The sequence below is a fragment of the Curvibacter sp. APW13 genome (genome assembly GCF_032337135.1).
Lineage (GTDB): Bacteria > Pseudomonadota > Gammaproteobacteria > Burkholderiales > Burkholderiaceae_C > Allorhodoferax.
Genome location: NZ_JAVXZZ010000003.1, coordinates 388941 through 446136, shown reverse-complemented (window position 1 = coordinate 446136; position 57196 = coordinate 388941). Strand labels below are relative to the sequence as shown.

50 protein-coding genes and 1 other RNA gene (1 of these 51 running past the window's edge) are annotated in these 57196 nt (G+C 63.0%); 23 read left to right on the top strand and 28 right to left on the bottom strand.

The genetic code is table 11. The features are described 5' to 3' along the window. Positions 1-1975, bottom strand: partial view of a cation-translocating P-type ATPase gene (locus RQP54_RS15400; RefSeq protein ID WP_315679269.1) — the 5' portion only. The gene continues 359 nt to the left of window position 1, outside the view; 1975 of the gene's 2334 nt are visible here — the first part of the coding sequence; the start codon lies at positions 1973-1975; the stop codon falls past the left edge of the window. Between the two features lie 127 nt (positions 1976-2102). Between RQP54_RS15400 and RQP54_RS15395 the strand changes: the two genes are divergently transcribed. After that, a complete protein-coding gene (locus RQP54_RS15395; protein WP_315679268.1) occupies positions 2103-2546 on the top strand; it encodes a universal stress protein in 444 nt (147 codons plus the stop codon). A 51-nt stretch (positions 2547-2597) separates the two neighbouring features. Here the strand turns inward: RQP54_RS15395 and RQP54_RS15390 are convergent, their stop codons facing one another. Both RQP54_RS15390 and RQP54_RS15385 read right to left on the bottom strand, forming a co-directional pair. Next, positions 2598-3608 carry a D-glycerate dehydrogenase gene (locus tag RQP54_RS15390; protein WP_315679267.1) on the bottom strand — a complete coding sequence of 337 codons (1011 nt, stop codon included), beginning with the start codon at positions 3606-3608 and terminating at the stop codon, positions 2598-2600. 55 nt (positions 3609-3663) lie between these two features. Further along, the gene (locus RQP54_RS15385; protein ID WP_315679266.1) at positions 3664-4068 is read right to left on the bottom strand and encodes a heme-binding protein; all 405 of its coding nucleotides are present in this window, start codon (positions 4066-4068) and stop codon (positions 3664-3666) included. Positions 4069-4275: 207 nt separating this feature from the next. On the opposite strand from RQP54_RS15385, the gene RQP54_RS15380 reads away from it, so the two are divergent. Then, positions 4276-4971 carry a Bax inhibitor-1/YccA family protein gene (locus RQP54_RS15380; protein ID WP_315679265.1) on the top strand — a complete coding sequence of 232 codons (696 nt, stop codon included), beginning with the start codon at positions 4276-4278 and terminating at the stop codon, positions 4969-4971. Positions 4972-5093: 122 nt separating this feature from the next. After that, the gene (locus RQP54_RS15375; RefSeq protein WP_315679264.1) at positions 5094-5456 is read left to right on the top strand and encodes a hypothetical protein; all 363 of its coding nucleotides are present in this window, start codon (positions 5094-5096) and stop codon (positions 5454-5456) included. 19 nt (positions 5457-5475) lie between these two features. Here the strand turns inward: RQP54_RS15375 and rlmD are convergent, their stop codons facing one another. Next, on the bottom strand, positions 5476-6903 hold the full coding sequence (gene rlmD / locus RQP54_RS15370) for a 23S rRNA (uracil(1939)-C(5))-methyltransferase RlmD (protein WP_315679263.1): 1428 nt from the start codon (positions 6901-6903) through the stop codon (positions 5476-5478). A 540-nt stretch (positions 6904-7443) separates the two neighbouring features. Between rlmD and RQP54_RS15365 the strand changes: the two genes are divergently transcribed. Together RQP54_RS15365 and RQP54_RS15360 are read left to right on the top strand one after the other, a co-directional pair. Further along, entirely contained in the window at positions 7444-8304 is an 861-nt protein-coding gene (locus RQP54_RS15365; RefSeq protein ID WP_315679262.1) for a PaaX family transcriptional regulator C-terminal domain-containing protein, read from the top strand. Beyond that, positions 8301-9986, top strand: coding sequence for an acyl-CoA dehydrogenase family protein (locus RQP54_RS15360; protein ID WP_315679261.1), 1686 nt, complete (start codon positions 8301-8303; stop codon positions 9984-9986). The genes RQP54_RS15365 and RQP54_RS15360 overlap by 4 nt, the downstream gene beginning before the upstream one ends. Positions 9987-10110: 124 nt before the next feature. Here the strand turns inward: RQP54_RS15360 and RQP54_RS15355 are convergent, their stop codons facing one another. From RQP54_RS15355 to RQP54_RS15340, 4 genes are all read right to left on the bottom strand, one after another. Then, the gene (locus RQP54_RS15355) at positions 10111-11349 is read right to left on the bottom strand and encodes an HD-GYP domain-containing protein (RefSeq protein ID WP_315679260.1); all 1239 of its coding nucleotides are present in this window, start codon (positions 11347-11349) and stop codon (positions 10111-10113) included. A 166-nt stretch (positions 11350-11515) separates the two neighbouring features. After that, on the bottom strand, positions 11516-12532 hold the full coding sequence (gene ilvC, locus RQP54_RS15350) for a ketol-acid reductoisomerase (RefSeq protein ID WP_315679259.1): 1017 nt from the start codon (positions 12530-12532) through the stop codon (positions 11516-11518). A 134-nt stretch (positions 12533-12666) separates the two neighbouring features. Continuing rightward, positions 12667-13158, bottom strand: coding sequence for an acetolactate synthase small subunit (gene ilvN, locus RQP54_RS15345; protein ID WP_315679258.1), 492 nt, complete (start codon positions 13156-13158; stop codon positions 12667-12669). A gap of 130 nt (positions 13159-13288) precedes the next feature. Further along, complete coding sequence (locus RQP54_RS15340; protein ID WP_315679256.1) at positions 13289-15070, bottom strand: acetolactate synthase 3 catalytic subunit; 1782 nt, start codon at positions 15068-15070, stop codon at positions 13289-13291. 259 nt (positions 15071-15329) lie between these two features. On the opposite strand from RQP54_RS15340, the gene RQP54_RS15335 reads away from it, so the two are divergent. The 5 genes from RQP54_RS15335 (at position 15330) to RQP54_RS15315 (ending at position 17948) form a co-directional block, all read left to right on the top strand. After that, the gene (locus tag RQP54_RS15335) at positions 15330-15899 is read left to right on the top strand and encodes an RNA polymerase sigma factor (RefSeq protein WP_315679254.1); all 570 of its coding nucleotides are present in this window, start codon (positions 15330-15332) and stop codon (positions 15897-15899) included. Next, entirely contained in the window at positions 15896-16318 is a 423-nt protein-coding gene (locus RQP54_RS15330; protein ID WP_315679253.1) for a DUF3619 family protein, read from the top strand. Before RQP54_RS15335 ends, RQP54_RS15330 begins: the two co-directional genes overlap by 4 nt. A 73-nt stretch (positions 16319-16391) precedes the next feature. Then, entirely contained in the window at positions 16392-17003 is a 612-nt protein-coding gene (locus RQP54_RS15325) for a DUF3106 domain-containing protein (RefSeq protein WP_315679252.1), read from the top strand. Positions 17004-17007: 4 nt separating this feature from the next. Next, positions 17008-17550 carry an RDD family protein gene (locus RQP54_RS15320; protein WP_315679251.1) on the top strand — a complete coding sequence of 181 codons (543 nt, stop codon included), beginning with the start codon at positions 17008-17010 and terminating at the stop codon, positions 17548-17550. A gap of 5 nt (positions 17551-17555) precedes the next feature. Next, positions 17556-17948, top strand: coding sequence for a diacylglycerol kinase (locus RQP54_RS15315; RefSeq protein WP_315679250.1), 393 nt, complete (start codon positions 17556-17558; stop codon positions 17946-17948). A gap of 61 nt (positions 17949-18009) precedes the next feature. On the opposite strand, the gene RQP54_RS15310 is transcribed toward RQP54_RS15315, so the two are convergent. The 3 genes from RQP54_RS15310 to ppa all read right to left on the bottom strand — a co-directional run bounded on the left by RQP54_RS15310 (position 18010) and on the right by ppa (position 20746). Then, positions 18010-18348, bottom strand: coding sequence for a P-II family nitrogen regulator (locus RQP54_RS15310; RefSeq protein ID WP_304745284.1), 339 nt, complete (start codon positions 18346-18348; stop codon positions 18010-18012). A 47-nt stretch (positions 18349-18395) separates the two neighbouring features. Then, positions 18396-20075 (bottom strand): NAD+ synthase, encoded by a 1680-nt coding sequence (locus tag RQP54_RS15305; RefSeq protein WP_315679248.1) that lies wholly within the window; start codon positions 20073-20075, stop codon positions 18396-18398. A 134-nt stretch (positions 20076-20209) separates the two neighbouring features. Beyond that, positions 20210-20746, bottom strand: a complete 537-nt coding sequence (gene ppa / locus RQP54_RS15300) for an inorganic diphosphatase (RefSeq protein WP_315679247.1) — start codon at positions 20744-20746, stop codon at positions 20210-20212. Positions 20747-20975: 229 nt separating this feature from the next. On the opposite strand from ppa, the gene RQP54_RS15295 reads away from it, so the two are divergent. Both RQP54_RS15295 and RQP54_RS15290 read left to right on the top strand, forming a co-directional pair. Then, on the top strand, positions 20976-23039 hold the full coding sequence (locus RQP54_RS15295) for a sodium-translocating pyrophosphatase (RefSeq protein WP_315679246.1): 2064 nt from the start codon (positions 20976-20978) through the stop codon (positions 23037-23039). Between the two features lie 137 nt (positions 23040-23176). Further along, a complete protein-coding gene (locus tag RQP54_RS15290) occupies positions 23177-23815 on the top strand; it encodes a response regulator transcription factor (protein WP_315679245.1) in 639 nt (212 codons plus the stop codon). Positions 23816-23855: 40 nt separating this feature from the next. On the opposite strand, the gene RQP54_RS15285 is transcribed toward RQP54_RS15290, so the two are convergent. The 3 genes from RQP54_RS15285 to RQP54_RS15275 are packed head-to-tail and all read right to left on the bottom strand — an operon-like array spanning position 23856 to position 28749. Next, entirely contained in the window at positions 23856-25844 is a 1989-nt protein-coding gene (locus tag RQP54_RS15285; RefSeq protein WP_315679244.1) for an ATP-binding protein, read from the bottom strand. After that, positions 25841-26761 carry an ABC transporter substrate-binding protein gene (locus tag RQP54_RS15280; RefSeq protein ID WP_315679243.1) on the bottom strand — a complete coding sequence of 307 codons (921 nt, stop codon included), beginning with the start codon at positions 26759-26761 and terminating at the stop codon, positions 25841-25843. Before RQP54_RS15280 ends, RQP54_RS15285 begins: the two co-directional genes overlap by 4 nt. An 8-nt stretch (positions 26762-26769) precedes the next feature. Next, the gene (locus RQP54_RS15275; RefSeq protein WP_315679242.1) at positions 26770-28749 is read right to left on the bottom strand and encodes a TonB-dependent receptor plug domain-containing protein; all 1980 of its coding nucleotides are present in this window, start codon (positions 28747-28749) and stop codon (positions 26770-26772) included. 99 nt (positions 28750-28848) lie between these two features. On the opposite strand from RQP54_RS15275, the gene moaA reads away from it, so the two are divergent. From moaA to glp, 3 genes are read left to right on the top strand one after another with little or no spacing between them, the layout of a single operon-like run. Then, on the top strand, positions 28849-30000 hold the full coding sequence (gene moaA, locus RQP54_RS15270) for a GTP 3',8-cyclase MoaA (RefSeq protein ID WP_315679241.1): 1152 nt from the start codon (positions 28849-28851) through the stop codon (positions 29998-30000). A 2-nt stretch (positions 30001-30002) separates the two neighbouring features. Then, positions 30003-30656, top strand: a complete 654-nt coding sequence (gene mobA / locus RQP54_RS15265) for a molybdenum cofactor guanylyltransferase MobA (protein ID WP_315679240.1) — start codon at positions 30003-30005, stop codon at positions 30654-30656. Beyond that, on the top strand, positions 30653-31993 hold the full coding sequence (glp, locus tag RQP54_RS15260) for a gephyrin-like molybdotransferase Glp (RefSeq protein ID WP_315679239.1): 1341 nt from the start codon (positions 30653-30655) through the stop codon (positions 31991-31993). The genes mobA and glp overlap by 4 nt, the downstream gene beginning before the upstream one ends. 7 nt (positions 31994-32000) lie before the next feature. Here glp and rnhA read toward each other — a convergent pair whose 3' ends face one another. Together rnhA and RQP54_RS15250 are read right to left on the bottom strand one after the other, a co-directional pair. Continuing rightward, complete coding sequence (gene rnhA, locus RQP54_RS15255; protein WP_315679358.1) at positions 32001-32456, bottom strand: ribonuclease HI; 456 nt, start codon at positions 32454-32456, stop codon at positions 32001-32003. Between the two features lie 17 nt (positions 32457-32473). Then, the gene (locus RQP54_RS15250; protein ID WP_315679238.1) at positions 32474-33268 is read right to left on the bottom strand and encodes a class I SAM-dependent methyltransferase; all 795 of its coding nucleotides are present in this window, start codon (positions 33266-33268) and stop codon (positions 32474-32476) included. Here RQP54_RS15250 and gloB point away from each other — a divergent pair. Next, a complete protein-coding gene (gene gloB, locus RQP54_RS15245) occupies positions 33267-34046 on the top strand; it encodes a hydroxyacylglutathione hydrolase (protein WP_315679237.1) in 780 nt (259 codons plus the stop codon). The genes RQP54_RS15250 and gloB overlap by 2 nt on opposite strands. Further along, a complete protein-coding gene (locus tag RQP54_RS15240) occupies positions 34043-35686 on the top strand; it encodes a transglycosylase SLT domain-containing protein (RefSeq protein WP_315679236.1) in 1644 nt (547 codons plus the stop codon). Before gloB ends, RQP54_RS15240 begins: the two co-directional genes overlap by 4 nt. A 70-nt stretch (positions 35687-35756) precedes the next feature. On the opposite strand, the gene RQP54_RS15235 is transcribed toward RQP54_RS15240, so the two are convergent. From RQP54_RS15235 to dnaX, 5 genes are all read right to left on the bottom strand, one after another. After that, positions 35757-36170 carry an MAPEG family protein gene (locus tag RQP54_RS15235; protein ID WP_315679235.1) on the bottom strand — a complete coding sequence of 138 codons (414 nt, stop codon included), beginning with the start codon at positions 36168-36170 and terminating at the stop codon, positions 35757-35759. Between the two features lie 35 nt (positions 36171-36205). Next, positions 36206-36880: a substrate-binding periplasmic protein gene (locus RQP54_RS15230; protein ID WP_315679234.1), complete on the bottom strand. Its 675-nt coding sequence runs from the start codon at positions 36878-36880 to the stop codon at positions 36206-36208. 99 nt (positions 36881-36979) lie between these two features. Then, the gene (recR, locus tag RQP54_RS15225; protein WP_315679233.1) at positions 36980-37570 is read right to left on the bottom strand and encodes a recombination mediator RecR; all 591 of its coding nucleotides are present in this window, start codon (positions 37568-37570) and stop codon (positions 36980-36982) included. Positions 37571-37725: 155 nt separating this feature from the next. Continuing rightward, entirely contained in the window at positions 37726-38058 is a 333-nt protein-coding gene (locus tag RQP54_RS15220; RefSeq protein ID WP_315679231.1) for a YbaB/EbfC family nucleoid-associated protein, read from the bottom strand. Between the two features lie 35 nt (positions 38059-38093). Then, positions 38094-39968, bottom strand: a complete 1875-nt coding sequence (dnaX, locus tag RQP54_RS15215) for a DNA polymerase III subunit gamma/tau (RefSeq protein ID WP_315679230.1) — start codon at positions 39966-39968, stop codon at positions 38094-38096. A 63-nt stretch (positions 39969-40031) separates the two neighbouring features. Between dnaX and ffs the strand changes: the two genes are divergently transcribed. Then, an RNA gene (gene ffs / locus RQP54_RS15210) (signal recognition particle sRNA small type) lies at positions 40032-40128 on the top strand. A gap of 142 nt (positions 40129-40270) precedes the next feature. Beyond that, positions 40271-42094 (top strand): diguanylate cyclase, encoded by a 1824-nt coding sequence (locus RQP54_RS15205; protein ID WP_315679229.1) that lies wholly within the window; start codon positions 40271-40273, stop codon positions 42092-42094. 9 nt (positions 42095-42103) lie between these two features. Here RQP54_RS15205 and RQP54_RS15200 read toward each other — a convergent pair whose 3' ends face one another. From RQP54_RS15200 to RQP54_RS15190, 3 genes are read right to left on the bottom strand one after another with little or no spacing between them, the layout of a single operon-like run. Then, a complete protein-coding gene (locus RQP54_RS15200) occupies positions 42104-43396 on the bottom strand; it encodes a TIGR03862 family flavoprotein (protein WP_315679228.1) in 1293 nt (430 codons plus the stop codon). Continuing rightward, positions 43383-46733, bottom strand: a complete 3351-nt coding sequence (locus RQP54_RS15195; RefSeq protein ID WP_315679227.1) for a UvrD-helicase domain-containing protein — start codon at positions 46731-46733, stop codon at positions 43383-43385. Before RQP54_RS15195 ends, RQP54_RS15200 begins: the two co-directional genes overlap by 14 nt. Continuing rightward, on the bottom strand, positions 46730-49381 hold the full coding sequence (locus RQP54_RS15190; RefSeq protein ID WP_315679226.1) for a PD-(D/E)XK nuclease family protein: 2652 nt from the start codon (positions 49379-49381) through the stop codon (positions 46730-46732). The genes RQP54_RS15195 and RQP54_RS15190 overlap by 4 nt, the downstream gene beginning before the upstream one ends. 84 nt (positions 49382-49465) lie before the next feature. Here RQP54_RS15190 and trxA point away from each other — a divergent pair, with 84 nt between their 5' ends. The 4 genes from trxA (at position 49466) to RQP54_RS15170 (ending at position 53568) form a co-directional block, all read left to right on the top strand. Then, positions 49466-49798 carry a thioredoxin TrxA gene (gene trxA, locus RQP54_RS15185; RefSeq protein ID WP_315679225.1) on the top strand — a complete coding sequence of 111 codons (333 nt, stop codon included), beginning with the start codon at positions 49466-49468 and terminating at the stop codon, positions 49796-49798. 208 nt (positions 49799-50006) lie between these two features. Further along, entirely contained in the window at positions 50007-51272 is a 1266-nt protein-coding gene (gene rho, locus RQP54_RS15180) for a transcription termination factor Rho (protein WP_315679224.1), read from the top strand. A 228-nt stretch (positions 51273-51500) separates the two neighbouring features. Continuing rightward, positions 51501-51758, top strand: a complete 258-nt coding sequence (locus tag RQP54_RS15175; RefSeq protein ID WP_315679223.1) for a type B 50S ribosomal protein L31 — start codon at positions 51501-51503, stop codon at positions 51756-51758. Between the two features lie 94 nt (positions 51759-51852). Then, the gene (locus RQP54_RS15170) at positions 51853-53568 is read left to right on the top strand and encodes a hypothetical protein (protein WP_315679222.1); all 1716 of its coding nucleotides are present in this window, start codon (positions 51853-51855) and stop codon (positions 53566-53568) included. Positions 53569-53592: 24 nt separating this feature from the next. Here the strand turns inward: RQP54_RS15170 and phoR are convergent, their stop codons facing one another. From phoR to pstB, 4 genes are read right to left on the bottom strand one after another with little or no spacing between them, the layout of a single operon-like run. Next, a complete protein-coding gene (gene phoR / locus RQP54_RS15165; RefSeq protein WP_315679221.1) occupies positions 53593-54924 on the bottom strand; it encodes a phosphate regulon sensor histidine kinase PhoR in 1332 nt (443 codons plus the stop codon). 22 nt (positions 54925-54946) lie between these two features. Continuing rightward, on the bottom strand, positions 54947-55675 hold the full coding sequence (gene phoB, locus RQP54_RS15160; RefSeq protein ID WP_315679220.1) for a phosphate regulon transcriptional regulator PhoB: 729 nt from the start codon (positions 55673-55675) through the stop codon (positions 54947-54949). Further along, positions 55672-56373 carry a phosphate signaling complex protein PhoU gene (gene phoU / locus RQP54_RS15155; RefSeq protein ID WP_315679219.1) on the bottom strand — a complete coding sequence of 234 codons (702 nt, stop codon included), beginning with the start codon at positions 56371-56373 and terminating at the stop codon, positions 55672-55674. Before phoU ends, phoB begins: the two co-directional genes overlap by 4 nt. A gap of 14 nt (positions 56374-56387) precedes the next feature. Further along, positions 56388-57167 carry a phosphate ABC transporter ATP-binding protein PstB gene (pstB, locus tag RQP54_RS15150; RefSeq protein ID WP_315679218.1) on the bottom strand — a complete coding sequence of 260 codons (780 nt, stop codon included), beginning with the start codon at positions 57165-57167 and terminating at the stop codon, positions 56388-56390. Between the last annotated feature and the right edge of the window lie 29 nt (positions 57168-57196).

Genomic DNA, 57196 nt, shown 5'->3' with positions numbered 1-57196 from the left:
CGGTGCCCTGCATGGTGCGCACCAGAGCCAGCTTGCCATCCGGTGTCAGTTCCCCGCGGGCATGCGCCACCTGGAGCTTGGAGGCCATCGCCTGAACCACCACATCGCTGTCCCCCGAGTACAGATGGACATCGACTCCCTGCGCTGCGAGTCCACGCACGGTCTGCAACGCGTCGTCACGCATCTGTTCGGCCAGCGCGAAGGACGCGATCCAGCCATCGTCATCGGACAGGTGCACACGCCCCTGCGCCGAGGCAAGATCCGTCAGTCGGCAAAATGCAGCCGAGCCCAGGCGCAGGTCGCCGCGCGGCAACCAGTGGGCAGCATCGCCATGCACCGAGGTGGCAAGCACGCCCTGCCCAGCCAATTCCTGGGCACCATCGCAGCGGTACCCCTGCGCGCCCCCCTGCCTGGCAGCAGCCACCAGCGCCCGCGATACCGGATGCAGGGAATGGATCGCCAAGGCGGCAGCCAAGGCCAATGCATCAGACTGCGCCAGTCCCGCCCGGCAGCGCACGGCCTCCAACCCCATGGCGGACTCGGTCAGCGTACCGGTCTTGTCGAATACCACGGTATCGACCTGTGCCAGGGTTTCCAGCGCCTGGAGCTGCCGCACCAGCACGCCGGCACGGGCCAAGGCACCGGCCGAGGCCAACATGGCCGCGGGCGTGGCCAAGGAAAGGGCGCAGGGGCAAGTGACGATGAGCACCGCGACCGCCACCATGATGGCGTGGCCAGGGTCACGCCCCCACCAGAACCCGGCGGCTGCCACCGCGGCCAGCAGAACAAATACCAGAAAGGGCTTGGCGAGCCGGTCGGCCAAACGGGCTCGCGCAGGACGGCTGGTAGCCGCCTGTTCCATCAGTTCGACGATCTGTGCATAACGGGTGTCCGCACCCGTTCGCTGCACCCGCACGGTAACCGAGGCACTGAGGTTGAAGCTGCCGGCGACCACGGCATCGCCCTCGCCCCGCTCCAGCGGGTGCGACTCTCCCGTAAGCAGGGCTTCGTCCACCTGGGTATGCCCCCAGGTGATTTGCCCATCGGCCGGAAAGGATTCGCCGGGCTGTACCCGCACCACGTCCCCCACCCTTACCCTGCGTACCGCAACCCGTTCAAACGCCCCGTCCGGGCCTTGGCGCTCGATACTGTCAGGTAGCCGGTTCAGCACGGCTTCCAGCGCTCCGGCGGTACGGTCTCGCAGGCGCAGTTCCAGCCAGCGTCCCGACAGCAGGAAGAACACGAACATGGTGAGCGAGTCGAAGAACACCTCCCGGCCGAAGATTCCCTGCATGTCGAAGGTGCCAGCCGTGCTCACCGCGAACGTGATGCCGATACCCAAGGCCACCGGCAGGTCCATGCTGATGCGCCGATGGCGCAGGTCGGCCCAGGCATTGCGGAAGAAACCACCGCTGGCAAACAGCATGACGGGCAAAGCGATCACCCAGGAGGCCCAGCGCAGCAGCTTTTCCATCTCGGGCGTCAGGTCGCCCGGGGCAGCAATGTAGGCCGGGTAGGCGTACATCATGACCTGCATCATGCACAGGCCGGCCACCATCCATTGCCACAGGGCAGCGCGGGTTTCCAGCGTGCGCCGCTCCAAGCTGAAGGCGTCGTTGGCGGGCACCAGGCAGTAGCCGGCCGACTCGACGCTGCGCATCCAGCGCGACGGCACCGTCTGCTGGGCCGACCACACCACGCGCGCCCGGCCGCTGGCGGCCCCCACCTGCACACCCACCACACCCGGTGTCTCGCGCAGCACGTCCTCGACGCTCAGGGAACAGGCCGTGCAGTGCATGCCCTGCACCAGCACGTTTGATTCCCAATAGCGTGTGTCCTTGGCCCAAGGGCGGCTGAAGCCCGACCATTCATCGGGATCATCCAGCAAACGCAGGTCGCGCTCCGGCACCTGTGCATCGCCGCGCAACCGCTGCGGCACAGATTCATCCATCGGAACCGATTCAGAACTTGACATGGGATAAGGGAAAGTGGCCGCGATTGTGCGTGGAGGCACCACGGAGGAATTTGATTCACATCAAGTATCCCTCACAAGCTTGCCTCTACAGTTTCCTTCGGCAATACTGCCCTAGAGGAGGCACCCCATGTACCAACGCATTCTGGTAACGACCGATGGAACCAAACTATCGAAAAAGGCCGTCGGGCACGCACTGGAGTTGGCCAAGCTGTGCGGCTGCCAACTGGTGGCACTCAAGGTGGTACCGCGCTACCCGCAAAGCTACTTCGAAGGCGGCATCGCCCTGGCCGCCGAGGACATCAGCCGGATCGAAGCGCACTGGGCCCACGAGGGCCAGATGGTGGTGGACGCCATCGCCAAACTTGGCGCCAAAAAAGGGGTGCAGGTCAAGCCACTCACAGTCCGCGGGGACGTGGTCTCCGATGCGGTGCTGGCCACTGTCGACAAACTCGGCTGCGACCTGGTCATCATGGCCTCCCACGGCCGACGAGGCATCAAGCGCTTGCTGCTGGGCAGCGAAACCCAGCAGGTGCTGACCCATTCTGAGGTGCCGGTACTGGTGCTGAAATAGTGCCAAATAGGCCTGTAGCCCGCACGAAGTATGCGTAGACAGCTACAGGTTTCAGAGCGACCTGAACTTGGATAGCACCTCGATATTTAGGGGGGTACGCGCTTCGCCGCGGGAAAAGTAGGCGATCAGGTTATCCGCAGCCAGTTCTGCCATGGCACGGCGGGTCGGAATAGAGGCACTGGCAATGTGCGGCGTCAGCACTGCATTCGGCGCAGCCAGCAATGCCGGATGCACCGCCGGCTCGCCTTCGAACACGTCCAGCCCCGCGGCGGCAATGCGCCGGTGCACCAGGGCTTCAGCCAGGGCCGCGTCGTCCACCACGCCTCCGCGGGCAATGTTGACCAAGGTCGCGGTCGGTTTCATGTGCGCAAGCTCTGCCGCACCGATCAGGTGGTGGGTCTGTGCACTGTAGGGAACGACCAGCATGACATGGTCGGCCTGCGCCAGCAGTTCACCCAACCCCAGCCACTGCGCACCCAGGCCTTGCTCAACCGCGGGTGCGAGGCGCGAACGGTTGTGGTAGATCACCCGCATGCCAAAACCCAGCGCCGCGCGGCGCGCGATGGCTTGGCCGATACGCCCCATGCCCACGATGCCCAGCGTGGTGCCGTGGACATCGGCACCGGCCAGCATGTCGTAGCGCCAGCGCTCCCAGCGGCCGTCACGCAGGAAACGCTCCCCTTCACAGACCCGACGCGCCGTGGCCAGCAGCAAGGCAAACCCAAAGTCCGCCGTGGTTTCAGTCAGCACATCGGGCGCATTGGTCGCCAGCACCCCGGCGGTCGTCATGGCCGGGACATCGAAGTTGTTGTAGCCCACCGTCATGTTGGCGCAGATGCGCAGCCCGGGGCACTGCGCCAGTACCTCGGCGTTGATGGGCTCCACGCCGAAACACATGACCCCATCGAAACCCTGCAGCCGCTGCACCCAGGCTGGTCCGCTCCAGACCTGTCCAGACTGGTTGTCCACCACGTCAAAATGTGCACGCAGGCGCTCCAGCACTTCCTCGAATACGGGCTGGGCCACCAGAATCCGCCGCAAAGGTTGCACTTCAGTAGTCAAACCAAGCTCCCGCCCTTGAGAATACAGGACAAACAGCTATCATATCAATAGCAACTCAACCCAAGGCGGCGATGCCCGCCTTGGCGATCTGGGCGTCTTCGGTCGATTTGACACCGCTCACCCCCACCGCGCCCAGACACTGACCGTCTTTCAGGATCGGCACCCCGCCTTCCAGCATGCCTGCCAGGTCTGGCGCACTGAGAAATGAAGTGCGCCCGCCATTGATCATGTCCTCATAGACCTTGCTTTCACGGCGGCCCATGGCCGCCGTGCGGGCTTTGGCCGGCGCGATATGGGCGGAGATCGGCGCGGCGCCATCCAGGCGCGTAAACCCCAGCATATGGCCACCGTCATCCACGACGGCGATGCTCACAGCCCACTGATTGCGCTGCGCCTCGGCTTGCGCGGCTGCCATGATGGTTTGGACGTCGGCGAATTCCAGGGTGTGCTTGGTCTTCATGGTGAAGTCTCCTGATTTTGTATACAAAACTGCAAGCATAGCGCCTTCGCGCCACCACACCAACGCAGTCCAGGAAAAGACCTTGAACAGCCCCGCACGGCTTCGGGCCTTCACACCGTTCTGGCATGGGACCCTTGTGGATTCGTACAATGTCCTCACCTGTCTTCCATCGCGGCAAGACCGGGATCTCAAAAGGAGTAAATGCAAATGACCGATCGTGTGACCACCATGGGCCAAAGCCTGGGCTATGGCCTCTCGACCGTAGAGCGCAACAAAGTCCTGCGCAACACCTACATGTTGCTGGCCATCAGCATGGTTCCCACCGTTCTGGGCGCCTGGATTGGTGTAGCCACGGGCATCACGCAGTCCATTGGCGGCGTGCTCGGCATGCTCTTTTTCCTTGCTGGAGCCTTTGGCTTTATCTACGCCATCGAAAAGACCAAGAACTCCGCAGCGGGTGTACCGGTGCTTCTGGGCTTCACCTTCTTCATGGGCCTGATGCTCTCTCGCCTGATTGCGTCGGTGCTCGGTTTTAAGAATGGCCCGGAGCTGATCATGACGGCCTTTGGCGGTACTGCCGGCGTGTTCTTTGTGATGGCTAGCCTGTCCACCGTCATCAAGCGCGACCTTTCTGGCATGGGCAAGTGGCTGTTCGTGGGTCTCATCGTGCTGCTTGTCGGCAGCTTGATCAACATGTTTGTCGGCTCTACTGCAGGCATGCTCGCCTTGTCGGTCGCCGCCATCGGCATTTTCAGCGCCTACATGCTGTACGACCTCAAGCAGATCGTGGACGGTGGCGAAACCAACTACATCAGCGCCACCCTGGCCCTGTACCTGGACGTCATCAACGTGTTCCAGAGCCTGCTGGCACTGCTGGGCATCTTCGGCGGCGAGCGCGACTGATCACCGTCTTGTGCGCAAGTGGGGGCCCTTCGGGGCCCTTTTCTTTGCCTAGGCACCGCAGAAGACACTCAATTGCCCGCAAAAATTGCCGAAAATAACTACGAGCCGACTCCAAGTACGCAATGCGACGCACAGCCCTTTTGCTCCTCCCCACCCTGCTACTGACAGGTTGCGTCGAGGAAATCAACAAACTCCTGGAAGACCCCAAGGCCGTCCAGAAGGAAGCCGACGCACGCGCCATCGGCAGTGCATGCCGCTACGGGCTGCGCAGTATCGAGGACTGCTACGTACTCAATCCCAAGGCGTCCAAATCGGCAGTGTTTGCCGGCTGGAAGGAAATGGACCAGTACATGCGGGACAACAAGGTGGAAGGGGTCCCCGCCAAGATTGAAGTCACGCCAGCCGCCACAACGCCACCGGCCCCCAAGGAAGAGGAAATCATCGAGGAGAAGCCGGCCAAGAAAAAGGCCAGCTCCGGTCACTGACGGCGCACAGCCCGGGCGCTCAGAGCGTACGCTCGAACACCGCGATGCTTTCCACGTGGGCGGTGTGGGGGAACATGTTCACCACCCCGGCCGACTTGCACACATAACCGGCCTCGTTCACCAGCACACCCGCATCTCGCGCCAGCGTGGCCGGGTTGCAGCTCACGTAGACGATGCGCGTGGGCGGGACCCAGTCGGGGTGTGGTCCACTGGCAATCTGTGCCGCCAGGGCCTGCACCAGGGCGTAGGCGCCTTCGCGCGGAGGGTCCACCAGCCACTTGTCGGCCCGACTGTCCTGCACCAGCACTTCAGGCGTCATCTCGAACAGGTTGCGCGCTACGAATTTGGTAGTTGCCAGCGCTTGTTGTTCGGGGCGTAGGGCCTGATTGTGCTGGTAATTCTGGCGTGAACGCGCCACCAGCGACTCGGCGCCCTCAACGCCCAGCACCTCGCGCGCCTGGGTGGCCAGCGGCAGTGTGAAATTGCCCAGCCCGCAGAACCAGTCGATCACCCGTTCGGTCTTTTGCACCTGCAGCAGCCCCAGCGCCCGCTGCACCAGCACACGGTTGATGTGCGGGTTCACCTGGGTGAAGTCGGTGGGCTTGAACGGCATGTCGATGCCGAACTGCGGCAGGCTGTAGCCCAGCTGGTCACCGCCTTCGTCCAGCATCGCAACCGTGTCCGGCCCCTTGGGCTGCAACCACCACTGCACACCGGGGTGGGCGGCGGCGAAGTCGCGCAGGCGCTTCAGGTCGGCAGTGGACAAGGGCAGCATATGGCGCAATACCAGGGCCATCACGTCGGGGCCACTTCCTGCGCGGTCGCCCACGGCCAGCTCGATCTGCGGAATGTCTTCCACGGCGTCCATCGACTGGATCAGCGCACGCAACGGCATGAGCAAGGCGCTCACGCCCGGATGCAGTACCTGGCAACTCTTCATGTCGGCGACGTACTGGCTCTTGCGCTCGTGAAATCCGATTAGCACTTCACCCTTCTTGCGCACGAAGCGCACCGAAAGACGGCCACGGTAGCGGTAGCCCCAGGCCGGTCCCTCGATGGGACGCTGGATGTTGTCGGGCTGCACCTTGCCGATGTGGTGCAGGTTGTCTTCCAGAACGCGCTGCTTCACCGCCACCTGGGCGGCCGGGTGCATGTGCTGCATCTTGCAGCCGCCGCAGGACTGTGGCGACAAGCCGAAATGCGGGCAGGCCGGGCGCACCCTCTGGGCCGACTCGCGGTAGATCTGGTTCAGCGTGCCCTTTTCGAAACTGGTCTTGGAGCGGAAGATGGTGGCGCTGACCGCCTCGAACGGCAGCGCACCGTCAATGAACACCACCTTGCCGTCGGCGCGGTGGGCCACGCCCTGCGCTTCCAGGTCCAGCGCCTTTACCAGCAAGGCGTCCGGTGGAAGGCCGCTGTCTTGTTGTTTGTCGATTGCTTCTGTCATGGTGCGATTGTCCCAGACGCTGGGCTTGGTTTTTTGGGGGAACCATGGGGTCGTGCTGGGGCTCGGAGGTTTTGCCTTGCAGGCAGCTTCCTCACTTCCCCCACTCACCCCCCGCCCTCTCGCCCCGCCGGGCGAGAGGGGGCCTGAACAGCCACATTTGGCCGCGTGTGCAAACGAAGGGTGTGCACGTGCCGATTGGCGTTGAGGCAGGATTTTCATGCCAAATTGGCCTGTAGCCATCGTACATATTGCGCAGTAAGCTACCAAATATGTAGCAACAATAGTCTTTTCAGCTTGCACATCGCCCACACGGCTTTCACGCGTGCACTTCCCTTGTTTACCGTGACTGCCAAATGTGGCTGTTCGGCTCCCCTTTCCACCCTGGCGAGGGTGGAAAGGGGCTGGGGGATAGGGGGTGGAAGTGAGGAAGCCGCCTGCAAGGCAACACCTCCGAACCATGCCAACGCCCCATGGTTCCCAAAAAATCCATTTCATTACATCAATTTTGCATTTTTAAAATAATTATGTAATATTCAAACAATGCTCGACCACCCGCTCTACCGCCGCGACCCCATGTCACCGCAGTCCCTGGTATTGGAACTGCTGCTGGCCGAAGGCGATGGCGCCGTACCGGTGGCGCACCTGCTGGCCGCCGCCGCCCTGTTCGGCATCAGCGAAAACCATATCCGAGTGACGCTGGCCCGGCTCACGGCCACTGATATGGCGCGTTCCCCCCGGCGCGGTCAGTACCAGCTCGGCAGCGCCAGCCAGAATCTGGCGGCCGACGTGGCACAGTGGCGCCAGGCCCGCCAGCGCCTGCGGCCATGGAGTGGCGACTTCGTGGCGGTCTACAGCCCGCAGCCCCTGCCCGCCGACAAGACCGCCCAGCGCCAGCACGCTCGCGCCCTGCACCTTCTGGGCTTTGCTCCTTGGGGAGCGGGCCTGCACCTGCGCCCCGACAACCTGGAGCCTAGCCTTTCGGCCCTGCGCCAGCGCCTGCTGGCCGTGGGCCTACATGCCGGCGCCAGCGTGTTCTGCACCCGTGATTTCAGCCCCACCGATCAGCAGTCGATGGCCCAGCTCTGGGACGGCGACGCGCTCAACCGCGGCTACCAGGCCTCGGAGACGCAGTTGGCACAGTGGCTGGAACGCACCCCCACGCTGGATCTGGGCCAGGCCGCCCGCGAAAGCCTGGTGCTGGGCGGTGCGGCCATCCGCCAGCTCATTTTTGACCCCTTGCTGCCCGCGCCCTTGGTGGACGAGGCCGCACGCAACCGCTTCATGGACGCCGCCATCGCCTTCGATGCACGTGGCCGCGCCATCTGGCGGGAATTTTTCGCCGCAGTGGCCCGCAGTGGCCGCGCCCCTTCATCCACACCCGCCCTGGAGACGACACCATGAACGCCATCACCGAGCCCGCACTGCACAGCCGCTACTTGGCCCAAACCCACGAGGTCATCAATGTCGGCACCGAACTTGGCGACTACAACATGTACCTGCAGGACCGGGCCCTGCAGGAGGCCGTGGCGCGCGAAGGTGCGGCCTGGGCGCAGGACGAGCTGGTGCGCTTCGGCGAACTCACCGGCTCGGCCGCCTACCTGGAACAGGGCACCCTGGCCAACAAGCACCTGCCGGAGTTCGACACCCACGACCGCTTTGGCAACCGCGTGGACCTGGTGAAGTTCCACCCGGCCTACCACCAGCTCATGGACACCGCCATCCGCAATGGTTTGCACTCCTCACCATGGAGCCAGCCGCGCGCCGGTGCCCATGTCGCCCGCGCCGCCCACACCTACATGCAGAGCCAGGTAGAAGCCGGGCACGGCTGCCCCATCACCATGACTTTTGCTGCCGTGCCCACCCTGCGCCTGCAGCCGGACCTGGCAGCGGTGTGGGAACCCAAGATCACCGCCCGCGTCTACGACCCGCGCAACCTGCCGGTGGAGCAGAAACAGGGCGTGACCATCGGCATGGCCATGACCGAAAAGCAAGGTGGCTCCGACGTGCAGGCCAACACCACGCGCGCCTACCCCGTGGGCCAGGGCGGCCCCGGCCAGCTGTACGAACTGGTGGGCCACAAGTTCTTTGTATCGGCCCCCATGTGCGACGCCTTCCTGGTGCTGGCGCACACCGACAAGGGCCTGTCCTGCTTCCTGCTGCCGCGCTGGCGCCCGGACGGCAGCAAGAACCCCATGCAGGTGCTGCGCCTGAAGAAGAAGATGGGCAATGCCTCCAACGCATCGTCGGAAACCGAACTGCGCGGCGCACTGGCCTGGATGGTGGGCGAAGAAGGCCGCGGCGTGCGCAACATCATTGAAATGGTGGCCATGACGCGCTTTGACTGCATGGTAGGCTCCAGCGCGGGCATGCGCATGGCGGTGTCGCAGGCTCTGCACCACTGCTCCATCCGCAGTGCCTTTGGTGCCAAGCTCAACCAGCAACCGCTGATGCAGAACGTGCTGGCCGACCTGGCGCTGGAAAGCGAAGCGGCGCTCACGCTGACCATGCGCGTGGCCCGCGCCCTGGACCAGCGGAGCACAAGCGAACACGAGGACCTGCTGGTGCGCCTGGTGACGGCCGTGGGCAAATACTGGATCTGCAAGCGCACGCCGCAGCATGCCTACGAGAGCATGGAATGCATCGGTGGCAGCGGCGTCATGGAAGACAGCATGTTCCCGCGCCTGTACCGCGAAGCGCCGGTCAACGCCATCTGGGAAGGCAGCGGCAACATCCAGTGCCTGGACGTTCTACGCGCTATGGGCAAGACCCCCGCCGTGGTGGATGCCTACTTTGCCGAACTGGCGATGAGCCGCGGCGCCAACGCCACGCTGGACGCCCAGGTGGCCGCACTGCAGCGCGAGTTTGCCGACCTTTCCGACCTGCAGTACCGGGCCCGCCACGTGGTGGAAAAGATGGCCGTCACGCTGCAGGCTTCGCTGCTGGTGCGCCACGCCCCGGGCTTCGTGGCCGACGCCTTTGTGGCCGCGCGCCTGGGCGACAAGGTGGACACCCAGTACGGCACCCTGCCACGCGGCGTTGATGTGGCTGGGATCATTGCGCGGGCTACGCCGCGTATGGGGTGATCGATACGAGGCTGGGTTCACCGGCCTTTGGCCGCCCCCAAGACGCTACCAACTTAATAGCTATCCACGCAATATACACGCGGACTGGCGGCCAATTTGAGGAAAAGCTGCGGCCTGCGTCAGGCTACCAGGTCGGCTTGGACTGTCCGGACCAGAGCTCGTTGAGGTCGGAAAATTTCCACTTCATCGGGTCCTCGCGGCTGACGATCTTGTCGTTGGAATTGGGCAGGGACAGATCGACCACCTCGGGCAGGATGCGCATGTTCGACTTGGTCGAAAAGAACACCTTGACGCGCGGTGTCGTCAGCGATTTGGCCGTCTGTTCCATCACCACCCCCAGGCGCCCCGATTGCAGGCGAACCAAGGAGCCAATCGGATAGATGCCCAGGCTCTTCACGAAAGCCTGGAAGATCTTGGTATCAAAGTGCCCGTTGGCCCATTCCGCCATCTTGCGCAGGGATTCCGCCGGGTCCCATCCCGCCTTGTACGGGCGGTTGGAGGTGATGGCATCGTAGACGTCACACACTGCACCCATCTTGGCAAACAGGCTGATCTCGGCGTCCTTCAGGCCCTTGGGGTATCCCGAGCCGTCGGTCTTTTCATGGTGGTGCAGGCAGACATCCATGATGATGGGATCCACATCCACCCCGGCTTGCAAAAGCTTGTAGCCTTCTTCCGGGTGGGTCTTGATGATCGCGAATTCCTCGTCCGTCAGTTTGCCGGGCTTGTTGAGCACGTCCATCGGCATCTGGGCCTTGCCCAGGTCGTGCATCAGACCTGCCATGCCGGCGGAGCGTGTCTGCTCCTCGTCCAACCCGAGTTGCTTTGCCAGGGCAACCATCATGGCGCAGACCGCCACCGAATGCATGTACGTATAGTCATCGGCCGACTTCAGTCGAGCCAAGCTGATCAACGCCCCCGGGTTGCGGCTGACCGAGTCCGTGATCTCCTCGACAAGTTTCTTGGCGCCACCAGTGTCCACGGTCTTTCCCATGCGCGCCTCTTCAAACATGGAAATGACCGCCCGCTTGGACTGCAGGCAAATCTTGGCGGCACGCTCGATTTCCTCTGCAGTCGACACAGGTGCAATCTCGCGCGCAGCACTGGCCACAGAATTGAGTTCTTCTTCGACCTGCGCATCGCTCTCAGCCTCGGATACTGCCTTTTCGCCTGAAGGCACGTCCAAGCCTTTGCTGCAGTCGATCCAGACTTCCTTGATGCTGCTGGCCAGGATGCTTTGGATGTCCTTGGGATCCGTGATGACAAACCCCGTTCGCCAAAACGGATGCTCCATCCAGGAGCCGCAAAACTCCTTCAGGTGCATTCCAACGGTCAGCTGCTGGACACTGATTTTCTTGAGCATGTACGGAGCGTTGAAAAAAGTATGGTCCTAGTCTGCCCAGTATATCCACTGCCGGCCACAGACTGGCGTCGGGACTACCCTCAATCGGTACAAGTGTTGCACCAAGAAAGGCGGCGCAAAAAAAGGCCGCACTGTGTGCGGCCTTTTCTGCGAACGTGGAGTGCGCTTAGTTGCGGGTCTGGTCCACCAGCTTGTTCTTGGCAATCCAGGGCATCATGGCGCGCAACTGGGCACCGACCTTCTCGATCGAGTGCTCTGCATTCAGGCGACGACGGGCCGTCATGCTCGGGTAATTGGTGCGGCCTTCCAGGATGAACATCTTGGCGTACTCACCGGTCTGGATGCGCTTCAAGGCATTGCGCATGGCTTCGCGCGACTTGTCGTTGATGACTTCGGTACCGGTCACGTACTCTCCATATTCCGCATTGTTGGAAATGGAGTAGTTCATGTTGGCGATGCCGCCTTCGTACATCAGGTCAACGATCAGCTTGAGCTCGTGCAGGCACTCGAAGTAGGCCATTTCGGGGGCGTAACCGGCTTCGGTCAGGGTCTCGAAGCCCATCTTCACGAGTTCGACTGCGCCACCGCACAGCACGGCTTGCTCGCCGAACAGGTCGGTCTCGGTTTCTTCCTTGAAGTTGGTCTCGATGATGCCGCCCTTGCCGCCACCGTTGGCCATGGCGTAGGACAGGGCCAGGTCACGGGCCTTGCCGGACTTGTCCTGGTACACAGCGATCAGGGAAGGCACGCCGCCGCCCTTGAGGTACTCGGAACGTACGGTGTGGCCAGGGCCCTTGGGGGCAACCATGATCACGTCCAGATCGGCACGGGGAACCACCTGGTTGTAATGCACGTTGAAGCCGTGGGCGAACGCCAGGGTGGCACCCTGTTTCATGTTGGGCGCCACGTTGTTGTTGTATACCTCAGGGATGTTCTCGTCGGGCAACAGGATCATGACCAGATCAGCGGCCTTCACGGCATCGTTTACTTCCATCACGTTCAGACCAGCCTTGGCCACCTTGTCCCAAGATGCGCCACCCTTGCGCAGGCCGACCACGACCTTGACGCCAGAGTCGTTCAGGTTCTGGGCGTGGGCATGGCCTTGGCTGCCGTAGCCGATGATGGCAACGGTTTTGCCCTTGATCAGGCTCAGATCACAATCCTTGTCGTAAAAAACTTTCATTTCTTTCTCCGATTAAATGTTGGCGATGGCGCCCGGTTTTTGCTTAGACCCTGGCTCAGGACGACCGGTAGGAACTTGTCGCCACAAATCCACATGCGCCGAGCCAGAAAAAAGGCGCATGCAAAACTCTTCTGCTAGACCCGCAGCACCCGCTCGCCGCGGCCAATGCCGCTGGAGCCGGTGCGCACGGTCTCAAGGATACTGGTGCGGTCAATCGCCTCCAGGAACGCATCGTTCTTGGATTGGTCGCCCGTCAGCTCGATGGTGTAGCTCTTCTCCGTCACATCGATGATGCGACCACGGAAGATGTCCGCCATGCGCTTCATTTCCTCACGCTCCTTGCCGACCGCGCGCACCTTCACCATCATGAGCTCGCGCTCGATGTAGGAACCTTCGGTCAGGTCGACCACCTTGACCACTTCGATCAGGCGGTTGAGGTGCTTGGTGATCTGCTCGATGACGTCATCCGAACCGGTGGTCTGGATGGTCATGCGCGACAGGCTCGCGTCTTCGGTTGGTGCTACCGTCAGCGACTCGATGTTGTATCCACGGGCTGAAAACAGGGCCACGACCCGAGACAGGGCCCCAGGTTCGTTTTCCAGCAGGACGGCAATGATGTGTTTCATGATGTCGATTCCTCTTTTCGCTGCCCTCCCCCGGTGGCGGTAACCGCCGGGCTTGGCAGGCAATAGATTGGTCTTCTGATTGGTGTCTGCGCCCTGGTCGAACCGGATCGAACGAGGCGCAGGCTTTGGGTTACAGGTCTTCCGACCCCAGCAGCATTTCGGTGATGCCCTTGCCGGCCTGCACCATCGGGAACACGTTCTCTGTGGGATCCGTGCGGAAGTCCATGAATACAGTGCGGTCCTTCAACTTGCGTGCTTCGCGCAGCGCTGGCTCCACGTCCTGCGGGCGCTCGATGAGCATGCCGACATGGCCATAGGCTTCTGCGAGTTTCACGAAATTGGGCAAGGCATCCATGTAGCTGTGGCTATAACGGCCCGAGTACTCAATTTCCTGCCACTGGCGCACCATCCCGAGGTAGCGGTTGTTCAGCGCCAGCACCTTGATCGGCGTGTTGTACTGCAGGCAAGTCGACAGCTCCTGGATGCACATCTGCACGGAACCCTCGCCGGTCACGCAGAACACTTCGCTTTCTGGTTTGGCGAGCTTGATGCCCATCGCATAGGGAATACCCACGCCCATGGTCCCCAGGCCACCGGAATTGATCCAGCGACGCGGTTCATCAAACTTGTAGTACTGGGCCGCCCACATCTGGTGCTGTCCCACATCCGAGGTAACGTAGGTATCGGTGCCCTTGGTCATGTTCCACAGGGTTTCGATTACCGCCTGCGGCTTGATGACATCGCCCTTGCCCAAATCATAGTTCAGGCATTTCTGCCCACGCCAGCCTTCAATGGTTTCCCACCATGACGACAGCGCACCCGAGTCCGGCTTGCCGCCGGTTTCGCGGATCATTCCGATCATCTCGGTCAGCACGTCCTTGACGTCGCCAACGATCGGAATATCGACCTTCACGCGCTTGGAAATGCTCGACGGGTCGATGTCGATGTGGATGATCTTGCGCTCGTTCTGCGCGAAGTGCTTGGGGTTGCCGATCACGCGGTCATCGAAGCGCGCCCCCACGGCCAGCAGGACGTCACAGTTCTGCATGGTGTTGTTGGCTTCCACGGTACCGTGCATACCCAGCATACCCAGGAACTTGCGGTCGCTGGCCGGATAGGCGCCCAAGCCCATCAAAGTATTGGTCACCGGGTAGCCCAGCATGTCGACCAGGGTACGCAGTTCCTGCGTTGCATTGCTCAGCAAGACGCCGCCACCGGTGTAGATGTAGGGGCGCTTGGCGCTCAACAGCAACTGCAAGGCCTTGCGGATCTGCCCACCGTGACCTTTGCGCACCGGGTTGTACGAGCGCATTTCCACCGTGGCCGGGTAACCCGAATAAGGGACCTTCTTGAAGGACACATCCTTAGGAATGTCGACCACCACCGGACCGGGACGACCGCTGCGCGCGATGTGGAAGGCCTTCTTCATCGTCATTGCCAGGTCGTTGGCGTCCTTGACGAGGAAATTGTGCTTCACGATGGGGCGCGTGATGCCGACGGTGTCGCACTCCTGGAAGGCGTCCAGACCGATGGCGTGTGTGGGCACCTGTCCGGTGATCACCACCAGGGGGATGCTGTCCATGTAGGCAGTAGCGATACCAGTCACCGCATTGGTCACGCCCGGGCCCGACGTCACCAGAGCCACCCCCACGTCGCCGGTTGCGCGGGCGTAGCCGTCAGCCGCATGCACGGCCGCTTGCTCGTGCCGAACCAGGACGTGCTGGATGGTGTCTTGTTTGTAGAAGGCGTCGTAGATGTGCAGCACCGAGCCGCCAGGATAGCCCCAGACGTACTTCACATTTTCGGCCTGCAGCGCCTTGACGAGGATCTCGGCACCACGCAGTTCGTGGGTACCGGCGGAATGTGGGTTCTTGGAACCGATGGATGCCATAGCGGCAGAAGAAATTTCCATGATCAACCTTTGTGAATTTCTCTAACGAAAAACCTTGGGTGCCCCTTCGCAAACACTTGTGGCGTTGCGTCAGGACTTGAGGCCAAAACCATGAGCGCATTGAATCCGCGCCGAGCAGTGACCCGTTTGCCTTTTGATGATGCAGCCCACATTATGACATTGTCTTGCGCACCCAAGCCCGTGCATCCGCTCGTCAGTGCGATAATTCAGGCCAGACTGACATAGAAACCGGCCACGATGGCCTCTGGCAACTCCGCAATTGGCCACCGAACGCGAACTCAACGATTTTCTCAAGGATGTGGAAAAACGCGCCTTCAAGCGCGCGCTTTACCACGTCCGCAATGAGGAAGCGGCCCTGGACATCGTCCAGGACAGCATGATGAAGCTGTCCATCCATTACGGTGACAAGACGACGGTCGAATTGCAACCGTTGTTTCAACGCATCCTGTCCAACACCATTCTGGACTGGTTCCGCCGACAGAAGACTCACAACGCAGTCATCAGCAACTTCAGCGACATCGAGGCCGGTGCCGACAACGACGGAGACTTCGACTTGCTGGAAAGCCTCCTGTCGGCCGATGGTCAGGACCATGCGGAACATGGCGAAACAAGCCTCGAACGCCGACAGGTGCTGACCGCGATCGAAAAAGAAATCGAAGTGCTGCCTGAGCGTCAACGCGAAGCGTTCTTGTTGCGTTATTGGGAAGATATGGACGTCGCCGAGACCGCCCAGGCCATGGGCTGCACAGCAGGCAGCGTCAAAACGCACTGTTTTCGTGCAGTTCAGGCATTGGCAAAGGCCTTGAGTGCAAAGGGGATACGACTATGAAACATACAACCGTCGCTACGCGACAACTGCTGACGGACCACTTTGGCAAGCGCATCGCTGCCCAGTTGGACCACTCTGTTGCCTCGGTGCACCCCGACATTGCCGAGCGCCTGCGCATTGCACGTCAGTTGGCATTGGCCCGTCGGCGCATCGTCATATTGCAGAGCACCGCGGCGATGCACACCCAAGCCGGAACCGGACAGTTGGCCTGGGGTGGCGGCTGGAAGACACGGCTGGCGTCCGTCTTGTCACTGCTGGCGCTGCTGGGCGGACTGCTGACCATTTCGGAGTTGGGGGACGAACAACGCGCTCACGAGTTGGCTGACGTCGACACCGAACTTCTGGCGGACGAACTTCCACCAGCCGCCTATGTGGATCCCGGTTTTGCTCGCTTTCTGCAGTTGAAGGAACGCAATTGACGCTGTTCCCGCTGTTCCTCGCGTGTGTATGATGGGTCACGCTATGCCCGCTGGCTTCTTGTTGCGCCCTACATTGCCCATTCTGTTAGGCCTGACGCTCTGCGTTAGCCTGGAGGTGGCGGCGCAGAGCCCCGACAGCTCGGTGGCGGGAGGAGCGACGGCCCGCACTGCACTGCCCGCCATCGGTGCGCCCCGATGGGATGAACTGACGCCCCCGCAGCAATCTGCCCTGGCGCCATTGCAGCCGCGTTGGAATGAGCTCGGTGAAGGGCATCGACGCAAATGGATTGCCATCGTCAAGAATTTCGCGAGCCTTTCGAGCGTGGATCAGCAGAAAGTGCAAGAGCGCATGGCATCTTGGGCTTCACTCGACGCAGCACAGCGCGAACGGGCTCGGGAGAACTTCGCCAACTCAAAGCTGGCGCCACCGGCCAACAAGGCCGGCACTTGGGAAGAGTACCTGGCGTTACCGACAGAGGAGCGCGAGAAACTGGCCGCACAGGCAGGCAAAAAGCGCCCCAGTGCGGCAAAGAACCCGAAACCCAACCCTGTGACCAGTCCAGCCTTGCTGCATGCGCCGCAAGCGGCCGTCGGGACCCCATGGAGTCAGGCGCAGCAATTGCGAGGAAACCTGAGAGATTGGCTGGACCCCAACACCCTGCTCCCCATCGCACCGACTCCTTGACGCAGTGATTTCGGCCCAATCGAACTCAGCGCCTGTCGCACCCAGTCTCGCCCGCCGCTTGGCGGCCATGGTCTATGAGGGCCTGCTGTTGACAGGAGTGCTGTTCGCAACCGCTCTTCCCTTTGGCGTGTTGACGCATACCCATAACGCACTGGACAATCGCCACGCCCTGCAGGCGGTTCTCTTTCTGATCATCGGCCTTTACTTCATCTGGTTCTGGTCCAAGGGTCAGACATTGGCGATGAAGACTTGGCACCTGCACCTACAGCAAGGCAGCGGGCAACTACCGACCCGGACCAGGGCAGCGGTGCGCTACCTGCTTTGCTGGGTATGGGTACTGCCTCCGGCCATACTGGCATGGGCACTCTCCTTCACGCCGTCTGCGCTTGGCCTGTCTTGGGCTGTCTGGTTCGTTGCCTGGTACGGGGTTGCTCAACTGCGCACGGATAAGCAGTGCTGGCACGACGTGGCCTGCGGCACACGACTGGTCTACATCGCCCCGGCACAATCGCCGTCGTCCTCGAAACCCAAAACTGCCCGACGGTGACTCCCATGCAGGATGAAGAGGTTGGCGCCCAAAAGCAACGTACCGGGCTGATTCGCTGGTGGCACGCGACCCGCTACTCTCTGGACGGATTGAAGGCTGGCTGGCATGAAACCGCGTTTCGACAAGAAGCCCTGGCCTGCGTGATCCTCGCGCCAACGGCAATGTGGCTGGGAAGCACCTGGGTCGAACGATCGCTTCTCTTGGGTAGCGTTCTGGCCGTACTTGTCGTCGAGTTGCTGAACACCGCACTCGAGTCAACCGTGGACCGATTCGGCAGTGAATGGCACGCACTGGCCAAGCGCGCCAAAGACATGGGCAGCGCAGCTGTCCTACTGACACTGCTCTGGTGCACGGTCACCTGGGTGGACGCCGTCTCCGCCTGGCTAGGCTCGCGCTAAGTGCCCGCAGCGTGGTGCCTTGAATGTAGCCTTCCCAGAAGACTCCCAGGACACTCTGCGATCAGATCGCCGACTCGTCTTGCTCTCCGGTACGAATGCGCACCACACGCTCAACAGCGGTCACGAAAATCTTGCCATCACCAATCTTCCCGGTATGCGCCGCCTTCACGATGGCATCCACGCAACGGTCAACGTCATCCGTCTTTACAACGACTTCGACCTTGACCTTGGGCAGGAAGTCGACCACGTACTCGGCTCCGCGGTACAGCTCGGTATGACCTTTCTGACGTCCAAAACCCTTGACTTCGGTCACCGTGAGACCCGTCACCCCACATTCGGCCAACGCTTCACGAACTTCTTCCAGCTTGAATGGTTTGACAATGGCCGTAATCTGTTTCATGGGTATTCCTCGAAAATAACTGGTGTTCCGTCCTAAACCACATCGGCTCAGGCACGAAAGCGATTGGTAATAGGATAACGCCAATCCTTGCCAAAACTTCGGTGGGTGACTCGAATTCCCACTGGAGCTTGTCGGCGCTTGTACTCGTTGATTTTGATCAGGCGAGTAACTTTCTCGACATCTGCGGGCGCAAAACCCTGCGCTACCAAGGCATCGATACCCTGGTCTTGTTCCATATACCGCTCCAAAATGGCGTCCAGGACTTCATATGGTGGAAGACTGTCCTGGTCCTTCTGGTCTGGCCGCAGTTCTGCGCTGGGGGGCCGGACGATAATGCGCTCGGGGATCGGATTGCGGCCTCGCCCATAGGGATCATGAGCGTTGCGCCAGCGGGCTAGGCGGAACACGGTGGTCTTGACCAAATCCTTGATCACAGCGAAGCCCCCTGCCATGTCACCATACAAGGTGCAGTAACCGGTAGCCATTTCCGACTTGTTGCCGGTTGTGAGCACGATCGAGCCGAACTTGTTGCTCAACGCCATCAACATGGTTCCACGAATCCGCGCCTGCAGGTTCTCTTCAGTCGCATCTTCGCCACGCCCCTCAAACAAGGGCATCAAAGACTGCTTGAAGGCTTCGAACTCAGGCAAGATCGAAATTTCGTCGTAGCGTACCCGTAGGCGGGACGCCATGTCGCGGGCGTCAATCCAGCTGATGTCTGCGGTGTAAGGCGAAGGCATCATCACGGCGCGCACCCGCTCCGCCCCTAATGCGTCGACGGCAATCGCCAGCACCAACGCCGAATCAATGCCTCCGGACAGACCAATCAAAACTCCGGGGAAACCGTTCTTGCCCACGTAGTCGCGCACACCAAGGACCAATGCGTCCCAAAGATCCGCGTCAGCGTCGGCCTGAGGCTCGACGACGCCCCGAACAACCCACCCATTTGCGGCACTCCTGGACAGAGCGACATCGAAGTCGCATTCACGGAAACCCACCGCTCGCGCTACCGTCGCGCCCTGGGCATCCAGCGCAAAGGAGCGACCTTCAAAAACCACCTCATCCTGCCCCCCCACCAGGTGGGCATAGACGAGCGGCAGACCGGTCGCTTTCACCCGCTCACGCATGGCCGCCTCCCGCTCGCCCCCTTTGCCAACATGGAATGGAGACGCATTGATGACCGCCAGCAGTTCCGCACCTGCCGCCAACGACTCATTCGCGGGATAGTCATGCCAGGCGTCCTCACAGATGAGAAGGCCAACCCGCATCCGATGCTCACCAGTACCCGCTTCAAACACACAAGGCGCATCTCCGCCAACAAAATAACGACGTTCGTCGAATACCTGGTAATTGGGCAGCTCTCGCTTGGCGTAGCGGTGCGCAATTTGTCCGCCACGCAGCACGCTGGCAGCATTGAAGCGTCGGGACCGCGTGACCGAGCGTGAACGATCATCGCCGCCCACAGGATGTCCTACCACCACCGTGAGCCCATCAAACTCTGCCAACTGCACTGCCAGACGTTCTACAGCGTCGACACATGCGGCCACAAAACCCGGCCGCAAGAACAAGTCTTCCGCAGCATAGCCACAGATCGACAACTCAGGCGTCAAGAGCAGATCGATGCCATCCGCATGGGCGATGCGCGCAGCATCAAGAATCTTTGCCGCATTGCCCGACAGATCGCCGACAACAAAGTTCAGTTGTGCGGTTCGAATTCGCAAACTCATCATGGATCCCAAAAAAACAGCCCTCATGTTGCCACGTCTGAGCCGCTAGCATCGCACGGCCTGGCGAGAAAGCAAAACGCCGTTCAGCCCAACAGGCTGAACGGCGACTCTCGTGGAGGATATCGAAACAAGGCTTACTTGTTGGCGGCTTCGTAGGCAGCGATTCCGTCCAGGATCTCCTTGTGGGCAGACTCAGGGCCTTCCCAGCCCAGCACCTTGACCCACTTTCCAGGCTCCAGATCCTTGTAGTGCTCGAAGAAATGCGCGATGGTCTTGAGACGAATCGGGCTCAGATCTTCCGGCTTTTGCCAGCGCGAATAGAGCGAAAGGATCTTGGTGGTCGGAACGGCCAGCACTTTGGCGTCCTGACCCGCTTCGTCTTCCATCTTCAGGATACCTACAGCGCGACAGGGAACCACGACACCGGGGATCAGCGGCACCGGTGTAACCACCAGGACGTCCACCGGATCGCCGTCACCCGAAATGGTCTTCGGCACATAGCCATAGTTTGTGGGGTAGTGCATGGCCGTGCTCATGAATCGGTCCACGAAAATGGCACCGGTGGCCTTGTCCACTTCGTACTTGACGGGATCGGCATTCATCGGAATCTCGATGATGACGTTGAACGATTCAGGGACGTTGTTTCCGGGGGTGACGTTGTCAAGGGACATGGCTTAGAAAAATTGAAGTAAATCAAACGGATAAGGATTAACCCTGATTTTACTTACTTCGCTCTTGCGCAGGCCCTCACGTGCAAATTTTCCGGGTACAGTGAAACGGTTGGCCAATCGTGCAACTGCTCCGCTTTGTTGAAGGGTCGCGCACGAGGAAGCAACGCCATGGGGAGTGACCCGGCGTTGCTCCCTCTCTAGCGAACCAACATTCGAGGAGTGAATTTATATGTCAGGCAACTCGGCGCTGATTCTGGCGCTCGTTTGTGGCTTCATTGCCGTCGCGTACGGTTTCTGGGCCCGCAGTTGGATTCTTTCCCAGGACGCGGGCAACGCCCGCATGCAAGAAATCGCAGCAGCCATCCAAACCGGGGCAGCGGCCTATCTCGCGCGCCAGTACAAGACCATCGCCATCGTGGGTGTCATTCTGGCCGTACTCATCGGGCTGTTCCTCGACCCACTTAGTGCGGTCGGGTTCGCGATCGGCGCGGCCCTGTCAGGAGCATGTGGCTTTATTGGCATGAACGTGTCTGTGCGGGCCAACGTGCGGACCGCGCAAGCCGCAACCAAGGGTATTGGCCCAGCGTTGGACGTCGCCTTTCGAGGCGGCGCCATCACAGGCATGCTGGTAGTGGGACTGGGACTCATAGGCGTCTCGGCGTTCTACTGGTTCCTGGTTCCGAATGGAGAGGTTTCCGCCGCCAAGCTCAATCCTTTGATTGGCTTTGCATTCGGCTCGTCGCTGATTTCGATCTTTGCCCGTCTGGGTGGTGGCATCTTCACCAAGGGTGCGGACGTAGGGGCCGATCTGGTCGGTAAAGTGGAAGCAGGCATTCCCGAAGACGACCCGCGCAACCCCGCAGTAATTGCCGACAACGTGGGCGATAACGTAGGGGACTGCGCCGGCATGGCTGCCGACCTGTTCGAAACCTACGCTGTGACCTTGATCGCCACGATGGTACTGGGGGCGCTCATGGTCTCTGCCGGCGGTACCAATGCGGTGCTGTACCCGCTGGCGCTCGGTGGTGTCTCGATCGTCGCTTCCATCATCGGCTGCTTCTTCGTGAAGGCCACGCCGGACATGAAGAACGTCATGCCTGCCTTGTACAAGGGGCTGGCAGTGGCCGGCGTTCTGTCGCTCATTGCGTTTTACTTTGTCACGCAACAGCTGTTTCCGGCATCCATTGCACTAGCTGATGGTCGCAGCATCGGCGCCGGGGCATTGTTTGCATCCTGCACCGTCGGCCTCGTACTGACAGGGCTGCTGGTCTGGATCACCGAATACTACACGGGCACCCAATACAAGCCTGTACAACACATCGCCGAAGCGTCTACCACTGGTCACGGCACGAACATCATCGCGGGATTGGGCGTTTCGATGCGCTCGACCGCCTGGCCTGTGATCTTTGTCTGCATCGCCATCTACTGCGCCTACTCACTGGCAGGTCTATACGGCGTGGCGGTAGCTGCCACATCGATGCTGAGCATGGCTGGAATTGTCGTGGCCTTGGATGCCTATGGTCCGATCACCGACAACGCAGGCGGCATTGCCGAGATGTCGGAACTGCCCCCCAGCGTTCGCGACATCACCGACCCACTGGATGCTGTCGGCAACACCACCAAGGCAGTCACCAAAGGCTATGCCATCGGGTCTGCTGGCTTGGCCGCATTGGTGCTCTTTGCCGACTACACCCACAAGCTGGAGGTTTACGGCAAGACCATTACGTTCGACCTCAGCAATCCCATGGTCATCATCGGACTGTTCATCGGCGGTCTGATTCCCTACCTGTTCGGCGCCATGGCCATGGAAGCGGTAGGCCGCGCTGCCGGCTCGGTGGTGGTCGAGGTACGACGCCAGTTCCAGACCATCAAGGGCATCATGGATGGCACAGGCAAACCCGAATATGACACCGCGGTCGATATGCTGACCAGCGCAGCCATCAAGGAGATGATGATCCCATCGTTGCTCCCGGTGGTTGCTCCGATCCTGGTGGGACTGCTGCTCGGCCCCGCCGCTTTGGGTGGCTTGCTGATGGGCACCATCGTGACCGGTCTGTTCGTCGCCATCTCCATGTGTACCGGCGGCGGTGCTTGGGACAACGCCAAGAAGTACATCGAGGACGGCCATTTCGGAGGAAAAGGCTCGGAAGCCCACAAGGCAGCAGTCACCGGCGATACCGTCGGTGACCCCTACAAGGACACCGCAGGCCCCGCCATCAACCCCTTGATCAAGATCATCAACATCGTGGCCCTGCTGATCGTGCCGCTGATGATGAAATTGCACACCGGTTGACCCTTGCCCCCACTGTGCCACAGAGCCCGCCGACCCCGTGCGGGCTCTTTTTTTTCCTCAGCGCCCCCGCCTCACCAACAGGCTCTGCATACGCGACATAATGTGCGTTTGCGACACTGCAGGCGCGACAGCCACCCATGAAAATTCTGGTCATCGACGATCATGTGCTGGTCCGGGAAGGACTGAAACAGGTTCTTCGTACGTTGGAGGACAACGTGGAGGTATTCCTCGTGGGCACCTGCGCCCAAGGATTCAGCGTAGCACTTGAGCACCCTGACTTGGAACTCGTTCTGCTCGACTACCATCTTCCGGACATGAACGGGCTGGATGCCCTTCGCATTTTTTCTCGCAGACATCCAGACATCCCGGTCTTGATCCTTTCGGGGTCATCGAATCCCCAAATCATGCACCAGGTGCTTCAGGCAGGCGCTGCTGGCTACTCGACGAAAACCAGTGTCAGTGAAGAACTGCTTGGCGCTGTACGCTGTGTGCTGGCAGGTGATATCTATATGCCGCCCCCCGCAGCACAGACTTTCGATCAGGACTATCCTGCGCCAGCCACCGCGCCAATGCCCTTGAGTCCCAAGCAGGAGCAGGTGTTGTGCGAATTGCTTGCGGGTCGCTCCAACCCCGATATCGCACGACTCCTGTCGATCTCGGAGGAAACAGTGAAGACCCATATGGCTGCCATCCTGCGCCATTTCAACGTCCAGAACCGAACGCAGGCCGTCGTCGCGGCGACGCGCTGCGGATACCGGGCAACAGCAAAGTCATGAAAGCGGATTCCAACCGCTGGCAAGCCTGATAGTACGAGCCTCAGGATCGAGGTTCTTGCCCCGACTTTTTGCCTACTGCCTGTTCGCGAGCCGCTGCAGTGGCATTGGCCAGGTGACGCACGAGACTACGCAGCTTGGCGGGTCGCACTGGTTTGTGCAACAGCGTCAGGGAGGCAGCCCGCGCTGCCTGCATCAGGTCCGAATCGGTATCGCCGCTGACCACACAGGCGGGCACTGGCCAACCCAGCAATTCGCGTATCTGGGCAATCACATCCAGCCCATTGCTTTCCCCCCCCAATCGGAAGTCGCTGACGACGACATCGACGCTGAAGCCTTGCTGCACTGACATGGTTGCCATGGCAGCGGTAGCCACAGCGCACACCTCGCATCCCCACGACCGCAGCAGTTCTTCCTGCGCTTGACGCGACGTGACATCGTCTTCCACTACCAGCACGCGCACACCTTCGAGCCCTTGGTGCAAGCCCAAGGGCGCATTCGGCAGTGCCTCAACCTCGCGCGATGTGGCCACCACCTGCGGGCTGCACAGTGGAACGATGATGGAAAACCGCGTGCCGCAACCAAGTGCCGATTTCAACTCAACGTCATGGCCCAGCAGACGCGCGCTCCTTTGTACGATGTTCAATCCCAGCCCCAAGCCCTGGGTGCGGTCTCGTGCCGCATTCCCCACCTGGAAGAACTCACGGAAGATATCCTTTTGGTGCTCCGATGCGATGCCAACACCGGAATCCATGACATCGATGCGCACATGGCTGCCGTTGTTGATCTTTCGACAACGAACCAGCACGCTTCCTTGCACGGTGTAACGCAAGGCATTGTGTGCAAGGTTCATCACCATGCGCTGCAGCAACACGGGGTCACTATGGCACCAAAGGGTGGTGGGCCGCACCCGAAGTCGAATACCCTTGTCACGCGCGGAGGCGGTGCTGGAAACACGCACAAAGTCGAAAATGACGTTGATGTTGACGGGACGCACATTGGCCGTCACCGCCCCGGCATCGAGCCGGGACACATCGAGCAGACCATCCAACAGGTTTTGCATGGCCTGCACCGAAGCATCCAAATGCTGAACCAACTGGCGCATCGGAACATCCATCGGGTACTGCGACAAGCGCGCCACGAACAGCCCCAAGGCGTGGATCGGCTGGCGCAGATCATGGCTGGCTGCGGCCAGGAATCGCGATTTGGCCAAAGTGGCGTTCTCCGCCTCTTCCTTCTTCTCACGAAGCTCACTGGTCACGGCCGCAACACGCTGTTCCAATTCTTCACGCCCCCAGGCCAATCTCACGGCCATGTCATTGAGCGCATGATGCAGTTCTATCAACGGCTCACTGTCAGACAGTCCGTGCTGTGGTTGGAAGTCCCCTTGTCCGATGCGCTGAATGCGTCGTGAAATGCTCATGACCGGTCGAACCACACGTTCGCCGAGTTGCAATGCCAACATGCCGCCTACCAGAAGACCAAGAATGCCGACACCAATGGCGACCATCAGAAGGTTCCGTTCCTGATTTCGCAAGGGCTCCATCGATAGCTCGACCACTGCGTACCCCAGAACCTGAACACCAAGGCCGGACTCATCCGAAGTCGACGCATACAGGTCATCCAGCTGCACGTTGCGCGAGGTCACCGCCTCCATGACCGTGTTGATGCCCTGCTCACGCTGTCGCGCCAAATACGTGGGATCCGACAAGTTGGCAAACTGGTGGTATGCACCGGTCCCCGACTGCGCCAGCACCTGCCCGGACGGTGACAGTACCGCCACAAAGCGCACCCCCGGCTCCTTGCGCACCGACATCACGACACCCTGCAAAGCAGTGGCATTGCCGGAGAAGATGCCGTATTCACTGGCCAGAGCCACCTTCTGGACCAACAGACGTGCCTGCTGCTGGTGCGCGCTACCCAGATCCGACACGCGACCAGACCAGAACACACCGACCATGATGACCACAGTCAGGAACACCGGCACCAAGGCGGCGACCAGCATGCGTACCCGAATAGTTGATAGCCTCATGGTTTGCGCTCCAGGCGTCTGAGGCGCTGCGACAAAGCTGCCTCATCCAACGACAAACCCAGCGAGCGCGCCACGTGTTCATTGACACTGAGCGTAAAGTCCACCGGGTATTGGACCGCAGGCACCGTCGCGCCGCGCGCAAGTTGGCGGGCCGTTTCTGCGGTATGGGCGCCGATCTGTGCCGGCGTGGTGTACAGGCCCGCCAGCGCTCCCGCCTTCACATAGGCAGGCGAGAAGGCGAACACGCCCTGCTTGGCACGGTAGCTGGCCATCAGGATGTTGGTGACGGTGCTGCTGTTGTAGACCAAGGGATCGGCAATGGACAGCAGCGCGTCCGACTCCTGTAACACCTGCCGCGTGGCCTCCCCGACACTGGTGGCTTGCGCCACCGTCGCGCCACTTTCCTGCAAGCCGCGTGCGAGCAGCGCCGCCTGCAGGACCGGGCGCAGGGACTGGGAGTCCGGGCCCCAGAGCACCCCCACATGCTTGAGATCGGGAACCACCAACTGCATCAGATCCAGCTGGCGTGAGAACGGCTGGTCCAGATAGATGGCATGCACCGGCCCCGTAGACTTGCGGCCGGGTTCGCGCAGGACCCGCTCAAAGGCAGAACGCGGAATCAAACTGGCCACCACCGGCAAACGGGTGTCGGACGCCAACACCGTACGTAGCGCCGCAGCGCCCAGCGTCACCACAACTTTTGGCGAACGCGCCAATAGTGACTCCAGCCCATTGACCTCGGCAACGTATGAAGCGGCAACCACATGCCCTGCATGTTCCAACTCGCTCTGGATCGCTTCACCGACCGCCGCATAACTCGGAGCGCGTTCGCTGTGCAGGATCGCGAGAACATCGGCATGTGCCGTCAATGCGGCACACCACCAAAACAGCCCCAACCAGCCCGCACGAAAGCGCATCCGCATCGTCAGTACTCGAAACGCAATGAGAACAGCGCACGACGGTCGAACTGGAATTTCCAGTCACCATCCTGGTACGGGTCATTAAGGTTCTGTACCGTCAGTGCCATCTCCCCCTTGGCACCCCTCCAGCGCAGATGCCGGGCCACTCGCAAGTCGGTTCGGTAGAACGAGGAGCGCACGTGGTTTGAACTGCTCGACATCAGGGCTACATCATTGGCATCCGTGTACATCAAAGAGCAATCCCACACGCCAAACGTTTGGGTCAGCATGGCACTTCCACTGGTCTTTGGCGTGCTGTATTCAGTCCGAAAAGCCGCATCATTGCTGATGGAATTGTTGATGGTGATGTCAGTCCGCGTCCATGCCAGCGACAACCGCGTACTGCTACGCGGCTGCCAGGAAACCTGCAGTTCACCGCCGCGCATATCGTAGTTTTCGGAGTTCCAGTAGACATCAGGTGTGGCCAAATCGTGGGAAAGGCCATCGGAGATGTACTCGTGAAACAGGCGCACATCGGCCTGGACCGGCAAGTCATGGGCACCGATGAAGTAGCCCAGCTCCCGCGACAGGACTTTCTCAGATCGCAAATTGGTGTTGGGGGCGCCGGTCTGCAACAGGAACGCGCCAGAGGCATCGAAATACCGACGGTCCTGGTACTTCTCGAACGGACTAGGCTGGCGAAAGGCTGTCGAGACCCCGAAACGCAGGGTATGACCAGGCATCCAGTGCCAGTTGGCCATTAATCGCGGCGAGACCGCGGATACTTCGGAAGGAACGTATTCGTAATGCGCACCGAGGTTCACCACCCAATCCTGCACAGGTCGCCATTCGAGGTTACCGAACATGCGTCGGGCCTGCGAGGAAATGGCACTGCGCTGGTAGAAACTGGACTCCGCCCGCAATTCTTCCTGTCGGACCTCGACGCCCGCGACATAGCGCAAGGTCGGGTTGTACCGCCTGGTGTATTGCAGTCCGAGCACATCATTGTTCTCCGAACCGCTCCAATCAATTTTGACCCCTTGGTAATTGGCCGGCGCCCCTGAATTGAAGTATGGGAAATGATCGTGGTGCTCAAACGCAGTACGCGAAAGCTGGGCCTCAACTTCCTCGTCGGCAGACACCACATAGCGCACCGTTGCCTGAGCGTAGGCAGCATCCATGAAGCGCAAACGCTCGAAATTTCCTGGGCTCTTGCCATCACCGCGGTAGGCGGCCAGATCCACCAGGCCCGCACGAATCGTCATGCCCAGAGCCGAGCTTATATCCAGTTCACTGGCGAAATTCACACGCGACACCCGGTTGTCACCCTTGGCCCCAGCCACCGAACCGGTCTTGCGCAGGCCGGCATCGCCCCGCGTGTCCACACTGATCCGACTGGATGACTGTTCGCCGCGCCAGGCCACATTGCCATACAGGTCGGCCACACCGTTTTCACCCGCCGTCACCCTGGCTGAACCCGCCCCAAAATCCCCAGGGCTACGGGTCACGATGTTCACCACCCCCAGAAACGCCCGCGAGCCATAAGCGGCAGAGTTGGAACCGCGCAGTATTTCGATGCGTTCAATGTCGTCCAAAGCGGTCGACTGGAAGCCCAGACCCACCGAACCCTGCAGGAATGATGAATAGACCGATCGACCATCGACCAACAACTGCAGGCGGTTGGCCCAATCGTCCACCTTCCCATGGTAGTAGGCCATGGGCGCATCGGTCTCAAACGTGGTGCTGGTGACAAATCCTGGAACGAAACGCAACAGATCGACCACATCCCGCGCCCCCGTCATGCGGATGAACTCACGGTCCAGGATGGTCATGGCACCGGGGACCTCATCGAGCCGCTGTGCCAGGCGCGACACCGACAGCACCACGGGCATTTCCGCCAGGAAGTCCTGTTCAGTCAATGCCGATGCGCCAGTCTGGCCTTGCGCCAGGGCCTGCTGCCCACCCAGGATGCAGGCCAGTGCCATCGGAATAACGCGGGGAAACATGGGTGTCTACTCAGTGGGAGGTGTCTATTGTTTGCTTTGTATCAAGGAATTCCCTGGCACTAGTCTACCGGGCTTGGGCACTGCGGTGAAAATATCGTCATGTCCGAGCGATCCACCCCCCGCACCATCCCCATTGCCGCAGGCCAACCCCGCGCGCTGCCCTTGCCGGTGCAGGCGTTTGCGGCACCCGCCGTGGCGGACCGACCGCTGCAGGACCAGCGCCAGCGCCCCTTGCGCGACTTGCGCATCAGTGTCACGGACCGCTGCAACTTCCGCTGCACCTACTGCATGCCCAAGGAAGTGTTCGACAAGGACCACGCCTACCTGCCCCATTCCGCGTTGCTGAGTTTCGAGGAAATCACGCGTCTGGCACGGCGCTTTGTAGACCTGGGTGTGCGCAAGATCCGCCTCACCGGAGGCGAGCCACTGCTGCGCAAGAACATCGAGGCGCTCATCGAACAACTGGCGGCGCTGCGCACACCCGAAGGCGCACCGCTGGACATCACCCTCACCACCAACGGATCGCTGCTGGCGCGCAAGGCCCGCGCCCTGAAGGATGCAGGGCTGAACCGCGTGACGGTGAGCCTGGACGGGCTGGACGACACGGTGTTTCGGGCCATGAACGATGTCGACTTTCCCGTGGAATCGGTGCTCGAAGGCATTGCCGCGGCACGCGATGCCGGTCTGGGGCCGGTCAAGGTCAACATGGTGGTCAAGCGCGGTACCAACGACGACCAGATCCTGCCCATGGCCCGCCACTTCCGCGGCAGCGGCGTGGTGCTGCGTTTCATCGAATTCATGGACGTGGGAGCCACCAATGGCTGGCGAATGGATGACGTGCTGCCCTCGGCCGATGTGATCCGGCGCATCCAGCAGGACATGCCCCTGGTAGCACTGGAAGCCGCGGCTCCCGGTGAAACCGCCCAGCGCTGGGGCTATGCCAACGCCAACGGCCAATGGGACCGCAATGCCGGCGAGGTGGGTGTCATCAGCAGCGTGACGCAGGCCTTCTGCGCCGACTGCAACCGCGCGCGACTGTCCACCGAAGGCCAGCTCTACCTGTGCCTGTTTGCTGGCCAGGGCTACGACCTGCGCAGCCTGCTGCGCGAGGGCCGCAGCGACGAGGAGATTGGCAACGCCCTGTCATGGATCTGGCGCCAGCGCGGTGACCGCTACAGCGAGCTGCGCAGCCTCTCCAGCACGACGGGTAGCCAGCGCCCCCGGGTCGAGATGAGCTACATCGGCGGCTGAACGTGCAGGGCAGCGACACCGCCTCACCGGGCATCACCGCCATTGTGCTGGCGGGGGGACAGGGTTCACGCATGGGCGGGGTCGACAAGGGCCTGCAAGTCTTCCGCGGCCAAGCACTGGCGCGGCACGCAGGCCAACGGCTGCTGCAGGGCGGCGGCGTACAGAGGTTGCTGCTCAGTGCCAACCGCCATACCGAAACCTATGCCCAGTGGGGCTGGCCGGTGCTGCCGGACAGCCTGGCCGGCTACCAGGGCCCATTGGCCGGATTCCTGGCGGGCTGGGCGGCCTGCGACACCGACTACCTGCTGGCGGTACCCTGCGACACCCCCCTCTTCCCGCTGGACCTGGCCCAGCACATGCTGGCCACACTGCAGACCCAAAACGCCCGTGTGGCGCTGGCCTGCGCCCCGGAGTCCGCCAGCCATCCGGAGCTGCGCCGCCAGCCGGCCTTCTGCCTGATGCACCGCAGCGTGGCAGAGGACCTGGCGCAGTTCGTCAACGAGGGGGGGCGCAAGATCGGGGCCTGGGCGCAGCGCCACCCGCTGGCCCTGGTGCCGTTCAACCGCCCGCAGGACCCGCCCTGGGCCTTCACCAACATCAACACGCTGGCCGACTTGAACGGGCTGCAACACCTGACCGACACCAACGCACCATGAACTCGATTGCCGACATCGCTGCCCGCTTGCAGGGCTACGACCCCGACGCCCTGCATGCAGACAAGGTGCGCGAATTCCTCGACACGCTGGTCGAGCCCGTGACCCAGACCGAAGAGCTTCCGATCCTTGCCGCCCTGGGCCGGGTACTGGCACACGACGTGGTGTCACCCATCAGCGTGCCTCCGCATGACAACTCCGCCATGGATGGCTATGCCTTCGACGGTGCAGCACTGCAACCCGGCGAACCCCTGCGGCTGCGGGTGGTGGGCACCGCTCTGGCTGGCAAGGCCTGGAGCGGCACGGTGGGCGCTGGCGAATGCGTGCGCATCATGACCGGTGCCATCCTGCCCGCCGGGCTGGACACCGTGGTTCCGCAAGAGTTCACCTCCATGGAGGGCGACGCAGTAGTCGTGCCCGCCGGTGTGGTGCAGCGCGGCGACAACCGCCGCCTGATGGGCGAGGACCTGCGCCAAGGTTACCCGGCGCTACAGAAAGGCGAGCTGATCACGCCCGCTGCGCAAGGGCTGGTGGCCAGTTTGGGGCTTGGCACCGTACACGTCACCCGGCGCCTGCGGGTGGCCTACTTCTCCACCGGCGATGAGATCCTGAGCATTGGTCAACCCCCGCGGGAAGGCGCGGTATACGACAGCAACCGCTACACCGTGCTGGGCATGCTCACGCGCCTGGGATGCGAGGTGCTGGACCTGGGCGTGGTGCGCGACGACCCGCTCCTGCTGGAACAGGCCTTCACCCAGGCCGCGGCACAGAGCGACGTGGTCATCACCAGTGGCGGGGTCAGCGTGGGCGAGGCGGATTTCACCAAGGCCATGATGCGCCAGCTCGGCGACGTGGCTTTCTGGAAGATTGCCATGCGCCCGGGCCGCCCCATGGCCGTCGGCCGCATTGCAGCAAGCAAATCGACCTCCAGCCCGCATAAGGATTGCGTAGACAGCTACGAAAATGGTAGCAATAGCCAGCAACGCAGTGCCCTGCTCTTCGGCCTGCCCGGCAACCCGGTAGCCGTGATGGTGACCTTTCTGGCCTTCGTGCGCCCAGCGCTGCTGCGCATGATGGGCGCGCGGACCACGGCACCGCTGCTGCTGCAGGCCCACAGCACGGAGGCGCTGCGCAAGAAGCCGGGGCGTACCGAATACCAGCGCGGCGTGGTCAGCCTGGGGGCTGACGGCCGCCTGCAGGTACGCACCACCGGCAACCAGGGTTCGGGCGTGCTCAGCTCCATGGTCCAAGCCAACGGCCTGATCGTGCTGTCCCACACCCAGGGCAACGTGGTGGCCGGCGACCTGGTTTCGGTGCTGATGCTCGACGCGGTGTTGTAGGCAGCGATCAGGCGCCGCGGCGCTGCGCGTGCACCACGCCGGCATTGGCCAGCGCGTCGGCACGTTCGTTGCCGGGGTCCCCCGCATGGCCCTTGACCCAGCGCCAGTCGATGCGGTGGCCTTGCCCCGCCACCAGGGCATCGAGCTCGCGCCACAGGTCGGCGTTCTTGACGTCCTGCTTGGTCGAGGTTTTCCAACCCTTGGCTTTCCAGCCCGGCAGCCACTCGGTGATGCCCTTGAGCACATACTGGCTGTCCAGATGCAGGGTCACGTCACAGGGGCGCTTGAGCGCACGCAGGGCCTGGATCACGGCCATCATTTCCATGCGGTTGTTGGTGGTTTCCAGCTCGCCCCCGAACAGCTCCTTCTCGCTGCCGTCACGCGAACGAAGCAGCACCCCCCATCCGCCCGGCCCCGGATTGCCCTTGCAGGCGCCATCGGTATAGACCGTCACTTCGCTCAACGCTGTCACCAAGACTCTTACCCTTCTTTTGTTTGGTTGCGGTGCACCCCGGGCGCATGGCGCGCCACCGGCACGGCACGGCGCGCCGATTGTCGCTGCTTCTTCCACACCGGCCCCAACAGATGGATGCCACGCACGCGCTTGACCGCGAGCACACTGTAGGCCGAGCCCAGAACCGGCCACAGGCGCGGGCCATAGCGGTCCAGCCACAACCAGCGCTGCAGCCATTGCTCGGTGCGCACAGCGGGCACGAAACAGCCGAAGGACGTCTGTTCCATTTCGAAGCTCAGCAAATGCAACCAGTCCTGCAGACGCCGGGCCCCGATGAACTCGCCTTCCTGCGGCAGGAACAGCCGCCCCCACCCCAGCTTGCCCGCCAACCGCGCACGCCACTGGCGCAGTGCCCACAGACCGGTGGGGTTGAGCCCGAACACCAGCACCCGCCCTTCCGGCACCAGCACGCGCTCCACCTCGCGCAGCGTGGCATGGGGGTCGGCACTGAATTCCAGCGTATGGGGCAGCACCAGCAGGTCCAGGCTGTTGGCGGCAAACGGCAAGGCGGTGAAATCGCTCAGCAGCCCCAGCCGTGCCCATGCAGGGCCTTGCACGGGCGCCATGTATTCGGTGGCCAGCCAGCGATGCGGCATGCGGTTGGCCTCCAGGGCATCGAGTTCGGGCAGGCCCAACTGCAGCGCGTGGTAGCCAAACACGTCAGCCACCAGTGCCTGGGCTTGCTGCATTTCCCATGCCAGCAGATACTGGCCACAGGGAGTCTGTAGCCAGTCATGCAAATCTATAATTTCGTCGCCCATGAACCTTGTACCGCTGCCCGCTTTCAACGACAACTACATCTGGATGTTGCACGACGGCGCGCAGGCTTTGGTGGTGGACCCCGGCGACCCGGCCCCCGTCATGCAGGCACTGCAGGCCCAGGGGCTGCAGCTCGCAGCCATTCTAGTCACCCACCACCATGGCGATCACACCGGCGGCATTGCGACGCTGAAGGCAGCCACTGGCGCCACCGTGATCGGCACTGGTAGCGAAGGGATTGCAGGCATTGACGAGCCAGTGCACGGCGGAGAAACCCTGAGCGTCATGGGGCTGAAAGTCCAGGTACTGGCCGTACCTGGGCACACGCGCGCCCACGTCGCCTTCTGGCTCCCACTGGTCGGCATGCCTCAGCAGGCCCCCGTGTTGTTTTGCGGTGACACGCTGTTCAGTGCCGGATGCGGGCGCCTGTTCGAGGGCTCGCCGCAGCAGATGGCTGCCTCCCTGCAAGCATTGGCTGCGCTGCCCGAGCACACACGGGTGTGCTGTGCCCACGAGTACACCTTGTCCAACCTGCGCTTCGCCCTGGCCGTGGAGCCGGACAATGCGGCCACGCAGGCCCATGCGCAGCACTGCCAGGCGCTGCGCGCCGCCGGTCGGCCCACCCTTCCCAGCACCCTGGCGCTGGAAAAGCAAATCAACCCCTTCCTGCGCTGTGATCAGCCACAGCCCAGGGCCAGCGCCTTGGCGCGTGAAAGCGGCTTGCAGACCAGCGAAGAAGTCTTCGCTGCGCTGCGTCGCTGGAAAAACGAATTCGCATGAAACCCTTCCTCCTCCTTACCCTGGTGGGCGCGTTGCTGCTGGGCGGTTGCGCCAGCGCCCCACCCGCAGGAAACGCCAACGCCCCGGTGCATCCTGCGTCGACCTCGGTGTCGACATCCCCGGCCCCAAGCCGTGAGCCCGCCCCCGTCGTCGACGCGGGTCCGTCCGCCCGCCCCAGCGGAGAAAGCCTGCGCCTGCAGCAATCGAACGCGCTGAGCCTGTTCGGGCTCGGCACGTCCGCCCCGACCCCGGCGGCGGCCGATGGCGGCGATTTCTCACTGCCCAAGATCACCCTGGGCGGCGAAAGCTCGCGCACGGTGGTCTCGCTGTCCGCCCCGGTAGACCTGTGGGAACGCATCCGGCGCGGCTTTGCCATGCCCGACCTGCAAAGCAGCCTGGTGGCTGACCGCGAGCAGTGGTACACCGCCCGGCCCGACTACATCTTCCGCATGACGGAGCGTTCGCGCAAATACCTGTTCCACATCGTCGAGGAGCTCGAACTGCGCGACATGCCGACCGAACTGGCCTTGCTGCCCTTTGTGGAAAGCGCCTTCAACCCGCAGGCGGTCTCCACCGCCAAGGCTGCGGGCATGTGGCAGTTCATGCCGGCCACCGGACGTACCTTCGACCTCAAGCAAAACGTCTTCCGCGACGACCGACGCGACGTGCTGGCATCGACCCGCGCGGCGCTGGACTACCTGCAAAAGCTCTACCGCATGTTCGGTGACTGGCATCTGGCACTGGCCGCGTACAACTGGGGCGAAGGCAGTGTGCAGCGTGCCATCCGCAAGTCCCAGAATGCCGGTGGCGGCACGGGCTACACCGAAATCAACATGCCCATGGAAACCCGTTTCTATGTGCCCAAGCTGCAGGCCATGAAGAACATCGTGGCCAATCCGGCCCAGTTCAACAGCCGCCTGCCTGACATACCGAACCACCCCTTCTTCGACACCGTCACCATCCGCCGTGACATCGACGTGGCCCTGGCCGCACGGCTGGCCCATGTATCGGTCGAAGACTTCAAGGCACTCAACCCGTCCATGCACAAGCCGGTGATCCTGGCAGCGGGCACGCCGCAGATCCTGCTGCCCTGGGACAATGCCGCCCTGTTCCAGACCAACCTGGAGAGTTTTGCCGGACGCCTGGCGAGCTGGACGGTCTGGATTGCCCCGTCCAACATGAACGCCGCCGAAGCGGCCAAGCGCGTGGGCATGTCCGAAGCGGAATTGCGCACCGTCAACGGCATCCCGGCGCGCATGCTGATCCGCGGTGGCAGCACCCTGCTGGTGCCGCGCGGCGCCGGTATCCAGCACGATGTGGCCGAGAAAGTGGCTGACAACGGACAGATATCGCTGGCCCCCGAAGTCACCCTGCGCAAGACCTCGGTCAAGGCCGCCAAGGGTGACACTGTGGCTTCATTGGCCCGAAAGCACAAAGTGTCAGCACAGAACATCGCCCAATGGAACAACGTGTCCACCAGTGCCAGCTTCAAGCCCGGACAGTCGGTGGTCCTCTATGTGGCGGCACGTCCTGGCAAGGGTAGCGCTGCAACTGCCAAAGCCAAGGGAAGCGCCAAGGCGGTCAAGGGAAAGAGCGTGGCCAAGGGCAAATCTGCAGCGCCACAAAAGCGAAAGAAATAAAGGGTGGGGCCTTTCGGCCTCCACCCTTCATGACTGTCCGTCGGCGCAGTGCAACCACTGCACTGATCCCTCAGCGGAATCCGGCAAACAGGATCGCAATGTTCAGGCCAAACGCAATGGTCCAGACGACACTGCGCAGCTTGGCGTTGTCCGCCAGGTACAGCATCACGTAGAAGATGCGGGTCACGATGTACAGCAGGGCCAGCAAGTCCACCCGGGCCTGGTTGGCCCCGAGTTGGTGGGCCACCAGCACCGCGCCGATGAAGAAGGGCAAGGCCTCGAAACTGTTGGCCTGGGCCGCATTGGCGCGGGCGCGCCAATCGGTCTGCTTGGCCAACCAGGCGCGGGGGTTGTGGTTGTCGTAACCGCCTTCGCGCCGGGGTTTGTTGAACTTGCCGGACTTGGCAATACCGGCACAGGCGATGGGCAGCAGGACCGCGATCAGGATGCACCAATAGGCCAGGGTGAAATGGGCAACTTGCATGACAGAAAAAATAGTTGGAAAACCGCGATTGTCACTCAGGGTGCAGCCATCAGCTTCGCCCAGCGCCCATCCGCCTTCATTGCCTTGAGTGCAACGTCAATCCTGGGGGCGAGCGTCGCCCACTTCTTGTTCAACACATGCACCGCCTTGGACGTGAACAAGGGGGGCAACACCTTGGCGCCGACGAGCTCCTCTGCGCTAGGCATGGATGTCGATGTCGTCAGCGCAACCTCGATACGACCGGCAGCCAGCATTTGGAATAACTGCTGTGAGGTGTTGACCAAGACGGGTTCCTGACCCAACTTGGCCATGGCACCTTCGGCCATCTTGGTTCCACGCACAGCACCCACGGTCTTGCCTTTGAGGTCAGGCAGGCTCAGCTTTCCCCAAGGGGAGTCCTTTTTGACCACCGGCACCAGACCGATTTCGATAATGGGCTCACTGAGCTCGATGGTGTTCTGGTAGCCCGCCGTTGCCCCGGTGACGCGTCCCAAATCGGCATCCACCTCACCGTTTTCAACGCTGCGAAGCGCTCGCTCACCGGGCAGGGACACAAACTCCGGCACCAACCCCACTTCCTTGTACAGGGCAGTCAAGGCGTTTCGGTATTGCGTCGACCCATTGGGGTCGGCCACCTTGAGCACCTGCTGGGCCGACGCAGGTGACAGCCAAACCAGACCTGCAATCAGGAATGCGAGCAGTTTCTTCATGGATGGAATCCTTTCCCCGCAGCCAATACCGCAAGAATACAGAACTCAGCCAAAAAAGTAAGCCCTTGTCGCCCACGGCTGACCAGCGACCGGTCGGTCTCAGCGGCGATCCACCAGCGCATGGGCAATGGTGCCCAGGTCGACGTATTCGAGCTCGCTGCCCACCGGCACGCCGCGGGCCAACCGGGTACAGCGCACACCCCGGGCCTGCAGCCCCTGTGCAATGACGTGGGCGGTGGCTTCACCTTCGGCGGTAAAGTTGGTGGCCAGGATGACTTCCTGCACGCTGCCGTCGCAGGCGCGCTCGAACAATTTGGCCATGCCGATGTCCTTCGGGCCGATGCCGTCCAAGGGACTGAGGTGCCCCATGAGCACGAAGTACAGGCCCTTGTAGGCCTTGGTGCGTTCCATCGCCAGTTGGTCGGCGGGTGTTTCCACCACGCACAGCTTGCTGGCATCGCGCTCCGGGTCCAGGCAGGTCGCACACACCGTGCCCTCGGTAAAGGTATGGCAGCGCTCGCAGTGCTGGGTGCGCTCCACCGCATCGGCCAATGCACGCGACAGCACCTGGGCCGTGGCACGGTCATGCTGCAGCAGATGAAACGCCATGCGCTGCGCCGACTTCACACCCACCCCCGGCAGCCGCTTGAGCGCCTGGATCAATGTTTCGAGGGAATGGGCGTCAGACACAGCGCGAACCCATGGCTTCTTGGTGATGCATCACAGGGCGTAGCGAGCGGGATGAGCTGCAAGGCGGCCGGAGCACAGGACCCGGAACGACCTTGTTGGTCGTGAGGAGTCCGCGCACCGCCCAACGCCGCAGATCGCCCGCGCAGTAGCCACCCTCAAAAAGGGAATTTCATGCCGCCGGGAAGGCCTGGCATCCCCGCGGTGATCTTGCCCATCTTCTCGGTGGTGGTCTCTTCGGCCTTGCGCACGGCAGCGTTGAACGCAGCAGCCACCAGGTCTTCGAGCATGTCCTTGTCATCGGCCAGCAGGCTGGGGTCGATGGTCACGCGCTTGACATCGTGCTTGCAGGTCATGACCACCTTCACCAGTCCAGCGCCCGATTCACCCGTGACTTCGATGTTGCCCAGCTCGTCCTGGGCCTTCTTCATGTTGTCCTGCATGGCCTGGGCCTGCTTCATGAGGCCAGCCAGTTGTCCTTTGTTGAACATTGTTTTCCTTCCAGAAAGAATTGCGTCGCACCCGGCTAGAGGGGCTTGATCGAGCCAGGCACGATTTTCGCGCCAAAGTCCTGCATCAAAGCCTGCACCAGCGGGTCTTCCAAAATAATCTTTTCCGCGCCGAGCTGGCGCGCCTGGGCTGCCGCACGGACCCGGCGCGCCGGATTGTCGGTAACGCGCCCCAGCTCCACCGCCAGTTCCACGGCATGGCCAGCGGCGCGCAGTGCGCTGGTCAGTCGCTCACGGGTGCTGGGTTGGTTCAGCGACTCGCGCTCGACCCGCAGCAGCCACTGGTCGGTATCGCGCCCGATGAGTTGCGCCTGCATGGCCAGTTCACGCACCATGGCAGCAATGGCATCGCTGTCGATCAGCGACTGCACCGTGGCAAACCAGAAGTCGCCCTCTTCGGTGGGCTGCAGGTCGCCACCGCCCTGAGCCACGTCGACCCGGCTCTCCTGGCTGGTGCGCACCGGCACCGCTACTACTTCATGAGCAGCCTGCGCAGGTTCCATGCGGGCTACAGCCGGATTTCGCACCTGAACCGGAGCTGCAGGAGGCTCTGGTGGCTCGCTCTCGCGCACCGGTAGCACGTGTCCCGCCGGTACTTCCTCCCACGGCTGCACGACCACCGGGTCAGCAGCCGCTGCGGATGGAGCAGGCGAAGCCGCTGGCACTGCAGCAGGCGGCGGCGGCACCGCGGACGGCCGCGCGGAAGCGGCTACTGGTGGCGAAACCGCCAGCTCCGCGCGTGCTTCAACGGGGCGTGGGGCTGTCGCTAGAGTTTTTTTTTGAGCCGAGTCGCCTGCCGCGGGTTTGAAGGCCAGCAGGCGCAGCAGCACCATGGTCAGGGCGGCGTACTCGTCCGGTGCCAGCCCCAGGTCGGCACGGCCCTGCAGGCAGATGCTGTAGAGCAGTTGGGTCTCATCCGCGGGCATGGCCTGGGCCAGCCGCTCGATTTCCTGGGCATCAGGGTCGGCGTCGTCGCCGCCCCCCACCACCTGGACCACGGCCATGCGTTGCAGCACCGTGGACATCTCTTCCAGTGTGGAGGCGGCATTGAGACCGTTCTGGCGCAGGGCCTCGCTGGTCTCGACCACGCTGCGCCCGTCGCCCTCGGCCAGGGCGCCGATCAGACGGTAGACATAGCTGCGGTCCACGCTGCCCAGCATCTGGCGCACCTGTGCCTCGTGCAATCCGCCACCGCCGAAGGCAATGGCCTGGTCGGTGAGCGACAGGGCGTCGCGCATGGAGCCGCGCGCCGCACGAGCAAGCAGACGCAGCGACTGGGCGTCTGCCTGCACCCCCTCGGTAGCCAGCACCTTTTCCAGGTGCTCGCGCACGGTTTCCGGCGCCATCGGGCGCAGGTTGAACTGCAGGCAGCGGCTCAGCACCGTCACCGGCACCTTCTGCGGATCGGTGGTGGCGAGCACGAACTTGAGGTATTCGGGCGGCTCTTCCAGCGTCTTGAGCATGGCGTTGAAGGCCGTGTTGGTGAGCATGTGCACTTCGTCGATCATGAAGACCTTGAAGCGCCCCTGCACCGGCTTGTACACCGCCTGCTCCAGCAGGGTCTGCACTTCGTCCACCCCGCGGTTGGAGGCGGCGTCGAGTTCGGTGTAGTCAACGAAGCGGCCGCTGTCGATGTCACGGCACGCCTGGCACACGCCACAGGGCGTGGCGGTGATGCCGCCCTGCCCGTCGGGCCCCTGGCAATTGAGCGACTTGGCCAGGATGCGCGATACCGTGGTCTTGCCCACGCCGCGCGTGCCCGTGAACAGGTAGGCATGGTGCAGACGCTGGGTGCTCAGTGCATTCGTGAGCGCCTGCACCACATGGTCCTGCCCCACCATTTCGGTGAAGCTGCGGGGACGGTACTTGCGGGCGAGCACGAGGTAGGACATGGCAGGCATTCTACGGTGCAACATGCAGCGAACCGACGCCCGCCTGCGGCTACAATAGACCCCGACGGGCCTTCCCGCATGGTGAAGCGGCCAACCGGGTCAGGTGGGGAACCAAGCAGCCCTAACTGTGGAGCCAGTGCCGGGGTCAAGGCTCGTCAACTTCCCTCTTCCTCTTTGCGTACCGCATGTTTGCGGGCGGAGCCTGGATGCTTTCTCGCGGCAGTTTGATCCGAGCGCGTGGAAAGTCGCTGCACCTGCTGGTCGCGGCAGCATTGTGGTTGACGCTTGCAGCGCACGCGTCCTTGACCACCTTGCAGCAAGGAGTGAATCCGCGCATTGTCGTGACAGGCGAAGCCAATGGCCCGATGGAAATCGGGGTACGCATGGCCGTGTTGGTGGACTCCTCGCGGCAGATGAATCTGAGTGACGTATTGGCCCGCACCGAAGAATGGGCCTCCATTACCCGCCCAACGCCCAACTTCGGTTTTTCCAGGGACGCGTACTGGTTCCGCTTCACGCTCAACAACGCCGAAAGCCACGCGGTCGACCGCTACCTGGAATTGCCAGTCCCGTTTCTGGATGACGTTCGCCTGTTCCATCGAATGGGGGATTCCACCCTGGCGGAGTATCGACTGGGTGACGAGTTGCCATTTGCGCAGCGGGCCATTCGACACCAGAACTTCGTCATGCCACTCACCCTATCGCCTGGGGACAACCACATCTACCTGCGCTTGGCGTCGGCGGGAACGATCGAGGCCAGTCTCAAGTTGTGGGTGCCTTCGCAGTTCCTGGTGGCCAGCAACAATGACAACCTGGCACAGGGTGCCGTGGTAGGCGTGTTGCTGGTGATGGTGGTCTACAACCTGTTCATTTTTTTCTCGCTGCGCGACAGCAACTTTCTGCTCCACATCGGGTTTGCAACAAGCTACCTGCTGTTCTACTTCACACTGACGGGCTATTCCTACCAGTACCTCTGGCCTGAGGCCGTGCGCTGGAACAGCATTGCCATTTCCACCTTCATAGCCGCCGCCATCGTCTTCACTTGCTGGTTTGCGACAAACTTCCTTCGTCTGCGTACGTTCTCGCCCCGGGCATTCGTACTGCTGCGCACCATGGGCATGGCGGGAGCAATCCTGCTGGTGGCAACGTTCTTCCTACCCTACTCGTGGACCATTCGACTGGGGACGTTCCTGGCCATGCCAGTGACCGTGAGCGCCCTGGTGGTGGGCTACTGGCGCTGGATATCGGGGGCCGACTTCGCGCGGTTCTACTGCTTGGCGTGGACGGCACTGCTGATCGGCCTGATCGTCCTCAATGCCAACAAGCTCGGGCTCATTGAGGCCAACGTATGGACCAACAATGCGTCGCAGATCGGCGTCATCCTGCAGGTCGTGCTGCTGTCCTTCACGCTGGCCGACCGAATGAACCATGACCGCATACGCCGCATTGCAGCGCAAGATACCGCCCTGCAGCATGAACGTCAGGCCCGCGAGAGCTCGCAGGCACTGATCAAGGCCATAGAAGAGTCCAACCGCAAACTCGAAAGCCGCGTACAGGCCCGAACCATGGACCTGCACCAGGCCATGGGTCAGTTGCAAGCGGCAAACGACCGCCTGAAGGAACTCTCAACAACCGACGCATTGACCCAAGTGCGCAACCGAGCATTCTTCGACGAGGCCTGGGACGCCGAGGTGCGGCGAGCATCCCGCACCCTGACACCCGTCACGCTGGTGTTGTTTGACATCGACCATTTCAAGCGGGTCAACGATACCTACGGCCATCCCGCTGGCGACGCTTGCCTGCGTCGCGTTGCTGGCGTGGTGGGCAGCCATGTAGGTCGGGCGGGCGATGTATTGGCCCGTTGCGGTGGTGAGGAATTCGCTGTCATCCTTGTTGACGCCGAACTGGAACAGGCCTTGCAATGGGTGGAGAAAGTGCGCAGTGACGTACAGCAGCAGGTGCTGGAGTTCGATGGTCAGACCATACGCTTTACCGCCAGCTTTGGATTGGCCCACGGCGTGCCCCAGGCACGTACAAGCCCGCAAGCCATCTTGGCCTTCGCCGACAAAGCGCTCTACCGCGCCAAACATGAAGGGCGCAACTGCGTGCGCCATGAGACCCTGTAGCCGCCGCGTTCAGGCCCTGGCCAGGACCGCACGCACACCATGGGCCGCATGCCAGCCTGTGGCCAGGCATGCCGTCAGCAAGTAGCCGCCGGTCGGGGCCTCCCAGTCCAGCATTTCTCCTGCCACCCACATTCCCGGCACGGCCCGCAGGCGCAGGTGTTCGTCCACGGCGCTCCAGCACACGCCACCGGCAGAACTGATGGCTTCATCGATCGGGCGTGGCGCCACCAGGGCAATAGGCAGCCCCTTGATGGCACGGGCCAACAGGTGCGGGTCGGCCAGCGCCGGCTTGTCCACCAGTTCGTGCAGGATGGCGGCCTTGATGCCGTCCAGCCGCAAGCGGCTCTTGAGGTGGCTGGACAGCGAGCGTGAGCCACGCGGGTGGGCCAGTTCTGCCTGCACCCGCTCCAGGGCCATGTCCGGCAGCAGGTCCAGCACCACCGTGGCACTGCCCTGCTGGGCGATCTCGTCGCGCAGCAGGCTGCTGGCGGCATAGATGAGGCTGCCTTCGATGCCGTGCGCCGTGGCCACGAACTCACCCTTGCGGGCAAAGCGGCGCCCCTGTGCGTCGGTACAGGCGATGGCCACCGACTTGAACGGCTGCCCGGCAAACTTGTCGCGGAAGAACGGGCTCCAGCCCCCGTGCACTTCGAAGCCGCAATTGGACGGCTGCAGTGGCGCAAGCTCCACCCCCTGCTGGCGCAAGGGTTCAACCCAGGCGCCGTCGGAACCCAGCCGCGCCCAGCTGCCGCCCCCCAAGGCCAGCACCGTGGCCGCGGCGCGCACCGGACGCAATGCGCCCTCCTCGGTGGCGAACACCAGGGCGCCATCGGCGTCCCACCCGCGCCAGCGGTGGCGCATATGGAACTGCACCGGAACACCCCCTGCAGTCAAGGGATGGCGCAGGCGCTGCAGCCAAGCCCGCAGAAGCGGGGCGGCTTTCATGTCGGTAGGAAATACGCGCTGGGAGCTGCCCACGAAGGTGTCCACCCCCAGGTCGGCGGCCCAGTCGCGCACCTGCTGCGGCCCCCAGCGGCGCAGCAGGGGCTCCAGATTCGACTGGGCCGCGCCGTAACGGGTGACGAACGCGTCCAGCGGCTCGGCGTGGGTGAGGTTCATGCCCCCCTTGCCCGCGAGCAGGAACTTGCGCCCCACCGAAGGCATGGCATCGAACACATGCACCGCCACCCCAGCTCCGCTGAGCACTTGCGCAGCCATGAGGCCGGCCGGCCCCGCTCCGACAATGGCGACCTGCACCGACTGGGCTGCCTGGGCCGCGGTTTCCTTTTCATTGGGCTGCATCAGCCCTCCATTCCTGCAATTGCCCGTCGGGCGTCAAAAAAGCGGCGCGCACGTTGGCGCCGGGGTAGGCCAAGCCTACCGCAGCGCGGTATTGGGCCAGCTGGGCGCAGAGTTCGGGCTGCTGCAGCGGTGTCGCAGTGGACTTGTAGTCCAGCACCCACCAGGCACCGCTGTCGCGGTGCTGCACCAGGCGGTCCAGGCGCAGCAACCGCCCCTGCGCCACAAGGGGCACCTCGCTGCCCTGCCAGGACAATGCTGCCGCATCCCAGACCCAGGCGCCCTGCCCGCACAGGATGCCGGTGGCAGCCCGCAGCACACTGGCCATCTGACTATCCTCCAGCGCAAACGATTCCTGCACGCTGCGCTGCCGGCTATCGCTCCAAGGCATGGTGCCCGCTGCCACGCCCCCCGGGCGCGGCGCCACCCACTCCAGCAGGCGGTGCATGGCTTGGCCCATGCGGCTTTCCAGCGACTCCGCCTCTAACGAGACGGCGTTCGCAGTTGCTACCGATTTAGTAGCTGACTGCGCAATTTCCACCGGGTCCACAGCCCATTTTTCTATATAAGACCAGGCAAATTCCCCAGCCTGCACCTCCACGGCCTGCAGTGCCTCGTCGCCCGCCTGCACCGGCGTGACCAGCCCCTGCAGGCGGGCCCACCAACTGGCCGGGTTGGCCGTGCGTGGCGCCACGCTCGACAGCAACAAGCTGCGCTGGGCGCGCGTCAGCGCCACATAAAGACCGTTGACCTCCTCGCGCTCGCGCTCGCGTAGCTCGGCCTCCATGGCCTGCTGCAGGCACTGGCTGGGGCGGGACTCGCCCAGCAGGAAGGCGAAACGCTGCGGGTGCGCGGCCTCGCCGGGCCAATCTAGCAGCACCCCCATGCTGTCCTTGCGTGCGGCCTCGCCGTCGGTGTCGAGCAGGATGACCAATTTGGCCTCCAGACCCTTGGCACCATGCACGGTCAGCAGGCGCAAGGCCTGGCTGTCGGCCCGCAATGGGGCCTGCTGCCCGGGGCGGCGCAGTGCCCGCACCAGGGCATAGGCACTGAGGAAGCGCCCGCCGTCCACCGCGAGCGCGGCTTGCTGCACGGCGTGCAGATCGGCCAGAACGGTTTCGCGCAGCGCTGCCGGCACGCTGGCCGCGTAGCGCTCACGGGCATTCGCATCGTCCAGGATGGCCGCCAGGGCGGCGTGCACATTGCGTTCGGCCACCCAGCCTTGCCAGCGCTGCAGGGTACGCCCGGCCAGGGCCAGGCGCTCCAAGCGGGCCTCGGGGGCTTCACTGGCCGCCAATGCCCACAAGCACGGCAGCCAGTGGCGGGCAGACAGATCCTCGGGAGCCGCTGCCGTGCGGGCACGCACCTGCAGCGCCAGCTCCACCAGGTCGGCATCGTCGAGCCCCAGCAAGGGCGACTTGAGCGCCCTCGCAGTGGAAAGGTCGTGCCACGGCGACACGAGGGCATCGAGCAGCGCGGTCACATCCTGCACCGTGGGCGATTCGCTCAGGTCGGTCTTTTCAGGTTGCACGCTGGGCACCCCGGCGGCCGAGAGCAGTTCCTGCATCACCCCCAGGGTACTGCGCCGGCGTGCCAGCACCATCACCTCGTGCGGCTGCAGTTCGCCGCTGCGCAACTGGGGCGTCAGCCAGCGCAGCACCTGGGCGCACTCCTGGCGCTTGCGGCTCTCTTCCACGGTCTCGCGCGGGGTGGTGAGCGAGTCGCGCCACTGCGCGACTGGTGCTTGCGCGGGGTCCCCCTCCGAAGCGCTGCTGGCGGGTCCTCGCGGGATGGGGGGGAGCGCCAGCACCGCGCCACGGGCGCTGCTGTCGGTCGTGTGGGTTCGGAAACCCGGCATCTGCCCCGCCGCCTGGGCCTGGGCCATGCTGGCGTTCACGGCGGCAATGACCTCGGGCGCGTTGCGGCGCGTGTGGTCGCAACTCAGCAGATCGCCCCCCAGGCCTTCGCGCACAAAGCGCTGGGCCGCGCGAAACACCTGCGGCTCGGCACGGCGGAAGCGGTAGATGCTTTGCTTGGGGTCCCCCACGATGAACACACAGGGCGCGCTGCCCGCCCCCCCGTAGGATTCAAGCCAGGCATGCAGGGCCTGCCATTGCAGTGGGTTGGTGTCCTGGAATTCGTCGATCAGCAGGTGGCGCACCTGGGCGTCCAGCCGCTCCTGCACCCAGGCACCCAGCACTGGATCAGACAGCAGGGCCAGTGCAGTGCGCTCCAGGTCGCCCATGTCGATCCAGCCGCGCTCGCGCTTGAGGTCGGAAAAATCCTGCACCATCTGGCGCGTCAGGCGGACCATTCGCTGGTGGTGCTGCCAACATTGGTGCTGGTGCAGCGCCTGCGCGTGCTCGGATAGCAAGGCCTGGGCCGCACGGGCCTCTTCCACCCCGACCACCTTGTCATTGAGCTTGCGCGGCTCGCCTTTCTGGGTCATCAGGGCGTCCACCACACCCGGCCAGTCCTGGGCGGTCAGTGCCTGCTCCAGGGCTGCCCCCCGCTCGGACATGCTTTTCAGGGTGGAAGCCCCGAGTACGCGGGCCGCCTGCCACAGCAGGGCCTGGGCCGCAGGCGTCTGCAGGCGTTGTTGCGGGTCGGGCAGGCCAGCATAGGCTGCAAACACAGCCCCCACGGGCTGCACCGAGGGCTCCAAGGTGCCCGCCGCGTCCGCCAGCTGGAATTCGACCCGCTTCTCAAGCGCCTTTTCCAGCGCCTTGTGGGTATTGAAGCGGCCCACGGCCTGCACCGAGGCCAGGTAATCCTGCCGCAAGGCGTCATCGGCCTGCACCGAGGCCAGAAACACCCGCCACACCTTGGCCACGGCCTCGGCGTCGTTTTCAAGCAGCTCGAAGCTGGCGGGAAGCCCCAGCTCGCGCAAGGCTGCCCAGGGGGCGCTTTGCAGCAGGGCCGCAAACCAGCTGTGGAAGGTGCGCACCTGCACGCTGCGCCCCTGGGCCAGCAAACGCCGTTGCAGCCCGCGCAGGGCGGCCACCTGTGCAGCATCGGGCGCGGCCACGCCACGGATGCGCAACTCCTGCGCCAACGCCGCGTCGTCCTTGCCGGCAAAGTCCGCCAGCCAGTGGTACAGGCGCTCACGCATCTCGCCGGCCGCCTTCTTGGTGAAGGTAATGGCCAGGATGTCCTGCGGAGCCGCGCCGTCGAGCAAGGCCCTCAGCATGCGTGACACCAGCATCCAGGTCTTGCCCGCCCCAGCACAGGCCTCCACCGCGACGCTGCGGCGCGGGTCGCAGGCCACGATGTAGAAGGCTGCGGGGCTGACGCGCTGGCCGTTGATTTCGTAGGCATTTTGGGTGGTCAGCGCACTCATGCAACAGCCCCCCACACGTCCTTGCGGCACAGGCCGCGCGCCTGGCAGTAGTCGCAGGCACTGCCCTCGCCCAATGCCGGCAAGGCGGCCCCTGCACCAATGCGCTGCACATCCTGGGCAATGCCCTCCAGCAAGGCCTGCACCGCCACGGGCAGGTCTTTCTGCGCGAAAGGCAGACAGTCCTTTTCGCCCAGCGCCAGGTAGCTTCCCTGCAGGGTCTGCAGGTCCTCGCCGTGCAGCAACGCGCCATAGAAGGCCATCTGCGTGTCTTCCATCGCATCCGCCACGCGCTCGCGCGTGCGGGAAGACGACTCGGTCTTGTAGTCGATCACATGGGCATGGCCGTCGCTGGCACGGTCCAGCCGGTCCAGCCGCCCCTGGAGCGTGACACCGGCCCAGGGCCGCTGGCAGTCCAGCTCCGACTGCGCAAAGCGGTAGCCCTTGGCTTCATGGCCGCGCAGCCAGTCCAGGTAGGCGTCGCGCACACCAGGCCAGCTGGCCTGGTAGGGCAGGAATTCGGCGTCCTGCAGGCCCTGGGCGCGGGTCACCTGCAGGGCCACGTCATCCAGCAGCCCTGCCCTGTCTTGCGGGGCCTCATCCCCCTGCTCCAGCAGCTGGCGGTGAAAGCGGCTCAGCACCTCGTGCAGCCAGACACCGAAATCGCGCTTGTCCAGGTCCTGGTCCAGTTCGTCGGACTCCTTCAAACCCAGCAGTCGCAAGGCAAAGAACCGGTAGGGGCAGGTGCGCAAGTCGTCGTAGCTGCTGGCAGACAGGCGTTCGATCGGCAGACGCGCGCCGGCCGGTGCCGGCACGCATTGGGGCGCTGCGGCGAGCTGGCGTTGCCCGAAAACCAATGAGCCCGGCTGGGACGGTACGTCCATGCGCAAGGCCTGTACCCAAGCACCCGCCATCAGCGGCTCGCCACTTTCGTCACTGGCGCGCCACAGCACATCTACGGGTGCATTCAGCAAAGCGGCATCCCATGCCTGGCGCTGCGCCGCGTCCAACTGTTCGCGGCTGGGAAGCCCGAGGGCCTCGCGCTGGGCACGGGTCCACACGCCCGCGGGCGCCGCACTAGCCGGCAGTCGCACCTCGTCGCAACCACACAGCACCACGGCGGCGAAGGGCCGTGCCAGCACCTGCGCCAGCGGCACCACCACCACCTGCTCCTGCTCCGGGTACGGTGGCGACCAGCTCGCAGCCTCCAGGCTCTGGCTCACCCAGGCCGTGAATTCCTGCAGGCTCCAGGCCGCCTGCGCCCAGGCCATGCCGGGCGACGCCTCCTGCAGTCGCTGCAAGCCCGCAGTGTCCAACTGCAGGCAAGCCAATACCGCTTCGCCTTCGGGCCAGACTTCGACGGCCAAAGGGGCATCCAACGGTGGCGGCCCCAGCCGCTCCCACATGCCACTGGCCTGCAAGCCGCCGCGCAAGCGCGCGAGCCACTGTGTCAGGGACACCCGCCCCTGCAAGCCGGAACGCACCGCCTGCAAGGCCTCCAAACCGGCCATGAACGCGTCATCGCCGGTTGCTACCAGCGCTTTCTGCGCCCGGCTCCAGTCACGTTCGCTCACACGGCGGGCCCGGGCTTCCAACGCGTCACACCAGTGCGCAGCAAAGGGCGCGAGCTTGAGCCACGCCATCACCTCATCGGTTGAGGCGTTCCAGGCTGCCGCGCGCAGCAAGGCCATGACATCGGCCCCGGCACGCGTCGTGGACAGCTTCCAGCCGGTTTCGTCCCGTACCTGCACGCCGTGAGCCACCAGCAGGGACTGGACCTGGCGCGTGAATGCACGGTCGCTGGACACCAGCGCCAAAGGGGTTCGACCGTCGCGAATGTGCTGCAAGACACAGGCAGCGCTGTGCTGCGCCTCGTCCAGCGCATCGCGGCAGACGCGCTCACACCACAGCGGCGCCGCCTGCGGCTCAGCCGACGAGGCCTCATGCCATGGCAGGCCGATCCAGCGTGCGGAGCCCCAATGGACCGCCAACCCATCGCCCAACGGATCGGGCGCCAAGCCACCGACCTGCACCACCGCATCCACCGCATGCCAGATGGCAGGCTCGTACAGCACATCACTGGTGTAGGCGCTCAAGGCCACCCATTCCAGCGCCACCTGGGATACCAGGGCTTCCCAGGTGCCGACACTGGCGCCAGGTGCCAGACTGCTCCGACACCCCGCCGCCCATGAAGCGCGGGCCTCGGGTGCTTGCCCTGCCGCCAGACCGACCAGCTGTGCTGCAGCATCCACCAGGTGTGGCGCCAAGGCTTGCGCCTGTGCAGCCTGTCCGGCTTGCACCAGCAGGCTCTGGGCGGTCAGCAGGTCCAGGCCGCGGTCTGCGCGCCAGTCAAACGGCCCCCGCGCCTGCCCCCCCAGCGCAGCGGCCCAACTGCGGGTGGTCTCGAAGCGCGGCGCAAAACCCTGGGGACTGAATTGCTGCCATAGCCGCTGCGCCAGCGGCCGCAGGTGCGCAAAGGGCAACAGCACAAGGCAGCGGCCGGGGTGGATACCTTGCTGCTGCATCTCACGCTGGATACGCGGCAGCAGCCCCGACGAGGGTGCAAGCCATTGCGCCATGACGGGGTGGGAGGCCAGGATGTCGGGCGCGGGCAGGCCCAGGACGGGATGGATTTTGGCTATGGCAGCCATAGCCAAAGGCAGGTCAGACGGGGGCTTGGTTTCTGTCACAATGCCGCAACTTTAGCGGTATTAGCAACTTGTAAAGGACCTCCCATGGCCAGCGAACTCATCAAACACATTACCGACGCGTCTTTCGAAGCTGACGTGTTGCAGTCTGCCCAGCCCGTGCTGGTGGACTACTGGGCCGAGTGGTGTGGTCCCTGCAAGATGATCGCTCCGGTGCTCGATGAGCTGGCCACGTCCTACGACGGCAAGCTGACCATTGCCAAGATGAACGTGGACGAGAACCGCGACATCCCCGCCAAATTCGGTATCCGCGGCATTCCCACCCTGATGCTGTTCAAGGGCGGCCAACTGGCAGCCACCAAGGTCGGCGCCATGAGCAAGGCCCAGATGACCGCTTTCATTGACCAGCAACTGGCCTGAATGTGACAACGGGGCCTTGGTGCAAGGCCAAGGCCCCGAATTTCCTGTCATAATAGTTTTCGTTCCCTGAATCCGCGCACTGCGGGTTCCCGAGGCGAGGCCCACCGGCCGGCCCTGAACAAGGGGGTTTAGCCCAACCAGCGCGACCCCGCCCTTCCCCCCGATTGTTGAATCTGTTGTACGGCAAAAAGCCGACGGGACTAACCCCATGCATTTGAATGAACTCAAGGCACTGCACGTGTCTGAAGTGCTCAAGCAAGCCGAAGAACTTGAGATCGAAAACACCGGCCGCATGCGCAAGCAGGAGCTGATGTTCGCCATCATCAAGAAGCGCGCCCGTGCCGGCGAGCAGATCATCGCGGACGGCGTGCTGGAAATCCTGCCCGACGGCTTCGGCTTCCTGCGCAGCCCCGACACCAGTTTCACGGCCTCCACCGACGACATCTACATCAGCCCGAGCCAGGTGCGCCGCTTCAACCTGCACACCGGCGACATGATCGAAGGCGAGGTGCGCACGCCCAAGGATGGCGAGCGCTACTTTGCCCTGAACAAGCTCGACAAGGTCAACGGCCGTGCCCCCGAGAGCAACAAGCACAAGGTGATGTTCGAGAACCTGACGCCGCTGTTCCCCAAGGAACAGATGCGTCTCGAGCGCGACGCGTTCAAGGGCGACGAGAACATCACCGGTCGCATCATCGACATCATTGCCCCCATCGGCAAGGGCCAGCGCGCGCTGCTGGTAGCCCCGCCCAAGAGCGGCAAAACCGTGATGATGCAGCACATCGCCCACGCAATCTCGGCCAACTACCCCGACAGCCACATGATGGTGCTGCTGGTGGACGAGCGCCCCGAAGAAGTGACCGAGATGCAGCGCACCGTCAAGGGCGAGGTCATTGCCTCCACCTTCGATGAGCCGGCCGCACGCCACGTGCACGTGGCCGAAATGGTGATCGAACGCGCCAAGCGCCTGGTCGAACTCAAGCAGGACGTGGTGATCCTGCTGGACTCCATCACCCGCCTGGCCCGTGCCTACAACAACGTGGTGCCCAGCTCCGGCAAGGTGCTGACCGGCGGTGTGGACGCCAACGCCCTGCAACGCCCCAAGCGTTTCCTGGGTGCTGCCCGCAATGTCGAGGAAGGTGGTTCCCTGACCATCATCGCCACCGCGCTGATCGACACCGGCAGCCGCATGGACGAAGTGATCTTTGAGGAATTCAAGGGCACCGGCAACTGCGAAATCCATCTGGACCGCCGCCTGTACGAAAAGCGCGTGTTCCCGTCCATCCAGCTCAACCGCAGCGGTACCCGCCGCGAGGAACTGCTGCTGCAGCCGGAAATCCTGCAGAAGTCGCGCATCCTGCGCCAGTTCCTGTACAGCATGGATGAGATCGAGGCAATGGAAATGGTGCTCAAGCAGATGCGTGCTACCAAGACCAACAGCGACTTTTTCGACATGATGCGTCGCGGCGGCTAAAAGTATTGCCCCCACGCTCCCTCAATGCGTGTGGTCACTGCCCCCAGGGGGGGCCGCGTTTGACAAAACCCCAAGTCCACGCCTTGGGACGGCCCGGCGGTGCTCAAATTTCGCCGTTAGCTGCTGCGCAAGGCAATACGCTATAATCAACGTTTTTCGCGGAAAGTAAGTCGGATGGTCCGGCTCGGCTGCCGCAGCTGACGCACCCAGGGTGCAATAGGAAGAATCATGAAAGAAGGCATTCACCCCAACTACCGCGAAGTGTGCTTCCAGGACATGTCCAACGGCTTCAAGTTCGTGACACGTTCCTGCGCCAGCGCCAAGGAAATGATCAAGATGGAAGACGGCCGCGAGCTGCCCTGGATCAAGTTGGATACCACCAGCGAATCGCACCCCTTCTACACCGGTACCCAGAAGTCTGTCGACAACATGGGCGGCCGCGTGGAAAAGTTCCGCAACCGTTTCGGCAAGACCGCTGCGAAGTAAATCGCGCATCAGGCTACTGCCTGAGTTTTGCAAAAGAGCAGCCCGGACTTCCGCGCTGCTTTTTTTTTGACTCCCCTCCCCACGCGCCCTCACCTTGAACCAGACCAGCCCTGCCATCGTTGCCCAGTCCGCCGTGCGCCGCTTTCCGCGCCCCGTGCTGCTGGTGTTCTGCCTGGCCTATGTGCTTGCAGGCTTTGTCGGGCGCGAAGCCTGGAAGAGTGCCGACATGGCCGCACTCGGATTCATGCATGCGCTGGCCCGTGGCGCCAGCGACTGGTGGAACCCCACACTGGCCGGCTTTGCCCCCGAGCAACCCGCATTGCTGCCCTACTGGCTGGGCGCTTGGGCCATCCTGGCCCGACCAGCCGGCATGGCCTTTGACTTTGCTGCCCGCATTCCATTCGGCTTGCTGCTCGGGCTATCGATGGTCGGCACCTGGTATGGCACCTATTACCTGGCACGCAGCCCCTGGGCGCAGCCGGTGGCCTTTGCTTTCGGCGGTGAGGCCCAGGCCACAGACTATGCCCGTACCGTGGCCGATGGCGGGGTACTCGCCTTCATGGCCTGTCTGGGCCTGGCCCATCTTTCGCACGAGACCACCCCGGCGCTGGCGCAACTAGGCTTCACAGCGCTACTCTTCTTCGCCATTGCGGCACTGCCCTACCGTCCATACCAGGCGAGCACAGCACTGGTTGTGGGTGCGTCCGGGCTGGCACTGAGTGGTGCGCCGGCGGTGACCCTCTTGCTGTGTAGCGGCGCAGCCCTGCTGCACGCGCTTGACCGCTCTCCAACCCAGCATCCCAATCCGTTGGCGAAGTCGCCGCGCCTGCAGGCTGCGCTCGTGCTGTCCGTGGGGCTCGCGAGTGCTGCCCTGGCCCACGGATTGCACCTGTGGAAGTGGAAGATTTCCATTGGCACGCGTTGGGAAGAGTGGCGCGGCCTGGGCGAGCTGCTGGTGTGGTTTTCCTGGCCCGCGTGGCCCCTGGTGCTGTGGACGCTATGGCATTGGCGCCACCGCCTCCTCGGCGCCAACCCCAATCGGCACCTGCTGTTGCCACTGTGGTTTGCGGCAGTGACGGTCGGATCCTCATTGCTCACCGGGGCATCGGATCGCACGTTACTTCTGGCGCTGCCCGCACTGGCAGCGCTGGCGGCATTTTCCTTGCCCACGCTCAAGCGACAGGTAGCCGCCCTCGTGGATTGGTTCACCCTGTTCTTCTTCTCGGGCTGCGGCATCATTATCTGGGTGGTGTGGATCGCCATGCATACGGGCGTGCCATCGCAACCCGCGGCCAATGTGGCACGCCTGGCGCCCGATTTCCAGCCGAGCTTCTCGTTCGCTGCATTTTCCATAGCACTATGCGCTACTCTGGTATGGGGCTGGCTGGTCCACTGGCGGGTTGGCCGGCATCGTGCCGCCTTGTGGAAGAGCCTGGTGCTACCCGCAGGCGGCGCTGGCTGGTGCTGGCTATTGCTCATGACACTGTGGATGCCATTGCTCGACCATGCCCAGAGCTACACCACCCTGGTCGCCCAGGTCCGCAAAGCGACCGCCACGACATCTCCGGATGCAGGGTGCATCGCAGCTGCATACGTCCCCCAAGGAACATTGGCAGCCCTGGTCAGTTATGGCGGCCTGGATGTGCGACCGCTCGGGCGCGCACCAGCCTGCCCCTGGTTGCTGACCGAGGCCGGCGAAGGCCAGGGAGCACCGCAGCAGATTGACACCCAGAACTGGGGCGAGGCCAAGCGCATTGCCAATGCGGTAGGCCACAACGAAGACCTGTGGCTGCTGCGTCGCCTCCCCTGACACAGCGCGCAGCAGTCTTTCCAGTCAAAGCTGTTCGATAGTGCGCACCCTGGATGCAGGGAATCGAATCGCAAACGCCGAACCCTGCCCCCAGGTGCTGGTGATCCGCAATTCGGCGCCATGGCGCTGGACCACATGCTTCACGATCGCGAGCCCGAGCCCGGTTCCCCCGGTATCGCGTGATCGACTGCGGTCCACGCGGTAAAAGCGCTCCGTGAGCCGCGACAGGTGCTCCTGCGCAATGCCCACACCCCGGTCGCGCACGCAGAATTCCGCACCACCGTCTTCCAGACGGCGCAGGTGTACCTGAATCTCCTTGTCCGACGGTGTATAGCGCACCGCATTGGTCAGCAGGTTGGTCATGGCGCTCTGCAGTTCCGACTGCACACCGGCCAGCTCCAGCCCTGGCTCGGCATCCACCGCGATCGGCTGTTCACGCGGCCCGACAAGCTCCGCCAAGGTGTTGGCGTCGCGCAGGCACTGCGCCAGCAAGGCATCCACGCCGACCCATTCATTGCTCAAGGGCAAGGGGCTTCCCTCCAGACGGGACAGCGTCAGCAGATCGCTGACCAGGGACTGCATGCGTTGCGCCTGTTCCGCCATCAGACCGAGGTACCGCGCTCGCTCGCCTTCCTGCAGAACCAGGCTCTGCAGGGTCTCGATGAAGCCGGACAGCACGGTCAGGGGCGTACGGATCTCATGTGATACGTTGGCCACGAAATCGCGCCGCATCGCCTCCGCCTGCTCCAGCGCCGTGACGTCCCGCGACAGCAAGAGCCGCCGCCCCTCACCGTATTCGTGCATCTGCACCGACAGGCGCACCGGGTGCGTGGGCGTATGGCCTTTGCCGGGCATCAGCACTCCGTCCCCAACTACGTTCTGGGCGTAGTAGCGGGCGAACGCCGGGTCGCGCACCAGGTTGGCGAAGTGCTGCATCAGGTCGCGCTCCCGGTCCAGCCCGAAATGCTGGCCAGCCATGTCATTGAGCCACTCGATCTGCCCCTGCGGATTGAGCAGGACCACACCATTGGGTGAGGCCTGCAGGGCCGCCAGAAAATCCTTCAGACGCTGTTCACTGTCGGCCAATGCGCGATCACGCTGGCGCAAAGCCCGCCAGACACGGTCCTGCACTTCAGCCCACAGACCAGAACCCAAGGGAATGGGGGATGGCGGCGCCGCCTTGAGCCATGCCAGCAGACGCCCGCTGCGCACCACGTCGAACGCCAACCACAGGTAGGTAGCTCCAAGCGCCGCGCACAGCAGTGCCCACGACCGATCCTGCAACGGCATGAAAATCCAGGCCAGGCCGACAGCCAAAACCTGCAACACCAACAACCAGACGATGCGCGCAGCCATGCGATGTGCGGGCGAGGTGCCGTCAGGCGCCCTGGGACACCGCCAATGGCGCAGCCTCGACCAGAGGGCGGGCCGTCAGGCGGTATCCCGCACCGCGTACCGTCTCCAGCATGGGAGCGGCCCCCGACAATGCCTCGCGCAAGCGTTTGACATGAACGTCGACGGTGCGCTCCTCGATGTATACGTGGTCACCCCAGACCTGATCGAGCAGTTGGGCACGTGAATGCACGCGCTCGGGGTGCCCCATGAGGTAGTGCAGCAATTTGAACTCGGTGGGACCCAGTTTGAGCTCCTGTGCACCGAAGTGAACCCGATGCGTGGCCGGATCGAGCACCAGCGCACCTTGCGTGATGGGCTCCTGCGCGCCCTGGGGCGCACGACGGCGCAGCACCGCGCGCACACGGGCCAGCAGTTCCTTGGTGGAAAAAGGTTTGGCAATGTAGTCGTCCGCCCCGGCGTCCAGACCCGCCACCCGGTCACGTTCGTCGCCCTTGGCGGTCACCATGATGATGGGGATGCCTTCGGTGCGCTTGTCGGCGCGCCAGCGCTTGGCCAGGTTCAAGCCGCTTTCGCCGGGCAGCATCCAATCCAGCAGCACGAGGTCTGGCAGTGCGGCATCGATTTCCCGCTGCGCACTGGCGGCGTCCATGGCCCACAGGGGACGAAAACCGTTGTGCCGCAGGTTCACCGCCACCAGCTCGGCAATCGCGGGTTCATCTTCCACCACGAGGATGGTCGGCATCGTCTTCATTTCACCACCGACTCGACGTTTTCGATGCTGGTATGACGCACGTCTGCGCCCTTAACCACGTAGATGATGAATTCGGCAATGTTCTTGGCGTGGTCACCCACCCGTTCGATCGCCTTGGCCAGGAACAGCAGGTCCAGGCTGGGCGAGATGGTGCGCGGGTCTTCCATCATGAAGGTGATGAGCTTGCGCACAAAGCCGCCAAACTCGCGGTCAATGGCATCGTCTTCCTTCAGGATGTCCAGGGCCGCGTGCACATCAAGCCGGGCAAAGGCATCGAGCGCCTTGTTCAGCAGGCTGGAAGCCAGGTCGGCCGCGACCCGCAACTCCAGGGACGGCAGGTTGCGCGGAGCGCCACTGTTGATGATGGACAGCACCATGCGGGCGATCTTGGCGGCTTCGTCACCGGCGCGCTCCAGGTTGGCCGTTGTCTTGGAAATGGCGATCAGCAAACGCAGGTCACGGGCAGTGGGCTGCCGTCGCGCGATGATGCTGGAGAGATCGTGGTCGATCTCGACCTCCATGGCGTTCACGCGAGCCTCGTTCGCCACCACCTCGTTCGCCACTTCGACACTGAAGTTCGACAGCGCGTGAATCGCCTGGCGAATCTGCGATTCCACCAGCCCGCCGAGTTCCATGACCCGTGAAGAGACAGCGGTGAGCTCCGCGTCGAACTGGGTGGAAAGATGCTTGTCTGCCATAGATAGTCCCCTGTTCAGCCGAATCGGCCAGTGATGTAGTCTTCTGTTTCCTGGCGTGTGGGCTTGAAGAACATCTGTTCAGTCTGCCCGAACTCCACCAGGTCGCCCAGGTACATGTAAGCGGTGTAGTCGCTGCAACGGGCCGCCTGCTGCATGTTGTGGGTCACGATGACGACGGTGTAGTCGCTCTTGAGTTCCACAATCAGCTCTTCAACCTTGGCCGTCGAGATCGGATCCAGTGCAGAGCACGGTTCGTCCAGCAACAGCACCTCGGGCTTGATGGCAATGCCGCGCGCAATGCACAGGCGCTGCTGCTGGCCGCCGGACAGGCTCGCGCCGCTCTGGTGCAGCTTGTCCTTGACCTCCGGCCACAGGGCGGCCTTGCGCAGGGCCCACTCGACGCGCTCCTCCATCTCGGAGGCCGGCAACTTCTCGAACAGCTTCACGCCGAAGGCGATGTTGTCGTAAATGGACATCGGAAACGGCGTTGGCTTCTGGAACACCATGCCCACCTTGGCCCGCAGCAGGGCCACGTCTTCGCGGCTGGTCAGGATATTTTCCCCATCCAGCAATACCTCACCCTGAGCACGCTGTTCGGGGTAGAGCTCGAACATGCGGTTGAACACCCGCAGCAAGGTGGACTTGCCACAGCCCGAGGGACCGATGAACGCGGTAACCCGGTTTTCCGGGATTTCCAGGTTGATCCCCTTGAGGGCGTGGAACTTGCCATAGTAGAAGTTCAGGTCCTTGACCGCAATCTTGGTCTTTTCGGACACGGCTTGTTGGTTCTGCATTGAAAGTTTCTCCACAACGTCGGCGCCCG

Excerpts from the sequence above, each read along its gene's own strand:
- RQP54_RS15360 (WP_315679261.1), top strand. The coding sequence starts at position 8,301 with ATGAACGCCATCACCGAGCCCGCACTGCACAGCCGCTACTTGGCCCAA.
- RQP54_RS15250 (WP_315679238.1), bottom strand. The coding sequence starts at position 33,268 with ATGGGCGACGAAATTATAGATTTGCATGACTGGCTACAGACTCCCTGT.
- RQP54_RS15190 (WP_315679226.1), bottom strand. The coding sequence starts at position 49,381 with ATGGCTGCCATAGCCAAAATCCATCCCGTCCTGGGCCTGCCCGCGCCC.
- glp (WP_315679239.1), top strand. The coding sequence starts at position 30,653 with ATGAACTCGATTGCCGACATCGCTGCCCGCTTGCAGGGCTACGACCCC.
- RQP54_RS15315 (WP_315679250.1), top strand. The coding sequence starts at position 17,556 with ATGCAGGATGAAGAGGTTGGCGCCCAAAAGCAACGTACCGGGCTGATT.
- phoB (WP_315679220.1), bottom strand. The coding sequence starts at position 55,675 with ATGAAGACGATGCCGACCATCCTCGTGGTGGAAGATGAACCCGCGATT.
- RQP54_RS15280 (WP_315679243.1), bottom strand. The coding sequence starts at position 26,761 with ATGCGCTTTCGTGCGGGCTGGTTGGGGCTGTTTTGGTGGTGTGCCGCA.
- RQP54_RS15230 (WP_315679234.1), bottom strand. The coding sequence starts at position 36,880 with ATGAAGAAACTGCTCGCATTCCTGATTGCAGGTCTGGTTTGGCTGTCA.
- phoU (WP_315679219.1), bottom strand. The coding sequence starts at position 56,373 with ATGGCAGACAAGCATCTTTCCACCCAGTTCGACGCGGAGCTCACCGCT.
- RQP54_RS15195 (WP_315679227.1), bottom strand. The coding sequence starts at position 46,733 with ATGAGTGCGCTGACCACCCAAAATGCCTACGAAATCAACGGCCAGCGC.
- RQP54_RS15275 (WP_315679242.1), bottom strand. The coding sequence starts at position 28,749 with ATGTTTCCCCGCGTTATTCCGATGGCACTGGCCTGCATCCTGGGTGGG.
- ilvC (WP_315679259.1), bottom strand. The coding sequence starts at position 12,532 with ATGAAAGTTTTTTACGACAAGGATTGTGATCTGAGCCTGATCAAGGGC.
- RQP54_RS15235 (WP_315679235.1), bottom strand. The coding sequence starts at position 36,170 with ATGCAAGTTGCCCATTTCACCCTGGCCTATTGGTGCATCCTGATCGCG.
- trxA (WP_315679225.1), top strand. The coding sequence starts at position 49,466 with ATGGCCAGCGAACTCATCAAACACATTACCGACGCGTCTTTCGAAGCT.
- RQP54_RS15385 (WP_315679266.1), bottom strand. The coding sequence starts at position 4,068 with ATGAAGACCAAGCACACCCTGGAATTCGCCGACGTCCAAACCATCATG.
- RQP54_RS15365 (WP_315679262.1), top strand. The coding sequence starts at position 7,444 with ATGCTCGACCACCCGCTCTACCGCCGCGACCCCATGTCACCGCAGTCC.
- ilvN (WP_315679258.1), bottom strand. The coding sequence starts at position 13,158 with ATGAAACACATCATTGCCGTCCTGCTGGAAAACGAACCTGGGGCCCTG.
- RQP54_RS15310 (WP_304745284.1), bottom strand. The coding sequence starts at position 18,348 with ATGAAACAGATTACGGCCATTGTCAAACCATTCAAGCTGGAAGAAGTT.
- rho (WP_315679224.1), top strand. The coding sequence starts at position 50,007 with ATGCATTTGAATGAACTCAAGGCACTGCACGTGTCTGAAGTGCTCAAG.
- phoR (WP_315679221.1), bottom strand. The coding sequence starts at position 54,924 with ATGGCTGCGCGCATCGTCTGGTTGTTGGTGTTGCAGGTTTTGGCTGTC.
- RQP54_RS15330 (WP_315679253.1), top strand. The coding sequence starts at position 15,896 with ATGAAACATACAACCGTCGCTACGCGACAACTGCTGACGGACCACTTT.
- RQP54_RS15220 (WP_315679231.1), bottom strand. The coding sequence starts at position 38,058 with ATGTTCAACAAAGGACAACTGGCTGGCCTCATGAAGCAGGCCCAGGCC.
- RQP54_RS15375 (WP_315679264.1), top strand. The coding sequence starts at position 5,094 with ATGCGACGCACAGCCCTTTTGCTCCTCCCCACCCTGCTACTGACAGGT.
- RQP54_RS15200 (WP_315679228.1), bottom strand. The coding sequence starts at position 43,396 with ATGCAGCCCAATGAAAAGGAAACCGCGGCCCAGGCAGCCCAGTCGGTG.
- rlmD (WP_315679263.1), bottom strand. The coding sequence starts at position 6,903 with ATGACAGAAGCAATCGACAAACAACAAGACAGCGGCCTTCCACCGGAC.
- RQP54_RS15305 (WP_315679248.1), bottom strand. The coding sequence starts at position 20,075 with ATGAGTTTGCGAATTCGAACCGCACAACTGAACTTTGTTGTCGGCGAT.
- RQP54_RS15395 (WP_315679268.1), top strand. The coding sequence starts at position 2,103 with ATGTACCAACGCATTCTGGTAACGACCGATGGAACCAAACTATCGAAA.
- gloB (WP_315679237.1), top strand. The coding sequence starts at position 33,267 with ATGAACCTTGTACCGCTGCCCGCTTTCAACGACAACTACATCTGGATG.
- ppa (WP_315679247.1), bottom strand. The coding sequence starts at position 20,746 with ATGTCCCTTGACAACGTCACCCCCGGAAACAACGTCCCTGAATCGTTC.
- RQP54_RS15380 (WP_315679265.1), top strand. The coding sequence starts at position 4,276 with ATGACCGATCGTGTGACCACCATGGGCCAAAGCCTGGGCTATGGCCTC.
- moaA (WP_315679241.1), top strand. The coding sequence starts at position 28,849 with ATGTCCGAGCGATCCACCCCCCGCACCATCCCCATTGCCGCAGGCCAA.
- RQP54_RS15340 (WP_315679256.1), bottom strand. The coding sequence starts at position 15,070 with ATGGAAATTTCTTCTGCCGCTATGGCATCCATCGGTTCCAAGAACCCA.
- RQP54_RS15355 (WP_315679260.1), bottom strand. The coding sequence starts at position 11,349 with ATGCTCAAGAAAATCAGTGTCCAGCAGCTGACCGTTGGAATGCACCTG.
- RQP54_RS15285 (WP_315679244.1), bottom strand. The coding sequence starts at position 25,844 with ATGAGGCTATCAACTATTCGGGTACGCATGCTGGTCGCCGCCTTGGTG.
- RQP54_RS15295 (WP_315679246.1), top strand. The coding sequence starts at position 20,976 with ATGTCAGGCAACTCGGCGCTGATTCTGGCGCTCGTTTGTGGCTTCATT.
- RQP54_RS15290 (WP_315679245.1), top strand. The coding sequence starts at position 23,177 with ATGAAAATTCTGGTCATCGACGATCATGTGCTGGTCCGGGAAGGACTG.
- pstB (WP_315679218.1), bottom strand. The coding sequence starts at position 57,167 with ATGCAGAACCAACAAGCCGTGTCCGAAAAGACCAAGATTGCGGTCAAG.
- RQP54_RS15240 (WP_315679236.1), top strand. The coding sequence starts at position 34,043 with ATGAAACCCTTCCTCCTCCTTACCCTGGTGGGCGCGTTGCTGCTGGGC.
- dnaX (WP_315679230.1), bottom strand. The coding sequence starts at position 39,968 with ATGTCCTACCTCGTGCTCGCCCGCAAGTACCGTCCCCGCAGCTTCACC.
- RQP54_RS15175 (WP_315679223.1), top strand. The coding sequence starts at position 51,501 with ATGAAAGAAGGCATTCACCCCAACTACCGCGAAGTGTGCTTCCAGGAC.